Origin of the sequence: Halomonas llamarensis, assembly GCF_023555005.1 — a bacterium.
GTDB lineage: Bacteria > Pseudomonadota > Gammaproteobacteria > Pseudomonadales > Halomonadaceae > Vreelandella > Vreelandella llamarensis.
On record NZ_JAMJPJ010000006.1, the window covers coordinates 115,344 to 167,594 of the forward strand.

Annotated in this window: 44 protein-coding genes (1 of these 44 cut by a window edge); 39 read left to right on the top strand and 5 right to left on the bottom strand. The window is 56.5% G+C overall.

Annotation, left to right across the window (positions count from 1 at the left end; all coding sequences use genetic code 11):
* Together M8006_RS06085 and M8006_RS06090 are read left to right on the top strand one after the other, a co-directional pair.
* A protein-coding gene (locus M8006_RS06085) for a phosphoribulokinase (RefSeq protein WP_250080569.1) crosses the window boundary here: on the top strand, positions 1-605 show its 3' portion. 268 nt of this gene lie to the left of the window's left edge; the window shows 605 of its 873 coding nt (coding positions 269-873); its start codon lies off the left edge, out of view; its stop codon occupies positions 603-605.
* Positions 606-669: 64 nt separating this feature from the next.
* The gene (locus M8006_RS06090; protein ID WP_250080570.1) at positions 670-1,011 is read left to right on the top strand and encodes a histidine triad nucleotide-binding protein; all 342 of its coding nucleotides are present in this window, start codon (positions 670-672) and stop codon (positions 1,009-1,011) included.
* 180 nt (positions 1,012-1,191) lie between these two features.
* Here the strand turns inward: M8006_RS06090 and ettA are convergent, their stop codons facing one another.
* On the bottom strand, positions 1,192-2,853 hold the full coding sequence (ettA, locus tag M8006_RS06095; RefSeq protein ID WP_250080571.1) for an energy-dependent translational throttle protein EttA: 1,662 nt from the start codon (positions 2,851-2,853) through the stop codon (positions 1,192-1,194).
* A gap of 170 nt (positions 2,854-3,023) precedes the next feature.
* Entirely contained in the window at positions 3,024-3,461 is a 438-nt protein-coding gene (locus M8006_RS06100) for a PAS domain-containing protein (protein ID WP_250080572.1), read from the bottom strand.
* A gap of 363 nt (positions 3,462-3,824) precedes the next feature.
* Here M8006_RS06100 and M8006_RS06105 point away from each other — a divergent pair, with 363 nt between their 5' ends.
* Both M8006_RS06105 and M8006_RS06110 read left to right on the top strand, forming a co-directional pair.
* Positions 3,825-4,574, top strand: coding sequence for an IS5 family transposase (locus tag M8006_RS06105; protein ID WP_250080573.1), 750 nt, complete (start codon positions 3,825-3,827; stop codon positions 4,572-4,574).
* An 80-nt stretch (positions 4,575-4,654) separates the two neighbouring features.
* Positions 4,655-5,530 (top strand): DMT family transporter, encoded by an 876-nt coding sequence (locus M8006_RS06110; protein WP_250080574.1) that lies wholly within the window; start codon positions 4,655-4,657, stop codon positions 5,528-5,530.
* Positions 5,531-5,549: 19 nt separating this feature from the next.
* Here the strand turns inward: M8006_RS06110 and M8006_RS06115 are convergent, their stop codons facing one another.
* The gene (locus tag M8006_RS06115) at positions 5,550-6,161 is read right to left on the bottom strand and encodes an arylesterase (protein ID WP_250080621.1); all 612 of its coding nucleotides are present in this window, start codon (positions 6,159-6,161) and stop codon (positions 5,550-5,552) included.
* A gap of 97 nt (positions 6,162-6,258) precedes the next feature.
* Between M8006_RS06115 and M8006_RS06120 the strand changes: the two genes are divergently transcribed.
* The 18 genes from M8006_RS06120 (at position 6,259) to M8006_RS06205 (ending at position 25,895) form a co-directional block, all read left to right on the top strand.
* A complete protein-coding gene (locus tag M8006_RS06120; RefSeq protein WP_250080575.1) occupies positions 6,259-7,011 on the top strand; it encodes an ABC transporter ATP-binding protein in 753 nt (250 codons plus the stop codon).
* A complete protein-coding gene (locus M8006_RS06125; protein ID WP_250080576.1) occupies positions 7,008-9,575 on the top strand; it encodes an ABC transporter permease in 2,568 nt (855 codons plus the stop codon). The genes M8006_RS06120 and M8006_RS06125 overlap by 4 nt, the downstream gene beginning before the upstream one ends.
* 150 nt (positions 9,576-9,725) lie before the next feature.
* Positions 9,726-9,950: a hypothetical protein gene (locus tag M8006_RS06130; protein WP_250080577.1), complete on the top strand. Its 225-nt coding sequence runs from the start codon at positions 9,726-9,728 to the stop codon at positions 9,948-9,950.
* The gene (locus tag M8006_RS06135; protein ID WP_250080578.1) at positions 9,940-10,323 is read left to right on the top strand and encodes a type II toxin-antitoxin system VapC family toxin; all 384 of its coding nucleotides are present in this window, start codon (positions 9,940-9,942) and stop codon (positions 10,321-10,323) included. Before M8006_RS06130 ends, M8006_RS06135 begins: the two co-directional genes overlap by 11 nt.
* A gap of 43 nt (positions 10,324-10,366) precedes the next feature.
* The gene (locus M8006_RS06140; protein ID WP_250080579.1) at positions 10,367-11,800 is read left to right on the top strand and encodes a hypothetical protein; all 1,434 of its coding nucleotides are present in this window, start codon (positions 10,367-10,369) and stop codon (positions 11,798-11,800) included.
* A 30-nt stretch (positions 11,801-11,830) separates the two neighbouring features.
* Complete coding sequence (locus M8006_RS06145) at positions 11,831-12,130, top strand: nucleotidyltransferase domain-containing protein (protein ID WP_250080580.1); 300 nt, start codon at positions 11,831-11,833, stop codon at positions 12,128-12,130.
* The gene (locus tag M8006_RS06150; protein ID WP_250080581.1) at positions 12,127-12,633 is read left to right on the top strand and encodes a hypothetical protein; all 507 of its coding nucleotides are present in this window, start codon (positions 12,127-12,129) and stop codon (positions 12,631-12,633) included. The genes M8006_RS06145 and M8006_RS06150 overlap by 4 nt, the downstream gene beginning before the upstream one ends.
* A 360-nt stretch (positions 12,634-12,993) precedes the next feature.
* Entirely contained in the window at positions 12,994-13,431 is a 438-nt protein-coding gene (locus M8006_RS06155) for an REP-associated tyrosine transposase (protein WP_250080582.1), read from the top strand.
* A gap of 197 nt (positions 13,432-13,628) precedes the next feature.
* The gene (glyA, locus tag M8006_RS06160) at positions 13,629-14,894 is read left to right on the top strand and encodes a serine hydroxymethyltransferase (protein ID WP_250080583.1); all 1,266 of its coding nucleotides are present in this window, start codon (positions 13,629-13,631) and stop codon (positions 14,892-14,894) included.
* A 155-nt stretch (positions 14,895-15,049) separates the two neighbouring features.
* Positions 15,050-15,469, top strand: a complete 420-nt coding sequence (locus tag M8006_RS06165; protein WP_250080584.1) for a type II toxin-antitoxin system HigB family toxin — start codon at positions 15,050-15,052, stop codon at positions 15,467-15,469.
* A gap of 5 nt (positions 15,470-15,474) precedes the next feature.
* The gene (locus tag M8006_RS06170) at positions 15,475-15,900 is read left to right on the top strand and encodes a helix-turn-helix domain-containing protein (RefSeq protein ID WP_488592957.1); all 426 of its coding nucleotides are present in this window, start codon (positions 15,475-15,477) and stop codon (positions 15,898-15,900) included.
* A 45-nt stretch (positions 15,901-15,945) separates the two neighbouring features.
* Entirely contained in the window at positions 15,946-16,914 is a 969-nt protein-coding gene (locus M8006_RS06175; protein ID WP_250080586.1) for an ABC transporter substrate-binding protein, read from the top strand.
* A gap of 177 nt (positions 16,915-17,091) precedes the next feature.
* Positions 17,092-18,843, top strand: coding sequence for a type I secretion system permease/ATPase (locus tag M8006_RS06180; protein WP_250080587.1), 1,752 nt, complete (start codon positions 17,092-17,094; stop codon positions 18,841-18,843).
* Positions 18,843-20,246, top strand: coding sequence for an HlyD family type I secretion periplasmic adaptor subunit (locus M8006_RS06185; protein ID WP_250080588.1), 1,404 nt, complete (start codon positions 18,843-18,845; stop codon positions 20,244-20,246). The genes M8006_RS06180 and M8006_RS06185 overlap by 1 nt, the downstream gene beginning before the upstream one ends.
* Positions 20,246-21,844: a TolC family outer membrane protein gene (locus M8006_RS06190; protein ID WP_250080589.1), complete on the top strand. Its 1,599-nt coding sequence runs from the start codon at positions 20,246-20,248 to the stop codon at positions 21,842-21,844. Before M8006_RS06185 ends, M8006_RS06190 begins: the two co-directional genes overlap by 1 nt.
* A gap of 6 nt (positions 21,845-21,850) precedes the next feature.
* Complete coding sequence (locus M8006_RS06195) at positions 21,851-23,227, top strand: undecaprenyl-phosphate glucose phosphotransferase (RefSeq protein ID WP_250080590.1); 1,377 nt, start codon at positions 21,851-21,853, stop codon at positions 23,225-23,227.
* 107 nt (positions 23,228-23,334) lie between these two features.
* Positions 23,335-24,774, top strand: coding sequence for a mannose-1-phosphate guanylyltransferase/mannose-6-phosphate isomerase (locus M8006_RS06200; RefSeq protein ID WP_250080591.1), 1,440 nt, complete (start codon positions 23,335-23,337; stop codon positions 24,772-24,774).
* A 2-nt stretch (positions 24,775-24,776) separates the two neighbouring features.
* Positions 24,777-25,895: a glycosyltransferase gene (locus M8006_RS06205; protein WP_250080592.1), complete on the top strand. Its 1,119-nt coding sequence runs from the start codon at positions 24,777-24,779 to the stop codon at positions 25,893-25,895.
* Here M8006_RS06205 and M8006_RS06210 read toward each other — a convergent pair.
* Both M8006_RS06210 and M8006_RS06215 read right to left on the bottom strand, forming a co-directional pair.
* Positions 25,885-26,694 (bottom strand): hypothetical protein, encoded by an 810-nt coding sequence (locus M8006_RS06210; protein ID WP_250080593.1) that lies wholly within the window; start codon positions 26,692-26,694, stop codon positions 25,885-25,887. The genes M8006_RS06205 and M8006_RS06210 overlap by 11 nt on opposite strands.
* 232 nt (positions 26,695-26,926) lie before the next feature.
* Entirely contained in the window at positions 26,927-28,258 is a 1,332-nt protein-coding gene (locus tag M8006_RS06215; protein WP_250080594.1) for an MBOAT family O-acyltransferase, read from the bottom strand.
* Positions 28,259-28,684: 426 nt separating this feature from the next.
* On the opposite strand from M8006_RS06215, the gene M8006_RS06220 reads away from it, so the two are divergent.
* The 17 genes from M8006_RS06220 to M8006_RS06300 form a co-directional block, all read left to right on the top strand.
* Positions 28,685-29,479: an ABC transporter permease gene (locus tag M8006_RS06220; protein ID WP_250080595.1), complete on the top strand. Its 795-nt coding sequence runs from the start codon at positions 28,685-28,687 to the stop codon at positions 29,477-29,479.
* A complete protein-coding gene (locus M8006_RS06225) occupies positions 29,476-30,783 on the top strand; it encodes an ABC transporter ATP-binding protein (protein ID WP_250080596.1) in 1,308 nt (435 codons plus the stop codon). Before M8006_RS06220 ends, M8006_RS06225 begins: the two co-directional genes overlap by 4 nt.
* On the top strand, positions 30,783-34,274 hold the full coding sequence (locus M8006_RS06230; RefSeq protein ID WP_250080597.1) for a glycosyltransferase: 3,492 nt from the start codon (positions 30,783-30,785) through the stop codon (positions 34,272-34,274). The genes M8006_RS06225 and M8006_RS06230 overlap by 1 nt, the downstream gene beginning before the upstream one ends.
* Entirely contained in the window at positions 34,271-35,299 is a 1,029-nt protein-coding gene (locus M8006_RS06235) for a glycosyltransferase family 2 protein (RefSeq protein WP_250080598.1), read from the top strand. Before M8006_RS06230 ends, M8006_RS06235 begins: the two co-directional genes overlap by 4 nt.
* A complete protein-coding gene (locus tag M8006_RS06240) occupies positions 35,296-36,189 on the top strand; it encodes a hypothetical protein (RefSeq protein ID WP_250080599.1) in 894 nt (297 codons plus the stop codon). The genes M8006_RS06235 and M8006_RS06240 overlap by 4 nt, the downstream gene beginning before the upstream one ends.
* Complete coding sequence (locus M8006_RS06245; RefSeq protein ID WP_250080600.1) at positions 36,186-37,991, top strand: hypothetical protein; 1,806 nt, start codon at positions 36,186-36,188, stop codon at positions 37,989-37,991. The genes M8006_RS06240 and M8006_RS06245 overlap by 4 nt, the downstream gene beginning before the upstream one ends.
* Positions 37,992-38,034: 43 nt before the next feature.
* Positions 38,035-39,069, top strand: a complete 1,035-nt coding sequence (gene gmd, locus M8006_RS06250) for a GDP-mannose 4,6-dehydratase (protein WP_250080601.1) — start codon at positions 38,035-38,037, stop codon at positions 39,067-39,069.
* A 51-nt stretch (positions 39,070-39,120) separates the two neighbouring features.
* Positions 39,121-40,017 (top strand): NAD-dependent epimerase/dehydratase family protein, encoded by an 897-nt coding sequence (locus tag M8006_RS06255; RefSeq protein WP_250080602.1) that lies wholly within the window; start codon positions 39,121-39,123, stop codon positions 40,015-40,017.
* A gap of 424 nt (positions 40,018-40,441) precedes the next feature.
* Positions 40,442-44,899: a DUF4214 domain-containing protein gene (locus M8006_RS06260; protein WP_250080603.1), complete on the top strand. Its 4,458-nt coding sequence runs from the start codon at positions 40,442-40,444 to the stop codon at positions 44,897-44,899.
* 104 nt (positions 44,900-45,003) lie between these two features.
* A complete protein-coding gene (locus M8006_RS06265; protein WP_250080604.1) occupies positions 45,004-45,777 on the top strand; it encodes a SapC family protein in 774 nt (257 codons plus the stop codon).
* A gap of 55 nt (positions 45,778-45,832) precedes the next feature.
* Positions 45,833-48,199 carry a glycosyltransferase gene (locus tag M8006_RS06270; protein WP_250080605.1) on the top strand — a complete coding sequence of 789 codons (2,367 nt, stop codon included), beginning with the start codon at positions 45,833-45,835 and terminating at the stop codon, positions 48,197-48,199.
* The gene (locus M8006_RS06275) at positions 48,199-49,116 is read left to right on the top strand and encodes a glycosyltransferase family 2 protein (protein WP_250080606.1); all 918 of its coding nucleotides are present in this window, start codon (positions 48,199-48,201) and stop codon (positions 49,114-49,116) included. The genes M8006_RS06270 and M8006_RS06275 overlap by 1 nt, the downstream gene beginning before the upstream one ends.
* A gap of 18 nt (positions 49,117-49,134) precedes the next feature.
* Positions 49,135-50,127, top strand: a complete 993-nt coding sequence (locus M8006_RS06280; RefSeq protein ID WP_250080607.1) for a UDP-glucuronic acid decarboxylase family protein — start codon at positions 49,135-49,137, stop codon at positions 50,125-50,127.
* Positions 50,075-50,488 (top strand): DUF6447 family protein, encoded by a 414-nt coding sequence (locus M8006_RS06285; RefSeq protein ID WP_250080608.1) that lies wholly within the window; start codon positions 50,075-50,077, stop codon positions 50,486-50,488. Before M8006_RS06280 ends, M8006_RS06285 begins: the two co-directional genes overlap by 53 nt.
* Before the next feature lie 164 nt (positions 50,489-50,652).
* Complete coding sequence (locus tag M8006_RS06290; RefSeq protein WP_250080609.1) at positions 50,653-50,901, top strand: hypothetical protein; 249 nt, start codon at positions 50,653-50,655, stop codon at positions 50,899-50,901.
* 306 nt (positions 50,902-51,207) lie between these two features.
* Positions 51,208-51,549: a hypothetical protein gene (locus M8006_RS06295; protein WP_250080610.1), complete on the top strand. Its 342-nt coding sequence runs from the start codon at positions 51,208-51,210 to the stop codon at positions 51,547-51,549.
* Between the two features lie 269 nt (positions 51,550-51,818).
* On the top strand, positions 51,819-52,251 hold a 433-nt coding region (locus M8006_RS06300; RefSeq protein WP_250080611.1), incomplete at its 3' end, for an Rpn family recombination-promoting nuclease/putative transposase.

Genomic DNA, 52,251 nt, shown 5'->3' on the forward strand with positions numbered 1-52,251 from the left:
GCACTGGGCAGTTTCGCCACTACATCCACGCCGAAGATAAGCAGAAGATCGAAGCCGGCTATCAGGTAGGCACGTTTACCGAGTGGCAGTCACTGCCTTGCGGCACGGATTTGCTCTTCTACGAAGGCCTGCACGGCGGGCTGGTGACGCCTGAGTTCGATATTGCCCGCCATGTGGATTTGTTAATCGGCGTGGCGCCCACCATGAACTTGGAGTGGATTCAAAAAATTGACCGCGATACCAAGATGCGCGGCTACTCGCAGGAAGCGGTGATCGATACCATTTTGGGGCGTATGGATGACTACGTGCGCTACATTCAGCCGCAGTTTTCGCGTACACATATCAACTTTCAGCGCGTGCCGACGGTGGATACCTCTAATCCCTTTGAGGTGCAGGACATTCCCACCGATTCCGAGTCGTTCGTGGTGATTCGCTTTCGAGACCCGTCAACCGTCGACTTCCCATGGCTGTTGGCGATGATCCAGGGTGCCTTTATGTCGCGCCCGCATACGTTGGTGGTACCCGGCTCGCGGATGTCGTTGGCGATGGAATTGATTTTGGCGCCGCTCGTGCGTCACTTGCTCGCCCAGCGACGCTTTCGCTAAGCTGGCAGTTAACGCTGATACATGAATGCAGCCGTGTGAAAGATAACCACTTGAGGAGCGTGCCATGGAATGTTTGTTCTGCAAGATCATTAACCGAGAGATCCCGTCGGATATCGTCTATGAAGACGATGAGGTGCTGGCGTTCAACGACATCAACCCGCAAGCGCCCACGCACATACTCATCATCCCCAAAAAACATATCGCCACACTGAACGATGTCGAGGAAGGGGACCTGACCATTGTCGGGAAGTTGCAGCATACCGCCGCCAAATTAGCCAAAGAGAAAGGTTTTGCCGACGACGGTTACCGCGTGGTCATGAACTGTAACGAAATGGGCGGTCAGACGGTTTATCACATTCACATGCACCTGATGGGCGGACGCGAATTTACCTGGCCAGCGGGGTAAAGGCGTAACAGCAGAAAAGCCGTACATCCTTCGACAAGCTCAGGGCGAACGGTGATGGCGGATCCAAAGCTTGTCAAAGGACGGCACCAACAAAAAGGGGCGACCACGATGGCCGGCCCCTTTTTATAAGTACGCGCATTGTGAGTACGCGCAGCTTATGAGCACACACGGCGGTGGTGCTTACGCATCAATGCGCTTGTACTTCATCCGCTTGGGCGTGTCGTTGCCGACGCGCTTTTTGTGATCGTCTTCGTATTCGGAGTAGTTACCCTCGAAGAACTCGACGTGCGACTCGCCTTCAAAGGCGAGAATGTGCGTCGCGATCCGGTCGAGGAACCAACGATCGTGCGAGATCACCATGGCGCAGCCGGGGAAAGCCAACAGCGCTTCTTCCAGCGCGCGCAGCGTTTCGATATCCAGGTCGTTAGAGGGCTCATCGAGCAGCAGTACGTTAGCGCCTTGCTTGAGCGTTTGTGCCAGCTGCAAGCGGCCACGTTCCCCGCCGGAGAGCTCATCCAAACGCTTCTGCTGATCGTTGCCCTTAAAATTAAAACGGCCCACATAAGCCCGCGAAGACACCTCGTAGCCGTTGATATTCAGAATATCCTGACCGTCGGAGACCGCTTCCCACACAGTTTGCTTGTCGTCTAGCGCGTCGCGCAGCTGCTCGACGTAGGCGATATCAACGGTTTCACCGACGACGACGTCGCCCGCATCGGGCTGCTCTTTGCCTGTGATCAGCTTGAACATCGTCGACTTACCCGCGCCGTTACCGCCGACAATACCGACAATCGCGCCGGGCGGAATGGTGAAGGAAAGGTCTTCGTAAAGCAGCTTGTCGTCAAAGCGCTTGCTGACGTTGTGAAACTCGATGACCTTGTCGCCAAGCCGCGGCCCGGGCGGAATGTAAATTTCGTTGGTCTCGTTGCGCTTTTGGAAATCGCCGGACTGCATCTCTTCAAAGCGATTGAGGCGTGCTTTGCTTTTGGCCTGGCGGCCTTTGGTGTTGGAGCGTACCCATTCAAGCTCTTGCTTGATCGCCTTCTGGCGCGAAGCCTCCTGCTTGGCTTCCTGGCCTAGGCGCTGTTCTTTCTGCTCAAGCCACTGCGAGTAGTTGCCTTCGAACGGAATACCCTGGCCACGGTCGAGTTCGAGAATCCAGCCCGCGACGTTGTCGAGGAAGTAGCGGTCGTGGGTGATCGCCACCACGGTGCCGTTGTAATCGTGGAGGAAGCGCTCAAGCCACGCCACCGACTCAGCGTCGAGGTGGTTGGTCGGCTCGTCGAGCAGCAGCATGTCCGGGCTTGAAAGGAGCAGACGGCAAAGCGCCACGCGGCGGCGCTCGCCCCCGGAAAGGTTGCCCACTTTGGCTTCCCACGGGGGCAAACGCAGCGCCTCGGCGGCGACTTCGAGCTTGCGCTCGATGTTGTGCGCATCGGCGGCTTCGATGATGTTTTCAAGACGCGCCTGCTCGGAGGCTAGCGCGTCGAAATCCGCATCCGGCTCGGCATAGGCCATGTAAACCGCATCGAGCTTTTCCTGGGCTTCTTTCAGCGCGCCTAGCGCCTCCTCGACGGTATCACGGACGTTTTTCTCGTCGTCGAGTTCTGGCTCCTGAGGGAGATAGACTACGTTGATGCCCGGCATCGCACGAGCTTCACCTTCAAACTCTGTATCGACACCGGCCATAATGCGCAGCAGTGTGGATTTACCCGCCCCGTTTAACCCCAACACGCCGATTTTGGCGCCCGGGAAGAACGACAGCGAGATATCTTTGAGAATTTGTTTCTTAGGCGGCACGATTTTGCCGACCCGGTTCATGGTGAAAACGTATTGCGCCATGGAAATCCGATTAGTTGGTAAACGAAAATAGCAGCGTGATTAAAACACGCTGATCAGGCCCATGATGATAGTGCCGAGCGCCTGGAAAGACCAGCATTGCAAGCAGCGCGTCGACCCAACGACGGGTACGCAGGGTATGGTTTTTGTTGGGGCAGTGGCGGCCTTAAGGGTCATTCACCACTTTTTTGCTGTTTTTGCAGCGCTTCCAATGCTTGTAAGGCTTCTACCCGTTCGGTGACGTCTTTTTGCACGCCGATGTAGTACATCAGATGGTCATCTTCGTCGTATACGGGGGTGATGGAAAGCTCGTTCCAGAACATCGTGCCGTCTTTGCGGTAGTTGCGCAGCACTTCGCGCGAGGGGCGACCCTCTTTAAGCGCTTCACGAATCGACTGTAAGGCGTCCTGGTCACGGTCGTCGTTTTGTAAAAAACGACAGTCGCGGTAGAGAATTTCGTCGGCGCTATAGCCGGTTAAGCGCTCAAACCCTTTGTTGACATAAATAAGGATATTCTCATCGCCTTCCTGCTCGGCAACCACAATGCCATCTTCGGAAGCATCAACAATACGTTCCAGCAACTCTGGGCTGATCAAGGGGGATCGTTTCATTAAAGGTTCCTGTTGCAGCTGCAGTCCTTTCCGAAGGCCATTGATCGTGCGCTTATGGCCAAGCGGCATTTCAGTTTGCGTTATCTTTAAGCATTTTATCCTACATCTTGGCGAGCCCAGCCACGCTTTGCAATCGCCGTGTTTAATGGAGTGTGTTTAAAACGGCTACCGGCGCTGCCATTGCACCTCCGGGGCTGGTATGTTGTTGCGCATAGCTGAATCCAGTAGGGCAAGCCCTGGTGTTGCTAAGCCCTAGTGTTGTTAAGCCCTAGGGCGTGTTGACGTTTGATCGAAGATGATTTGGCAGGATAGGGGCAAGCTCGCAGAATAGAGGTTCTCACGCCAACAAACTGCGAGCTTGCGATGCCCCGACAAATGCTCACGGATGAACATTGGTCGAAGCTGAAACCTATCCTGCTTCAACAAGGTATCTATGACAAGGCCAACCTGCGCATCACTGTGGAAGGCATCCTTTACCGGATGCGCACTGGCTGCCAGTGGCGGGACCTGCCAGAGGCGTTTGGGTCCTGGAATACGGTCTACAAGCGCTTCAACGCCTGGTCATCGGCTGGAAAGCTGATGGCGGTTTTCAACATGCTGGTCGAGGATCCGGATGTCGAGTGGCTATTCATTGATGGCTCTTACGTCAAGGCGCACCAGGACAGTACAGGGGCTGCCACAGAAGAGTCAGAAGCCATTGGCAAAAGTCGTGCAGGCAACACCAGCAAAATTCATCTGGCCGTTGACGCTTATGGCCTTCCCAATTCCTTCAGGATAACGGGCGGTGAGGTACACGACAGCACAGAAGCCCAGGCATTGATTGACGACTTGCCGACGGGGGAGGCGCTAGTGGCTGACAAGGGCTATGACAGCGAGCGTATCCGTGAGCAGGTTGAGGCGAAAGGCATGGAGGCCGTAATTCCACGTAGGCGCAACTCGAAAAAGGGAAATGCCAGTCTGGACAGAGGTTTATATCGCTATCGGCATCTCGTCGAGAATGCCTTTGCCCGTTTAAAATCGTATCGCGCCATAGCGACGCGCTACGATAAACTGAAGCGAAACTACGAAAGCATGGTGGCTTTGGCGTGCGGTTTTTTATGGCTCCCAATGTGAAACGTCAACAGGCCCTAGTGTCACTAAGCCCTAGTGTTGCCAAGGAGTGCTCCAATGTCACGTTTTAAGACGATATTGTTATGACGCAAGACCAACGCGCTATTCTCTATGGAGTAGGCGCCGTGGCGCTGTGGTCGACGGTCGCGACGGCCTTTAAAGTCGCGCTCGCCTGGATGAGCCCCCTGGAACTAATGTGGCTGGCTTCCTTGGTTTCCTGGGCGCTGATGGGGGCGCTGGTCATCAAGCGCGGCCATTTAGCCCAAGCGCTCAACCAAGGCTGGCGCACCGCTGCTTGGGCCGGGCTGATGAACCCGATAGCCTATTATCTGGTGCTGTTTGCCGCCTATGACCGCCTGCCCGGTCAAGAGGCCATGGCGCTGAATTACACCTGGGCGCTGGCGATGGCGTTTTTAGCCGTGCCCATCCTCGGCCATCGTTTAACCCGCGTCGACGTTCTCGCCGGGCTGATCGCCTACGCAGGGGTATGGGTGATCGCCACGCGCGGGGCGGTGTTTGACGTGGCCTTTGCTGACCCGCTGGGGGTAGTCTTTGCGCTGGTGTCGACGCTGTTATGGGCGCTTTATTGGCTGCTCAACGCCAAAGACACGCGCGAGCCGTTGGTCGGGCAGTGGCAAAACTTTAGCGTCGGCCTGCCGGTGCTCACCGTGCTTTTGCTGTGGGGGCCTGGGTTGAACTGGCACGGCTGGCCCGCCCTGGGCGCGGGCGTTTACGTGGGGCTTTTTGAAATGGGCGTGGCGTTTATTCTCTGGCAGCTGGCGGTGCATAAGGTCTCGCGCACCGCCAAGGTGTCGAACTTGATCTTCCTCTCGCCACCGGTTTCGCTGTTGCTTTTGCACGTGGTCGTCGGTGAGCCGATTTTACCTTCGACGTTGATCGGTTTGGTATTGATCCTCGCGGGGCTTGGCGTGCAGCAGCGCCAGAAAGCCAGCGTCTGAGACGACATCAATTGTTAAGCTAATCTATGGCGGTATGGGTGGCGTGCTTTTCGAGCATTGGCGCAAGCGCAGGCCAGACGTTTTCCAGAATCATCGGCTGGGCTTTGGCGGTGGGGTGAATGTCGTCGTCCTGCATTAAATCATCGTCAAGGGCCACGCCTTCGAGTAAAAAGGGTACCAGCGGTACGTCATACTGATCGGCAAGCTGGGTGAAAACGCGCTTGAAGGCGTCGCGGTAGGCTTGGCCGTAGTTGGGCGGAATATCAATCCCCAACAGCAGTACCTTGGCGTTGGCCGCCTGGCTCTGTTTGATCATCTGGGCGAGGTTGGCTTGCATCTGCTGCGGTGAGAGCCCACGCAGGCCGTCGTTGCCGCCGAGCTCAAGCAGAACTAGCGAAGGGTCGTGCTGTCTGAGTAGCGCGGGAAAACGCTGAGCGCCGCCGCTGGTGGTTTCACCGCTGATGCTGGCGTTGATAACCTCGGCCTCTTCGTCCAAGCGCGCTTCCAGTAGCGTCACCCAGCCCGCGTCGCGCTCGATGTTATAGGCAGCGCTTAAGCTGTCTCCCATCACCAGAAGGGTGGGGCGCTCGTCAGCGCTGAGCGTATTTGGCAGGATGAGGGCGACGATCATCAAAAGCCAAATTGCTTTTTGTACCAACCAGTGATCACCATGCCGACTTACCTCATGCCAACCTAATTTATACCCACTTACAGGGATGCTTCGCTTCATGTCCGACTCCTCTTCTTCATCCGTCTCTGCTTCCCGCGCCAATGCGACTGCCGCCCCGAGTGTGCTCAAGGCGCAGTCGCTGTGTAAGAGTGTCACGAGCGGCGAGCGTTCCCTTACCATCTTACACGAGCTTTCGCTCGACGTAGCGGCAGGGGAGAGCGTGGCCATTTTGGGCAAAAGCGGGTCGGGGAAGTCGACGCTGCTGGGCCTGCTCGCCGGGCTGGATATTCCCACCGATGGCGAGCTGACGCTGTTCGGAAAACAGCTTAGCCGTTTGGATGAAGACGGCCGCGCCGCACTGAGAGCCGGGCGCGTGGGGTTTGTGTTCCAAAACTTTCAACTCTTGCCCACGCTCTCCGCGCTGGAAAACGTGCTCCTGCCGCTAGAGCTTTCCCCGCGTGTGGGGGCAACCCAAACCGCGCATGAATGGCTTGCCCGCGTGGGGCTAGGCGAACGTACCGCGCACCTACCCAAGCAGCTTTCCGGTGGTGAGCAGCAGCGCGTCGCCATTGCGCGCGCCTTCGTGACCGACCCGGAGCTGGTATTTGCCGACGAACCCACCGGTAACCTCGACCCCGATACCGGCGCACAGGTGATTGACCTGCTGTTTTCCCTTAACCAAGCAGCGGGCACCACGCTGATTCTGGTCACCCACGACCACGCGCTGGCGCGGCGCTGTAATCGCTGCCTGCGGCTGGATAACGGCCGTTTGACGCCGTTTACGCCCGAGTCACTAGGGGAGGATGCATGAGCCAACACGTTTCTCACCACAACTATTTCCAAAACGCCCGCCTCGCCTGGCGCAGTTTGAAGCGCGATTTACGCGTTGCCGACGTGCGTGCGCTTTTTGTCGCGCTGGTGTTGGCCGTGGCGGCCTCCACCATGATTGCGTTTTTTCTTGATCGTTTAGAGCGCGGGCTTGAGCGCCAGGCCAGTCAATTGCTCGGCGGCGATGTGGTGCTGGAACAGCGCGACCCCTTCGCGCCGGAGCTGCGCCAGGAATTCGAAGACGCTGACTTTACCCTGAGCGACCAGATTGATTTGGTGTCGATGATCAGCCATGGCGAGCGGTTTCAGCCCGCTAGTGTCAAAGCGGTGGATGATGTCTACCCGCACTATGGCGTCTCGCAGGTGGCGCGCGGCAACGGCACCGAGGAGCTCGCCTCCGGCCCGCCGCGCGGCGAAGCCTGGGCCGACCCGCGCTTGGCGCAGCTGATTGATCTTGAGATGGGCGACAGTATTCAGGTGGGCCAAGCCGAGTTTAAGGTCAGCGGCTTTATTGAGCGCGAGGCGGATCAATCCGCGGGCTTTGGTAGCTTTAACCCGCGTTTGATGGTGCATATTGATGATTTGGACGCGACGGGCCTAGTGCAGGAAGGGTCACGGGTAGAGTTTGAGATTCTCGCTGCTGGCCCGCCTGAAGCGCTTGAACGTGTTGAGCCGCTGTTGGCGGAGCTACGCCAGCGCGGCGTGGAGGTGCGCGATATTCGCCAAGACCGCCCGCAGCTGGGCAACGCGCTGGAGCGCGCGGAGAGCTACCTGGGCATCGCGGGGCTGGCCGCTGTGCTGTTAGCTGGCGTGGCGGTAGCGATGTCGACCCGGCGCTACGTCGAGCGCCATTTGGATACTGCCGCGCTTTTGCGTTGCTTCGGCGCTAGTCAGCAGCAACTGGTGGAAATCTTCGCCTTGCAGCTGTTGGGCTTAGCGCTGGTGGCATCGCTGATTGGTGCGCTGTTGGGCTTAGTCGGGCAAGCGGCGCTGCTGGCGTTGTTGGTGAATTTTCTGCCCCTGACGCTGCCCCCGCCTGGAGTGATGCCGCTTTTCTTAGGCGTGCTCACGGCGCTGGCGGTGTTAGTGGGTTTCGCCGGGCCGACGCTTCTGCGTATTAAACGCGTGAGCGCCCTAAAAGTACTTCGGCGCGAGCTCGACCCCATGCCGCCCGCCGCTTGGCTGGTGGTGAGTGTAGCGGCGCTGGTATTTGGCGGGCTGCTGTGGCTCTACTCGGGTAGCTTGCCGTTGTCGTTGGCGTTACTGGTTGGCGGCGCCGTCTTGCTCGCGGTGCTGTGGGGGCTTAGCACGCTGTTGCTAAACGCCGTGCTGGTCATCGTGCAGCGCGTGAGCGGGCGAGGCGAGTGGTCCCAGGCGCTGCGTTTGGGCGGGCGTCAGCTGGCGCGCCGTCGCCAAGCCGGGCTTGGGCAATTGCTGGCGTTCTCGGTGACGTTTTTCGCCATGGCGATGATGGTGCTGGTGCGCGGCGACCTGCTCACGGCCTGGCAGGCGCAACTGCCGGACAATACACCCAACTACTTCGCCATTAACATCCAGCCTGATGAGCGTGACCCATTCGAAGCCGCCGTCGACCCGCATGTCGAAGAGAAAAGCACGCTATACCCCATGGTGCGTGGGCGTATTACTGCGATTAACGGCGACGACCCACGCGAAGCGGTACCGGCTGACGCGCGCGGCGATAACGCCCTGCGTCGCGAACTCAACCTCACCTGGCAGGCCGAGGTGCCCGAAGGCAATGAGGTGGTCGCCGGGGAATGGTTTGATGCAGGCGCCAACGTCGCTCAAGACGCCACACCGCAAGCATCGCCGGTGCCGATCTCGATGGAAAATGGCCTGGCCAATCGCTTGGGGTTAACGCTAGGTGACTCGCTGACCTTTAGCGTTGGCAACGACGATATCACCACCCAAATCACCAGCCTTCGCAGCCTGAATTGGGACAGCTTCAAGCCCAACTTCTTTGTGATCTTTCCGCCCGGCGTGCTGGAGTCGTTCGCGCATAGCTACATTACCGCGTTTTATCTGCCTGACGACGCGCAAGGGCTAACGCGCGAGCTGGTGCAGGACTTCCCCGGAGTGACGCTACTCAACGTGGACGCCATTTTAGGCCAGGTGCGCGATGTGCTAGCCCAAGTAACGCGGGCGGTGGAACTGATTCTCGCCCTCGTGCTGCTTGCCGGTATCAGCGTGCTTTACGCCGCACTCACCGCCAGCCGCCCGGTTCGCGCCCACGAGAGCGGGTTGTTGCGCGTGTTTGGCGCTGGTAACCGTATGATTTCACGCATTCAAGGCGCCGAGTACGCGCTGCTCGGTTTTGCCAGCGGGCTGATGGGCGCAGCGCTGGCGGAAATTGCCACTGGCGCGCTCTACATCACAGTGCTGGATCTGGCACCTAGGCTGCACATTGGGCTTTGGGTCATACTGCCGCTAGGGGGAGCGCTGCTGATCGGCTTCATTGGCCACGTGCTATCTCACAGCCTACGCCGCCAAGCCCCCGCCGCGAGCTTAGGGCTGTTGGGGGAGGCGTGAGTTAAAACTATAATTGGGAAAGTGAAGGATTTTTGATGGACAGGGTGTGTGACCATTATGGAAGACGATGCTGATGACATATGCCGATAATTTAGCGGCTCAGGGTTTGGGTCAAAAAAATAGTCTTGTAGTCGTTGACGGGAGACGAGTATGTACGCGATTGAATTCGAAGCCGATATCAAAAACGGTGTGGTGAAGATTCCACCCGAGTACAGCGAACTTCAAAACCACCACGCACATATTGTGGTAATGGTAAAAGACAGTGCGATTTCGGAAATATCCGACTCACCGTTAGATTTTAGCCGTACTGAAATAGCCACTTTCAAGCACCAGGATGGTGTTGAAATGCAAAGGAAAATGCGTGATGAATGGTAATTATCTGCTTGATACGAATGCCATTATTTATGCGCTGAACCAAAAGCTTACCCTACCTGCTAATGGCTATGCGGTCTCAGTGATTACGGAAATGGAGCTATTATCATGGCCTGCTTTAACTCGTGAGGATGAAGTCAAGCTAAGAACGCTGCTTGAGAAGCTAACAGTGATACAGCTAGAAAGGCCAATTCAAAGCACAGCCATCAAAATACGCAGAACATCGTCCCTCAAGCTTCCTGATAGCATTATTTCGGCCACTGCGCTAAGCGGTGGTTTAGTTTTGGTGACGAACGATCAAAAGCTCGCAGACCGACATGTTGGCCTTTCCATTCCGTTAGATGAATTGGTAACCAGCAATCAACCCGACATCTAAATAACGCTAAGTTACTCACAAAAGTTACCTATAACGAGAAAGGATGCCGATGACCCATCATGAGGAAAAAGCCCGCCGCTACGCGCTGCTAAAAGCTCAGCTGTCGATGGCGAAGCACCAGGATAGAGCCGTGGTGCTGGTGGTGGCCGGGCATGCCGCGACGTACAAAAGCCTATTGGTGAACCAGCTTAACCATTGGTTGGAAAACCGCCAGACGGAAGTGCACGCGTTAGCGCCGAGCGAAGAAGACCGCCTTCGCCCTTACTGGTGGCGCTACTGGCGGCGCGTACCAGCGCGCGGGCGCGTCGGCGTTTTCGTTCACGGCTGGTACGGTGATGCGTTGTTTGCCCGCGCCGAGCACCGTATTCAGGCGGGCGCGTTTGAAGATCGCCTAAACGAGATCAACGCGTTTGAGGCCACGCTTGCCCACGACGGGGTCGTAGTGATTAAGGTCTGGCTGGATATCGGCGCCGAGCAGCAAGCCAAGCGCCTGCAGGCAATGAAGGCAGACCCCGCTCAGGCGTGGCAAATTAACGAGCGTCATTGGCAGCGTCACGCTCAGCACGCGGCGATCGATCGTTATGCCAAACCCTTACGCGAGGCCACTCATTCACCGCATGCGCCTTGGCACCGTATTGTCAGCGAATCGCCGGATCAGCAGCTGTGCGATATCACGGCGCTGTTGCAAGACGCGCTGACTCAGCCCTCTTCGCTGCCAATTCAGCCCGACCCAAACCGCGTGCAGACGGGTGCCCCCACGCTCAGCCGTTCGAAAAATGACGACAAGAAACCCTCGAAAAGCGAGTACCTGGAAGCGCTCACCGCCGCGCAAGCGCGCCTGGCCTATAACCATCGCCGCTGCTTAGAGCGCGGCATTCCGGTGGTGTTAGCGTTTGAAGGCCACGACGCCGCAGGCAAGGGCGGCAGTATCCACCGGGTAACGTCCGCACTGGATGCGCGTTTTTATCGCGTTCACAGCATTGCCGCCCCCAGCGATGAAGAGCGCCTGCAGCCTTGGCTTTGGCGCTTCTGGCGCCGGTTGCCACAAGACGGCCGGGTGGCGGTTTTCGACCGCACTTGGTATGGGCGTGTACTCGTCGAGCGTGTGGAAGGCTTCGCCGAGGAGGAAGAATGGCGGCGCGCCTACCGCGAAATCAACCACTTTGAAACACAGCTATTAGCGCACGGTGCTGTAGTGGGTAAGTTCTTTCTTGCCATCAGTAAAGAAGAGCAGCTAAAACGCTTTAAAGCCCGCGCGAACACGCCGCATAAACAGCATAAACTCACCGATGAAGACTGGCGCAACCGCAAGCGCTGGGGCGAATACCAACGTGCCATCAACGACATGTTAGCGCATACCCACACCCCCGGCGCCCCCTGGCACTTGGTCAACACCGACCAAAAACGCTGCGCCCGGCTTGCTGTGCTCGATCATGTCAACCGGCTTTTAGAGAATCGGTTGGAAAATGCGTCATAATAAGTTTGGGTTTGTCGAGAGGATGACTTCATGAGGTTAAGTCAGACATATCAGCAGCGTATAAAAGCGTTAACGCAAGGTATTTTCGGGCCTGAAGCGCAGGTCAAAGTATTCGGTTCTCGTGTCAATGACGAGGCAAAAGGGGGGGATTTAGATCTTTTGATTATCACGCCGCTGCCGGTAGAGCGACCAGCGGTGATGGCATCTAAGCTTGCGGTAAAAGTCTCTCGTTTGTTGGAAGGCAGAAAAGTAGACGTGTTAGTTGACTCACCTTCGCTTGAACGAAAGCCAATTCATGATACGGCGAGTCAGCAAGGGGTCACCCTGTGAGTTTGCGCGAGGATTCACAAGAGGAAAGGTTGGCCTTTTTGGCCCGGGTGGTGAAAAAAGAGGCTAATTACCTTGAGATTACCAGTGTCCGTGTATTTGGTGGCGTAGCGCCAGTGTCTTATGAGCATGTTGTCGAGTGGGTAGACGATATTGAGGCTGCAGAGCGTCTAGATGCGTTTGTTGCACGGTTTGGTCGTTTGCAAGATACCGTTGGAGATAAATTGCTGCCTCAACTGCTTAAGTTTTTAGGAGAGTCTCTTGGCCCAGCAGCGGATAATTTAGATAAAGCGGAAAAATTCGGCTGGATTGATAGCGCAGATGACTGGTTGCTTTATCGCAAATTAAGAAACCAGATGGTGCATGATTATATCGAAGATTTGAATGTTCTAGCCGATGCGTTAGACGCAGGCCGTACCTTTACGCAGTCGCTGATAGAGATGGCGCTGCGTATGGCACAGGAAGCAGAAAATCGGCTTCATGAACCCCATTCATCGCGATCCTGATCAAGATGCGATGAAACCCGTCGCGCAAGCGCGCCTGGTTTTGACGTGGTTCGCGCAATAAATTGCGCTCCTACGCCATGAAGCCGTTTGGTAGGAGCCTGATTTATCGGGCGAATGTGAGCTTTTTCGCGCAATAAATTGCGCTCCTACGCCATGAAGCCGTTTGGTAGGAGCCTGATTTATCGGGCGAATGTGAGCTTTTTCGCGCAATAAATTGCGCTCCTACGTCATGAAGCCGTTTGGTAGGAGCCTGATTTATCGGGCGAATGTGAGCTTTTTCGCGCAATAAATTGCGCTCCTACGTTATGAAGCCGGTTGGTAGGAGCCTGATTTATCGGGCGAATATTGAGAGGAGACAAAATGGAAAAGTATCATGGCTCAAATTTGCGCCGAGGACGCACCTCTCTACCTGGGTATTACTATTTCATCACCATCACAACGCTGGATAGGCATTGTTGGTTCGACAGTTTTGCTCAAGGTGCCGTTGCCTCGCGGAGTTTTTACCATCCTAGCGTAAAAAAACGAGCAGATACTTTGGCTTATGTCGTCATGCCAGACCATGTGCATTGGATTTTATGCTTGAAAGGCAATCTGTCAGAAGCGGTTCGCTCATATAAAGCTCAAGTTTCTATAAAGCTAGGTGGGTCGGTTTGGCAGCGTGGTTTTTACGATCATGCCATTAGGCAAGATCAAAGCCTACGTAGGATTGCACGTTACACCATTGCGAATCCGTTAAGGGCTGGTTTGGTTGATCATATCAATGATTATCCATTTTGGAATGCTATTTGGCTTGAGTGAACTTCCTGTTTCGCGCAATAAATTGCGCTCCTACGTTATGAAGCCGGTTGTAGGAGCCCGATTTATCGGGCGAATTACCTTCATGAACCCCATTCATCGCGATCCTGATCAAGATGCGATGAAACCCGCTGCGGGCTGCGTTATCATGGCATCCTTATTTCTCCCAGATCGACCCTTCGCTACGAGGTTCACCGCCGATGTTCAGCCGCGACATGACAATTGCCGGATTCGATGATGTGCTGTTTGACGCCATGCAGAAAGAAGTGGAGCGCCAAGAAGCCCACATCGAACTGATCGCGTCCGAAAACTACGCCAGCCCGCGCGTACTGGAAGCCCAAGGCAGCCAGCTGACCAATAAATATGCCGAAGGCTACCCCGGCAAGCGCTACTACGGCGGCTGTGAATTCGTCGATATTGCCGAAAATCTCGCCATTGAGTACGCCAAGGAGTTGTTCGGCGCGACGTATGCCAACGTGCAGCCGCACTCCGGTTCGCAGGCCAACAGCGCCGTGTTCCAAGCGCTGGTGAAACCGGGCGATACCATCCTCGGCATGAGCCTTGACGCCGGTGGTCACCTAACCCACGGCGCCAAGCCCAACTTTTCCGGCAAGCACTACAACGCCATTCAGTACGGCTTGAATGATCAAGAGCTGATCGACTACGATCAAGTGGCCGAGCTTGCGCGCGAGCACCAGCCGAAGATGATCATCGCCGGCTTCTCTGCCTATTCGCAAATCGTTGATTGGGCCAAGTTTCGCGAGATCGCCGACGAAGTGGGCGCTTACTTGCTAGTTGATATGGCCCATGTTTCCGGTTTAGTCGCGGCAGGTGTTTATCCAACGCCGTTGCCCCACGCCCACGTGGTCACCTCCACCACGCACAAAACCCTGCGTGGCCCGCGTAGTGGCGTGATTCTCTCTGCCGAAGGCAATGCGGACATCGAGAAAAAGCTGCAGTCCGCGGTATTCCCTGGTGGCCAGGGCGGCCCGCTGATGCACGTCATCGCCGCCAAGGCCATCTGCTTTAAAGAAGCCATGGAGCCCGGGTTCAAAGCCTACCAACAGCAAGTGGTCAAAAATGCCCAGGCTATGGCCAAGGTGTTTATGGATCGCGGCTACGATATTGTCTCCGGCGGCACCGAAGACCACCTCTTTCTGCTCTCGCTGATCAAGCAGGGCGTGACCGGCAAAGACGCCGACGCAGCGCTTGGCCGCGCGCATATCACCGTGAATAAAAACGCCGTGCCGAGCGACCCGCAAAGCCCGTTTGTCACCTCCGGCCTGCGCATCGGCACGTCTGCGGTGACCACTCGCGGCTTCGGCGAAGAAGAATGCGCCAACCTCGCGGGCTGGATCTGCGACATCCTTGATGTGCTCGCCAACGGTGAAGACACCAGCGCCATTGAGACGGAAGTGAAGGGCAAAGCCGCTGAAGTATGTTCACGTTTCCCGGTGTATAAGTAAACGGAAATAACCGCACGAAAGCCTGGTAGGAGCGCAATTCATTGCGCGAATTAATGGCTTCGCCCGATAAATAGGGCTCCTACAAACGGGATTCATGATGCTGTGAGAGCGCAATTCATTGCGCGAATAGGGCGCCGCAAGGCGCCTTTTCTATTGTGCGCCAAGCATGGCGAATTTTCGAGCACGCTAGCGATGTTTTGTTGCCAGATAGGAAACTTGATGCTAGCTTTAAACTCAAAAGAGCAGGGATGGCGATTGGCATGCGGGTGATTTCTAAGGCGCCTTTTGAGCAAGCGCAGAAGCGTTTTCCCAATGACGCATCGGCACTTAGTAAAACGTATAAAGCCTTGAGATGGCAGAGGTTTGATACGCCTGATGATATGAAGGCAGTATTCGCCACTTTAGATAATTTCCGCTATCGAGATAAGTGGTGGGTGCTCGATATCGGTGGCAACAATCTTAGAGTTATTGTTTACATCGATTTTTACAAGCAGTGGCTATTTGTTAAGCATATTGTTAATCACGCTGAATACGACAAGTTGTGCAGCAAATACGCTAAGGAGGAAGAGCAGTGAATGCCATGGCTATCGCTGAGTCAGCAAACAAGCTTTTTTCAAAAGCCCCTTTTTTGGTGCATATTCATAATGAAGAAGAGTATGCGTCTGCGCTGGAAATGGTTGAGCTCCTGCTAGATGAGGACGCTGATGCTAATCAGTTTCTCATCGAGCGCTTAGCCGATGTGATTGAGGAATGGGAGAATTCAGCCCCTGAATTTGCCACTTTCAATGCAAGCGTCGCGGCACTGGATGGTGTTGATATGCTGAAATATTTGATGGAGCAGCATGGCTTAGGGGTGGCGGATTTGCCCGAGGTTGGCGGTAAATCCTATGTTTCTAAGATACTGAATCGACAAGGCCGTGGTTTGACGCGCAAGCATATCCAGGCACTTTCTGAGCGATTCAGCGTTAGTCCGGCGTTTTTCTTTGCAACTAGCCACACCCCCTAATGCGCTGTAACCTCGCAGGGTCTTATGGCAATAGAGGAAACTCCTATGACTTGCTCACGTCGGTTTACTACCGCTGCATTAAGCAGTGTGCTTCTCTCATCCGCGCTTCTGAGCGCGCCAGCCCTTGCTCAGGACGATACCAATTCCGTGCGCTTTTCCGTACCGGCTTGGCCCGGCGTGACGGTAAAAACGGCGCTGACCGCCCAGTTATTGGAAGCGCTGGGTTACGAGGTTGATCAGCAGGAACTTGGTTCTACCATTACCTACGAGGCCATGAACCAAGACGAAATCGACGCCTTCATGGCCGCGTGGCTCCCTGCACAGAAGGGCATGTACGAAACCGCCATGGAGCGCGGTACGATCGTCGATTTGGGCAATAACGTCGATGGTGCGCGGCTAGGCTTTGCCGTCCCCACCTACGCGTATGACGCTGGCTTTACCTCGGCTGAGCAGTTCGCCAATGAGGAATTTGCCGAGCGCGTTAACCGTACTATTTATTCGATCGAAGTCGGCTCTGGCATGAGCGACCTGCTCAACGAAGCCGCTGATAACGATGTCTACGGCTTAGGCGATTGGCGGCTATCGGAAACCTCCACACCCGGTATGTTGAGTGCTGCCGCCGATGAGATGAGCCGCGGCGAGTGGGTGGTGTTTTCCGGCTGGACACCGCACTGGATGAACATCGAATATGACATTCAGTACTTGGATGACCCCGAAAACCTCTGGGGCGAAGGCGGTGGCGCAAGCGATGTGAAAACGCTCGTGACCACGGCGTTTTCCGAGGCCAATCCCAACGCCACACGCTTGCTGGATCAAGTCGCCTTTAGCGCCGATGATCAAAGTGCGATGATTTACGGCTTTAGTTACGAAGAGCGCGAGCCTGAAGAAGTGGCCCTTGAGTGGATGAGCACTAACATTGAACAAGTGCAAGCCTTTTTAGACGGTGTCACCACGCGCAGTGGCGAGCCGGGCTGGGAAGCTGTAGAAAAGGAGTTGGCGCTTTCCGCCCAATAAAACGATCCAGTAACCCTGAAACTTTCTGCCGGACCATCGTGTCGAAGCATTTAGTACATTCACGATAGCCTGCGTAGCGAACAAAAAACGCCCCTACCACCTGTAGGGGCGTTTCTGTTATCCTGCCGCGATTCATTCCCTCGCTTGACGTCTATTCGATTCAACGGTGAACCCTCCATGGCAAAGCAACAGGAAGCAACGGATCTGCAGCGCGCATTAAAAGCCTGTAAAGGTTCGTTCGCATCGGTGGGCTTTTTCAGCATGTTCGTCAACCTGCTGATGCTTGTCCCTCCTATGTACATGCTCCAGGTATATGATCGCGTTCTTAGCACCCAAAGCGTTGATACGCTAATCATGTTAACGCTTTTAGTGGTGTTCCTTTTCGCCGTAATGGGTGGCCTAGAGTTGGTGCGCTCGCGCATGCTGGTGCGCGTGGGTAATAAGCTGGATACTACGATTAACGAACGCCTTTACAGTGCGATGTTCCGACGTAGCTTGGTTGCACAGGGCGGGCAAAGCGCGCAGCCGTTAAATGACCTCACCAGCCTGCGCCAGTTTCTTACCGGCAACGGCCTGTTTGCTTTTTTTGATGCGCCTTGGGTGCCGGTGTATCTCGGCGTGCTGTTTCTCTTCCACCCTTGGTTGGGCATTTTTGCCACATGCGCCGGTATTATTTTGCTTGTGCTCGCCATTGCCAACGAAAAAGCGACCAAAAACCTGTTAGCAGAAGCCAATAGCGAGCATATCCAAGCGCAGAACCTGGCAAACTCCAATTTGCGTAATGCCGAAGTGCTGCACGCGATGGGTATGCTACCTGGGATTATGGGTCGCTGGTCCAAGCGTCACCATGAGTTTCTCTCTAAGCAGTCGCAAGCCAGCGACCGCGCTGGCGCGCTGACGAACACATCAAAAGTGCTGCGTTTGCTGTTTCAGTCAATGATTCTTGGCTTGGGTGCCTTGTTGGTGCTTCGGGGTGATATGACGCCGGGTATGATGATTGCCGGCTCTATCATCATGGGGCGTGCGCTCGCACCGATAGACCAGATGATTGGCGGCTGGAAAGGCTTCGTCAATGCCCGTGGCGCTTATGACCGCTTAAACGAGCTGCTGACGCAAATTCCGGGAGAACAAGAGCGCATGTCGCTACCCGCACCGCAGGGCAATGTCAGCGCTGAAGGCGTCGCCGCGGCGCCTCCCGGTTCGCGTATGGCGACCATCCGGGGGATCAACTTCTCCGTGGCGAAGGGTGAACATATCGGCATCATCGGCCCAAGCGCGGCGGGCAAATCCACGCTGGCGCGTGTGCTGTTGGGTATTTGGCCCTCACAAGTGGGTGAAGTACGCCTGGATGGTGGGGTGATCACCCAGTACAACCGCGATGAAATTGGCCCTTACATCGGTTACCTACCGCAAGATATTGAGCTATTTGACGGCACCGTGAGCGAGAATATTGCCCGTTTCGGCGATGTTGACCCGCAGAAAGTGGTCGATGCTGCGAAAAAAGCCGGCATGCACGAAATGATCCTGGAGTTACCCAACGGCTATGACACGGTGATTTCTTCAAGCAGCGGCGCGCTGTCGGGCGGTCAACGTCAGCGTGTTGGCCTTGCTCGTGCGCTTTACGGTAACCCGGTGTTCGTTGTGTTGGATGAACCCAACGCCAACCTGGATGACGCCGGTGAACGCGCGCTGGCGCAATCGATTCAACAGCTTAAAGGCGAAGGCGCCACGCTCTTTGTGATTAGCCACCGTACCAGCGTGCTGAAAAACATGGATAAGCTGTTGGTAATGAAAGAAGGCCAGGTCAGTATGTTCGGCCCGCGTGACGAGGTGCTCGCTCAGTTTGCCAAGAAACCGCGTGCGCAAGTCAGCCAAAACACCGCGCGCCTATCGGCCATTCCCGGCGGCCGTGGTGAGGAGAACACGTAATGAGCGACGATCGTCCTAAAAACAGTCCCGAAAACACGGGCAACGTCCCCGCGGCATCGGAAATTGACGTGACCCCCAAAGGGCCCGCCACCGTAGAGGGCGAGGCGCAAGAAAAATTGCCGACCAGCGACAAAGGTTACCGCAAACTGGGCTTTGCGATTTTACTCTTGGCCTTTGGTGGCTTTGGTACCTGGGCGGCCACGGCGTCGCTCGCCATTGCCGTGGTGGCGCCGGGCAGTGTCTCGATTGAGTCGTTCAAGCGCACAGTGCAGCACCTCGAAGGCGGTATCGTAGAAGCGCTACACGTAGAAGACGGCGACAAAGTCGAGGCCGGTGACACGCTCATGGTGCTGAGCGACACGCAAGCGAGTTCGCAGTTAGAAATTGCCCGCTCGCAGTACCTGATCAACCGCGCGATGGAAGCCCGCTTGCTGGCTGAGCAAGAAGGCGCCGAGATGCTGACCATCCCCGAAGCCCTGCAAGACGTCGATAACCCCCGCGTACAGCAGGTGCTTGCTGTACAGCAGAGCCTCTTTGTGGCCCGCAAGCAGTCGCTTAAGAGCACGCTCGAAGCGCTAGACGAACAAATTGTGCAGATGCGCGAGCAAATAGAAGGGCTGGAAGAACGCATCAGTGTGAATAAACGCCGCATTACCTCAATGCGCGGTGAAGCCGAAGATTTTCGTTCGCTATTTCAAGAAGGGCTGGGCGATAACCAGCGCCTGCGCGAGCTGGAGCGCCAGATTTTGCAGCTTGAAGGCAGTAACGCTGAGTTTCGTTCCAATATCGCGCAGCTGAAATCGCAAATCAGTGAAAAACGTCTGGAGCGCGAAATTCAGCAGCAAGAATTCCAGAAAGAAGTCGGCGAACAGCTGCGCCAAGCGCAATCGCAAATTGCCGAAGCAGAAGAGCAAATCGTCTCGCTGAGTGATCAGGTCGAACGCACCGTGATCAAAGCCCCGGTGTCGGGCACCGTGGTAGGGCTTGAGGTACACACCGATGGTGCGGTGATTCGTGGTGGTGACAAGATCATGGATATCGTGCCCTCAAATGACGGTTTTGTCGTTGCCGCGCGCATCCCCACTCGTGATATCGATAATATCTTTGTCGGCCAGTTTGCCGAGATCCGCTTTAGCGCCTTTAACCAGCGCTTGACCGATGTGATCGACGGCGAAGTGATTCACGTCAGCGCCGACAGCTTCGAAGACGAAGCCACGGGCGAGCAGTATTACCGTGCGCGGGTGCGGGTGACCGAAAAAGGGCGTAAAAAGATGACCGAGCACATGCAGCTGCTCTCCGGTATGCCCGCTGAAGTGATGATTCGTACCGGCGAGCGTACCTTCGCCAGCTACATCGCCAAACCGATCACCGATATGCTGGCCCGCGCCATCCGGGAGGACTGATGCCACGTTATATCTCTTCGCCCGATGAATCGGGCTCCTACGGTTGGGCTAATCTTGTGGGAGCGCACTTTATTGCGCGAATGAAACCCTCTTCGCCCGATAAATCGGGCTCCAACGTTCGGGCTAACCTTGTGGGAGCGCAATTTATTGCGCGAACGTTACTGGCCCCGCTTGCACTGGCCATTGCCCTGGCAGCGCCTGCTTATGCCCAGGACGATGTGCCTGCTGGTGATGACGCCATGGCCGAGTTCGATGCGTTGGATGATGCCGGTGTTGAAAAAACACAGCTGCCTTCGCTACCCGAGCTTTTTGCCCGCGCGCTGGATAACGACGCGGAACTCACGCGCCAGCGGTTTGAACTAGAAGCCACCCGCGAAGAGCGCCCGCTCGCACGCTCACAGCTATTGCCGCAAATCAGCGCCAGCGGTGGGTATCTCTGGCAAGATTCCACCAACGTGCAAACCGACCCCGATGGCTTTGGGTTGGACCAGCCTGCCAGCCGCCCCGGCGAGTTTGACGAGCACTACTGGCGCCTGCAGCTGCAGCAGCCGCTGTTTAGCCTAGAGCGCTGGCGCAAGCTTAGCGTGGCCGATGCACAAATCAGCGCCGCCGAAATCCAGCTCGCCGTCGTCGAGCGCGACCTTGCCCTAAGCGTCAGCGAAGCCTATGTACAAGCCTATTTAGCCTCACAGCGGTTGGGCCTTTTGACCTCGCAAGAAGAATCGCTAGCACTACAGGTACGCCAAGCCAGCCGCGCCTATGACCTGGGTGTTGGTAACCGTGTTGACCTGCTTGAAGCACAGTCGCGCCTTGACCAAGCGATTGCCGATGCCGTCGAAGCCGAGAACGAGCTGGATAACGCCCTAAGCGAGCTTGAACGCTTAACCGGCACGCGCCCGGACATGCGCGGGCTAGCGGTAGGCGAGCTTGCCGAGGTCGCACTACAACGCGAATGGGGGAAGCCCGCCACATGGATTGAACGCACCGGGCAGAACCTCGACGTACAGCTCGCGCGTGAAGAGCAAAGCGTCACCGAAGCGGATACCAGCACCCGCCGGGCGGGCTACTACCCCGAGCTTAACCTCAACCTTAGCTACTCCGACCGCGATAGCGACGACCGGCTGCGCACCAGTGAAGACTATACGGCGACGGTTGAAATGAGCGTGCCAATCTACCGCGGTGGCTACACCAATGCCAGCGTGCGCCAGGGGGAGGCACGTATCAAAGCCGGTCAGGCCTCCGTGGATAACGAGCGTAACCTCGCCGTGCAAGAAGTCCGCACACGGCTTCGCTCGCTTAACGGCGGCATCCGCCGCTTAGAAGCGCTGGCGCAAGCCATTGAGTCCAGCCAGCTTTTCTTAGATGCCGCCGAGCGCGGCGAGCAGTTTGGCCTGCGTGACATGGTCGACGTGCTCGACGCCCGCGCGAGCCTTTACGACCAGCGTATCAACTACGTCGATACGCTGGGTAACTACGCGCTCGACCGGCTCGCGCTGCAGTCTGCCGTTGGTGGCTTGGAAAGCCAAGACCTTGCCGACACCATGCAGCTGCTCGCCTCCATGACGGCGAACGTTAGCGCGCCGACTGTAGCGGAATAGCGACACATGGTGTCAGGTAAAAACGCCCAAAGCAGCGATTGGCTGCGCCGTGCCATGCGCTGCTTTGATGCAACGATTGTATTTGCCAGTGCCTGCGGCGTTATGTGGCTGGTGCCATATGTCGATATTGACAACAGCGATTACCTTTTTTTGACGCTGATTGGCAGTCTCCTTTTTCCTGCTATGGGCGAGTTTTTAAGCCTTTACCAACCCTGGCGCGGTCGTAGTCTTTATACCATGCTGGGTGTATATACGTTGACTCTGGCAGTAACTATCGTGCTGCTCAGTGTATTGTTGACGCTTCTGCAAAGCGTGCATATCTTCTCCCGAATGTGGATGGGCCTGGCAACGCTGGCCGTACTGGTAACAGGCAACGCCACTCGAGTCGCTCTGTATCTTTATTTACGCCATATGCGGGCCTCAGGGCGTAACCTGAAGCGCGTTTTGCTTATTGGGCATGCGACTAACGTGGAGCTTCTTGAAAAGCGCGTTATCGATACACCCCATGCAGGTTATGTCGTGATGCAACGCCATATTGATAGTCAAGACAAGCGCTTTCTGGTCACGACACGCCAACTCGCAAAAGAGAATATCTTTCAGCGCGACTTTGATGAAGTATGGCTGGGTTATCCGCTTTCAGAAGGAGATAGAGTCCGTGAGATAATGGCCCTGCTGGCAGGGGTGCCCGCCACTGTGCGTTACTTCCCGGAATTGCCTGATATTCGTCTGCTCAATCACCGGATTACACAGGTGGCAGGGCTCTATACGCTGGAACTGAACTACACTCCGCTCACCGGCCCCATGCGAATTGTCAAGATGCTGGAGGACCGCATTCTCGGTTTGGCGCTATTTATCGCTTTTCTGCCCGTGATGTTAGTGATTGCCGGCATTATCTGGTGGCAAATGGGTCGGCCAATCATGTTCAAGCAGGAACGTCATGGACTGGACGGCAAGTGTTTTAGAATTTATAAATTTCGCACCATGCAGCCCCACACGTCATCAGAGGTGCATCAGGTAGCGCACGGCGATCAAAGGATTACCCGATTGGGCGCTTTTCTGCGCAGAACAAGCCTGGATGAGCTTCCGCAGCTATACAATGTGCTGCAAGGTCGTATGTCGCTTGTCGGCCCAAGGCCCCACGCCATGGACCATAATGACCACTACAAAGACCACATTGATATCTACATGCAGCGTCATAGAGTCAAGCCAGGGATGACCGGCTGGGCCCAGGTAAACGGTCTGAGAGGCATCACCGAGGATGTCAAACTTATGCAAAAGCGGGTTGAATTCGACCTCTATTACATAGAACGCTGGTCGCTGGGGTTCGACTTGAAAATTCTTGCAATGACGCTGACGAGAGGATTTATAAACACTCAGCCGTAATGTAATAAAAATGTTAGTGTAATTGAAAGTGTTAGATCGTAATAAAAAGTAGTGATGTGATCTGGGTTTGTTAGGTTAATAATATAAATGTGTTTCAAGGAGGATGTATGATATTTCCCGTAATCCTTTCAGGTGGTTCCGGCTCTCGACTCTGGCCGGTTTCCAGAGAGCACTATCCAAAACAGTTTCTTAATTTAAACAAGAAAGATGTCAGCTTGCTCCAGGAAGCCGCCAACCGGCTTCAAAATGTTGAGGGTGCGGGCACACCCATTATTGTCTGTAATGAAGAGCATCGCTTCCTTGTGGCTGAGCAAATGCATCAGCTCGATATTGAAGGTCCCCAGATTATTTTAGAGCCGTGTGGCCGCAATACCGCCCCGGCGCTAGCGCTAGCCGCATTGGCAGCACAAAAAAAGGATGCTGATGCCGAGCTGCTAGTGATGCCAGCCGATCACGTTATCAAAGACGAAAAAACGTTTGCCGAAGCCGTTAAGCAAGGCAGAGAACTCGTTCAGTTGGACAAGCTGGTGACGTTTGGCATTACGCCGAGCGAAGCCCATACCGGTTACGGCTATATTCAACGGGGCGAGGCGGTCAGCAACGGCTTTAACGTAAAGGCCTTTGTTGAAAAACCAGATCGCGAGCGTGCTGAAAGTTACCTGAGGAGCGGTGACTACCATTGGAACAGCGGCATTTTTCTGTTCAAGGCCAGTGTATACCTGGAGGCGCTGTCTCAATACGCAACGGATATCATGGATGTCTGTCAGCGGGCCTTCGATGCGCGCAGTGAAGACCTGGATTTCCTGCGTATTGATGCATCTATTTTTGCACAGTGCCGTGGCGAGTCGATCGACTACGCCGTCATGGAGCATACCCAGCAAGCGGCTGTTGTCTCCATGGATCCAGGCTGGAGCGATATAGGCGCCTGGGATGCCGTTCACGCGCTGACATCAGCTGAGGATGCCGACAATGGCAACGCGACTCACGGCGATGTCATGCTACACGACACCCAGAATAGCCTAATTCATAGCGAATCGCGGCTAGTCGCCGCTGTCGGGGTCAATAACCTGATTATTGTCGAAACCGATGACGCGGTGCTCGTGGCTGATCGTTTGAATGCCCAGAATACTAAGCAAATCGTCACTGCACTCAAATCAGCCGGTCGAAAAGAAGCTCTAACGCACAAGCGTGTCTATCGCCCATGGGGTAGTTACCACACCATGGTGCTCACAGATAGCTTTCAAGTGAAAGAAATTGTCGTGAAACCGGGCGCCAAGTTATCGTTGCAAATGCACCATCACCGCGCAGAACATTGGGTGGTTGTACAAGGTACGGCCAAGGTCACCCAGGGTGAAGGCCATGGCGACGTCAACAACCTGGGCAGTTTTTTGCTCTCCGAAGATGAGTCAACCTACATCCCTCTGGGTACCATTCATCGGTTGGAAAACCCCGGCGTGATTCCCTTGCACCTGATAGAAGTACAAACAGGTTCATACTTGGGTGAAGACGATATCGTGCGTTACAACGATGACTATGGAAGGGAGTAAGCGTGAGAGTTGCCATTGTTCATGACTGGCTAACCACCTGGGCCGGTGCTGAAAAAGCGCTGGCCGAGCTACTCAACTGCTTTCCCCAGGCGGAGCTATTCACGACGGTCAATTTTCTGGAGCAAGACAAGATTCCCGCATTAAAGGGAAAAGTTATCCACACCAGTTTTATTCAGAAAATGCCTCTCGCGCGGACTCGCTATAGACACTATTTACCTCTTATGCCACTAGCGGTAGAACAGTTTGACCTGAAAGGATTTGATCTCATTCTTTCCAGTAGCCATGCTGTCGCCAAGGGAGTTATTTCCGACCCCAACGCGGTTCATATATGTTACTGCTACAGTCCAATGCGCTACGCCTGGGACATGCAGCACCAGTATTTACGTGAAGCCGGAAAAGAAAAAGGCATGGTAAGCTGGTTAATTCGCTGGCAACTGCACCGCCTGAGACAATGGGATTATCTCAGTGCACAACGTGTCGACCACTTTGTTGCCATTTCAAACTATATAAAGCGGCGCATTAAAACGAGCTACCGACGAGACGCCGATGTTATTTATCCACCGGTTAACGTGAGCAAGTTCAGAAGTGATAGACCACGGGAAGACTTCTATTTAACCGCCTCCCGAATGGTACCTTACAAGCGCATGGATCTTGTGATAAAAGCATTTAATACCATGCCTGATAAACAGCTTATCGTTATTGGTGATGGCCCTGATTATACTAAGCTTGCAGCGTTAGCCGGCCCCAACGTTACACTATTGGGTTATCAGGCTGATAGCGTATTGATTGATCATCTGGAACGCACCCAGGCGTTTCTATTCATGGCAGAAGAAGACTTCGGCATCTTGCCGGTGGAAGCCCAGGCCGCTGGGGCACCGGTGATTGGTTATGGTGTAGGTGGCCTGGCAGAAACCATACTGAATAATGTCACTGGGCTTTGGGTTGAAGAGCAGACCAGTGACGCCCTTGTAAAAACTGTTCAGCAATTTGAAGCCCATAAGCGAGATGACAATATCGGATTCTCACCTGAGGTCTGCAGGCAAAGCGCAGAACGGTTTGCCACCGTCAACTTCACTTGGGCGATTCAATCGCTGGTCAATAAGCACCTGGCTATCCGTTAGTCTCAGCTAAAGATTGATAGAACTGCTGGCAGCGAGCCATCGGCTGGCTACCCAGCCAGCCGGTTATCTGATGGGTATAAGCCGAGCGGGCCTCATCAACTAAATGGAAATTGGTGTCAAAGAAATCATTGGCATCACGCATGGCCGATTTAGGGCTGCCAACCCAAAAGAGGCCAGATGATCTTGCCTTGTAGGGTAATGTTTCGTAAAAGTGAGCCTCGGTAAGCGACTCGCTATAGTGTTGCTTGGATAACATCGGTGGCGGTATGAAAACAGGGCATGCCCCTTTTGCCAGTACCTCGTCACGGAAGCGGCGAAGTCTTACCCAATCAAAACGCCCTTCACTTAACGCCTTGCCATATGTTTCAGCAGGAAGCGCGTTTAAAAAATTCCAGTGGCGCTCCTCGCGCAGTTCCCGTGCCGTATTTACCTGGTCGCCATGTTCATCCAGATTATGCGCACCATAATCCCCGCTGACCGTAAACCCATCAGGTATTCCACGATAGCCTTCGAGAATGCGAGTGAACGACGTTTTGGCAAACACATCCAGCGCTCGCAGAACAGGAAGCTCAAGCAAGGTTTGCGGATGACTGTTGGCCCAATGTACCAGTGAACTTGAAACCGCTTCTTTACGGTTATAGAGCGGGTATTCCAGCGGTAAAAGAATCAGATCCCCTGACCCGATAACATTGTCGGCGCTGCTTAAAATAGCAGGTAGAGAAATCCCCGCATTGACCCCGAGATTAACCGCAGGGCGGTGATAGGTTTCTTCAAGATACGTACTATCAATACCAAACATTGCCCCAGAGCCCGCCAGTACCACTATCTTGGGAGACGGTAACGCATTGGCGATGTCCCGCTTATAGTGGATCGACTCGATAATCCACGCATTGTTAGGGTGAGGCTGGCCGAGTTGGCCCGCCCAAATGACAACCCATAAGGTAAATACCATCAAGCCGCCAGACGCCACTCCCTTCAAAAAACGAACCATCTACAAATTCCCTTGGAACGGCATGAAACTTCAATAGGCCCTAGAAGTTGAAATAAAGAAACGCCTGGCTGGGCAAGTCAACCATAGCCTTGATAACCACCAATATTATCCCGCCTACGACAGCACCTTGCCAGAAATAATGAGGTGGCTGCCCAAGCCGCCTTGCCCAGGCCATGCTGTTCGGCATGAACAGGACAATCAGCGTGGCCACGACTATCAACAGCCCTGGTGAGCGCAGCGTCATGACCCCCTGGCTTAGACCGGTAGCCAGGTCACCGAGTGCCCCCCAATGCCACACGGAAAGACCTGAATACAACGCCCAGGTATGTTCAAGGCTTGTTGCTCGGAAAGGCACCCAGGCCAGCATGACGCCCACAAAGGTCACCCCCCCCCCCGCCCAGGTAGGTAACCGAAAACCTATGCACCGTTGCCACACCACCAGCCACACCAGCAGGGCACCGTGCAGGCCACCCCATAGGAGAAATTGCCAGCCCGCGCCATGCCAAAGCCCACCCAGCAGCATCGTCACCATCAAGGCAAACAGGTGGCGCGGTAAACCATGGCGGCTACCGCCGAGTGGGATATACAAATAGTCGCGAAGAAAACGCGAAAGCGTCATATGCCAGCGCTGCCAGAAGGCTTGAATGTTGTGGGCGCGATAAGGAGACGCAAAATTCTTGGGCAGTCGTATACCAAATAGCAAGGCCAGGCCAATGGCCATGTCCGCGTAGCCAGAAAAATCAAAATAAAGCTGTAAACCATACGCCCAGCCCGCCATGAGCGTATCGCCCGCCACGATTGAAGCAGCAGGCGCGCTATAAAGTTGGTCGACATAAGGGGCGAGATTATCCGCAACTAGCAGCTTTTTCGCCAAGCCCAACGACAATAAAAACAACCCCGTTTGTAACTGCGAGCTGGTCGGTGCGCCAAGCATGGCAAGCTGCGGTAAGAGGTCTCGGTGATGGACAATGGGGCCTGCGACCAACTGCGGGAAAAAGGTGACGAATAGCCCATAGTGCTGCCAGGAACCACGCTGGGTGATGCCACGATACACATCAACCAGAAAAGCGATTTGTTGAAAAGTAAAAAACGAAATGCCTAATGGAAGAACCAGCGGGGTGATACGCGAAGCATCAACGGGCAGTGGCGACAAGAAAAAAAGGGCATATTTAAACCAGCCAAGCAGCGCCAGGTTAGCGGCAACCCCCAGCCACAACCAGGATCGTCGGCCGCTCGCAAGATGCCCCGCCAGCCAGTAATTGAAGGCCACGCTCCCCAACAGCAAAGGCAGCAACGAAATATCCCAGAAACCATAGAAAACCAGCGAGGAAAACCCCAACCAGCCAACTAGGTAGCGAGGCTCCTGATACAAAGCCAGTAGTCTGTAAACACACCATACGAGGGGTAGAAAAACGAAAAGAAACAAAGGGGTACTGAAAACCACAAGACGTTTCCACAGCAAAAGGAAAAAACGACTGGCAAAGGTAGCATAAAAACCGTTGCTGACGTAGTTGTCCGAGCACGTGAACCTCATCCTTTATCGGCGGCGTGCAACTAAACATGCTCAAGCAGTGTCATGACCGTTGGCAAATACGGTCGGTGATTTTTATCTCATCGTCATGGTGAATTTTGCTTGCCAAAAACGCATGCCAACCTGTTAAAGCGCGTGAGCTGATAATGATGAGTAACATCATCTAGCGGGATTAACCGACAGCGACGCTGGTTAACGCCCTGCGCTATGACTTACCATAGCGCACGTTTTTGTTTCGCAACCGCAAGGGTGCCAAAAGGTAACGGAATGTTGGAATCACTGAAAGGAACATGGCGCTATCGCCAGTTCATTACCACCTCGATCCGTCACGAGCTGGTAACACGCTTTGCCCGCAGCCGCATTGGCGGCGCATGGATGATCATTCATCCGCTCTCGATGGTACTGATTTACGCGCTCGTGCTATCGGCAGTGCTGGCCGCCAAACTGCCCGGTATTGATAGCCAATACGCCTATGCCATTTACTTGACGGCAGGGATGCTTGGCTGGAGCCTGTTCAGTGAAATACTCAACCGTTGCCTGGGTGTTTTTATTGAAAACTCCAACCTGATGAAAAAGCTGGTGTTCCCCAAGGTAGCCCTGCCCGTGATTATCACCGGCTCCTGTTTGATCAATAACCTCGCCCTGTTTGTGGTGATTCTAGTGGTATTTGCCATATTGGGCCATTTCACGCCCAGCACGCTGCCCTGGTTAATCGTGTTGACCGGCATTACCGTGTTACTGGCGCTGGGTCTGGGGCTATTATTAGGCATCCTGAATGTCTTTATCCGCGATATTGGTCAGCTTATGCCCATCGTCTTACAGTTTCTTTTCTGGTTTACCCCCGTGGTATACCCGGCGGAAATTGTCCCCGAGGCATTACAGACACTGATAGCGTTCAACCCACTGTTTCACTTGATTGGTGCCTACCATAGCGTACTGGCTTACGGCCACGCGCCGTCGGTAGCGGCTCTGGTCGGTCTAGCCGTCCTGGGCGCAGGGTTACTGTTTGTCAGCGCCATACTGTTTCGCAAGGCCAGCCCGGAAATGGTGGATGCCCTATGAGTCAATCACCTCATCAACAATCTGAGACACAGTCCACGACTCATACTCGACCCAAACCCCTGTTGGAAATACGCGAGCTAGGCAAGGCCTACCGCCGTTACCCCAACGAACTGATGCGTGTTGCCAGCTGGTTCAGCGCGATCAAGCCTTTAGAAGAAACCTGGATACTGCGCGACGTCAACTTCGACATCGCCCAGGGGGAAGCCGTAGGCATCGTGGGCCAAAACGGCGCGGGCAAGAGCACGTTGCTTAAAATGATTACCGGCACGCTGCGCCCCACCGAAGGGTACATTCGCACCCACGGCCGCGTAGCGGCGATTCTGGAGTTGGGGATGGGCTTCAATGGCGAGCTGACCGGTCGCCAGAATGTGCTTCACTCGGCAGGCTTGATGGGCTTTACCCACGCCCAGATAGACGACGCTATGGAAGACATAGAAGCTTTTGCCGAAATTGGCGACTATTTCGACCAACCCATGCGCGTCTATTCAAGCGGCATGCAAATGCGCGTGGCGTTTTCGGTCGCCACCGCCTTCCGGCCGGAAGTCCTTATCGTCGATGAAGCGCTCTCGGTCGGCGATGCCTACTTCCAGCATAAAAGCTTTGACCGCATACGCGAGTTTCAGCGCCAGGGCACGTCGTTGCTGATTGTGTCCCATGATAAAGCCGCCATCCAAAGCCTTTGTGACCGCGCTATTTTGCTGGACCAGGGCAGAGTGCTGGAAGATGGCCTGCCCCAGGACATCATGGACTATTACAATGCCATCATCGCCCAGAAAGAAAACGCCAAGGTAGAAATCACCCCGCTGGATAGCGGTCAGATTCAAACCCGCTCAGGCTCCGGGGAAGCCAGCGTCAAACAGATCAGCCTTCACGCTACAAATGGCAACGCGCTGGATGTGGTCGATGTCGGGCAGCCGGTGGAACTGCGTATCGAGGTGGCCATTCATGCCGATCTGCCCGAGCTCGTGGCGGGCTACAAGCTCAAAGACCGTGTCGGCCAGGACGTGTTTGGCACCAATACCTGGCACACCCATCAGGTGGAACGCCAGCTCAACGCCGGTGAAACGCTCACTTATTGCTTGCGGTTTAACGCCAACCTGGGGCCCGGTAGCTACTCGGTATCGTTGTCGCTGCACAGAAGCGACACCCACTTAACCCACAATTACCAATGGATTGACCATGCGCTGGTGTTTCAGATGGTCAACATGGAAAAAGACTTCTTCTTGGGCACCAGTTGGGTGATGCCCACCATTCAATGTGAACGGAAAACCGCGAAAAGTTCAGCACCTAACGAGTCAGTTTAATGGATTTCTATACTCGCTTTACCAACCACTTTCGTGGCGAAAAGGACGCTATCAAAGAGCGCCTTACCGTCTATGTACCGCTGTTGGCGCCCATCATGGCGCGCTACCCGGACGCCCAGGTGGTCGACCTTGGCTCTGGCCGGGGCGAGTGGCTGGAACTCATGCGGGAAAATGGCTGGCCCGCCAAAGGTATCGACACCAACGAAAGCATGGCCCAGGCGTGTAACGAAAGCGGTCTGCTTGTTGAAGTCAACGACGCCCTAACCGCTCTGCAGCAAACAGAAAGCGACAGCCTGGCAGCCGTCACCGGCTTCCATATTGCCGAGCATATTCCCTTTGATAGTCTTGTCACCTTGATCCAGGAAATTCATCGGGCGCTATTGCCCGGCGGCGTGCTGATAATCGAAACCCCCAACCCGGAAAACCTGACGGTTGGGCTGTGGAGCTTCTACCTCGACCCCACTCACAAGCACCCGCTGCCGCCGCCGTTATTGCACTTTGTGGCGACCGATTCAGGCTACGCGGAAGCCAATATCCTGCGTCTCAACGGCCCCCAGCCGCCGGAAGACAATGCGCCGCTGCGTCATTACCTTGACTGGGTCGTCTCGGCCTACCCGGACTACGCGCTGATTGCCCACAAGCAAACCGATCAAGCCAGCGCCCCCTGGTTCGACTACCTCGACAAGCGGACCGAGGCCCAGCAGGGCAGCTTGGAAATCCTCGCCAGTAAAATCGATGAGCAAACTGAACAGCTGGCGCAAAACCAGCAAGCGTTGGATACACTGCGACAAGAGAAGCAGCTGCTGGAACAGCATAACGGCCACCTGGAACACCACCTCAACAGTGTGCTGCAAAGCCGCTCGTGGCGCATCACTCGCCCGTTGCGCAGCGTAATGGGATGGCAACGCCAGTCGTCGCAAGCCACCGGAAAGCTGCTACGACGCTTGGCGCAAATCCCCTGGCTGAAACGGCTGGCGCTCAAGGTATTGAACCGTTTTCCGGCCCTTAAAGTGCGCATATTAAGACGCATGGCAGCCGGTGATGGTCTGTTCAGCCGGGCAGGTCAGTTCAACGAAGAAGACTTCCAGAACCTGGACCCGGAGATTACCGCGACGGTGCGCCAGGAAGCGCTCACGCTGCGCGATGCTCCGCTCGCAAGCCCCGCAGTGCCGCTGAAAGGCATCCGGTTGGAAGGCCACATCAATGGCAGCTACAGCCTGGCCGCCGTCAACCGCCATCTGCTTACCCGTTTGCACGCAAGCCACTACGCCCCGGCGCTTTGGCTGGCGCCCCACGAGGACGAACCCGAAGCCCGGGTGCGCACGACCCCTGGCGGCGAGCAAGACGTTGCCCAGCTAAACGCGCTCACCGAGCCCTCAGCATGGCAGGCGCTTGAAGAAACCCAGCGTATTGCGCTGTACCACCACTACCCGCTGATAACCCCTGACACGCAGCATGGGCTACCCGTGGCGCTGTTCTTCTGGGAAGAGTCCTGGGTGCCCAGCGACATGGTCGCCACCCTGAACGACCATTACGCGGGCGTTGTCGTCACCGCCTGGTTTGTCAAGAAAGTGCTCATGGACAGCGGCTGCACCTTGCCCATCCATGTGATCGCGCTGCCGCTGGTCGCCAACCCCCATGCCGCCAATGCCCATGCCCGCGATTTACAGCGCGTCAGCCAGCAGCAAAGCGTGAACCTACTGCACGTTTCGTCAGCCTTTCCGCGCAAGGGCGTCGATGTATTGCTGCAGGCGTTTGAGCAATTGGCGACCGACGACCCCGCGCTGACGCTGACCCTCAAAACCTTCCCCAACCCGCACAACCAGGTCGAGGCATGGGTCGCGCAATACATAAGCGAGCCACACCGCGCGCGCCTGCACGTCATCATGGAAGACTACGACGCCGCGCAGATGGCTGCGCTCTACCAAGAAGCCGATATCGTCGTGTTGCCCACCCGGGGCGAAGGGCTCAACATGCCCGCCATTGAAGCGGGCGAATTCTCCCGTGCGCTGGTCGTCACCGGCTACGGCGCGCACACGGATTTCACCCCGGTGGAGCACTCGGGCTGTATCAACTACTGCTTCGACCACGCCCAGTCGCACTTCAATGCAGGCCAGGCGGTGTGGGTCGAACCCAGTGTGGCAAGCTTGGTACAGCAGGTACAGCATCAGGCCCAAACGCTACGTCAGGGCGGCGCAAGTGCCACGCGGGCCGCCAGCAAGCTGCATGGCGCCATGCAGGCGCGCTTCTTCTCGCCAAGCGCGGTAGATTCCGTGATGGCAGCGCTTGGTCGCCTGCGGACAAGCGCTCAGCTAACTGAGCCACCGCTGTCGTTAAGCCTCTACACCTCCTGGAACGAACCCTGCGGTGTCGGCCAGTACAGTGCCCACCTAGTGGATGCGTTACAAGCCGCTGATCCAGCGTTTAGCTTCTCGATCAATGCCCCGCAATTTAGCAACGGCCAGCAGCCATCATCGGCAGAGCAGGAGCGGTCCCTGAACGTCAAACGTGACTGGCAGCGCGGCCAAAGCCCCTCGCTGGCAGACGCCATCGGCAATGTCGTTTGGCTGCAGCATCACTTTGCGTTCTACGAACTGGACCACACGCTGCAAAAGGAAGTGCAGCAAAGCCGCCGTCAGGGTAAGCGGGTGTATATCACCTTGCACACCACCCGCCCCGTGGTCGACTTTGACACCGCCCGCCGGCGCACGGTAGCCGCCACGCTCGCCGAATTTGACCGCGTGTTTGTGCACACCCTGGATGATTTGAACTACCTCAAGCGCATCGGCATTACCGACAACGTCACGCAGATCCCCCAGGGCGTGGATACCACGGGCGACCCCACTCAGGCGCCCGGCGGCGATCAGGCACCCCGAATTGGCAGCTTTGGCTTTCTGCTGCCGCATAAAGGCGTGAACACCTTGATTGAAGCCTTTGCCGTCCTGCGCAAGAAGCAGGCGCTACCGGAAGGCAGCATCTTGCGACTGGTCACCTCCGTGCGCGATGAACAAAGCTCCCAGGAAGAGCTGGCCCGCTGCCAGCGCACCGCCCAGCGACTGGGGGTCGACAACCACATCGAATGGGAAACCGGCTTCCTGGCGCTGGAAGACGTTCAGCAGCGCCTGGCCGAATGCAACGCCTTGGTGCTGCCGTACCAGTACACTCAAGAATCCAGCAGCGCGGCGGTACGCACCGCCGTCGCCGCCTGCCCGAACATACTGACCACCCCGGCACCCATTTTTGACGAAGTTAAAGACGTGGTATGGCAGACCCGCGGCTTCGATAGCCACGACATTGCCGCAGGCATCACCCGGGTCCTCAATGCCCCAGAAACCGAGCGCAACACCTACCATCAAGCCCGCCAGGAATGGCTGGATGCGCGCCAATGGCCGCGCCTGGGCGAGCGCTACCATCAACTCATGCAGGCCGCGCTTGTCGACCTTGCATTCGTCAGCGCGAGTCAGCACTCATCGCACAGGGAGGCGTCTTGAAACTCATTATCCAGATACCCTGCTACAACGAAGCAGAAACACTCGGTCTGGCCTTACAGGCACTACCCAGAACAGTGCCGGGCTTCGACACGGTCGAATGGTTGATTATCGATGACGGCAGCGTGGATAAAACCGTCAGCGTCGCCGAGCAGAACGGTGTTGACCACATCGTGCGTCATGCCCACAACCAGGGGCTGGCACGGGCCTTCACCACCGGCATCAATGCCTGTTTGCACTGCGGCGCAGATGTCATCGTCAATACCGACGCCGACAACCAGTACGATGCCAGCTGCATTCCCGATCTGACCCAGCCGATTGTCGATCAAAAGGCCGACCTGGTGGTGGGTGAACGGCCGATCGCCACTATCGAGCATTTTTCCCCCGTCAAGAAAATGCTGCAAAAGCTCGGCAGTTGGGTCGTGCGTAAAGCCAGCGCCAGTGATGTGCCCGACGCCCCTAGTGGTTTTCGCGCCATCTCCCGCAGCGCCGCCCAGCGTCTGGTGGTTTTCAGCGACTACACTTACACGCTGGAAACCCTGATTCAGGCCGGTCAAAAAGGCATGCGGATTGTTTCCGTACCGGTCAATGTCAATGAAGATCTGCGCCCCTCGCGGCTCGTCAAAAGCATTCCCATCTATATACAGCGCTCGATCATGACCATCGTGCGCATCTTCGTTATCTATCGGCCATTTCGCTTCTTTGCCAGCATCGGGCTGGTTATTTTTGGCTTGGGTGTGCTGCTTGGCCTGCGTTTTCTTTGGTACTACCTGACCGGCAGCGGGGCAGGGCATATCCAGTCGGTCATATTGGCCGGTGTGCTACTCGGCATGGGCTTTCAGACCATACTGGTCGCTTTTTTGGCCGACCTGCTGAGCGCCAACCGCAAGCTGCTGGAAGAGCTGCGTGCCCGAAGCCTGCGCCAGGAACTCAACGACCCGCCCGAAAGCACCGCTTACCGGCATACGCTGGAAGAGCCGCAGGAAGACGCCCAGTCGGCTGATCCAGCGTCCCACAAGCAGCCATGAAGGCAAGTTTTGTCGCGTACAAGCCCCGTCTCAAGAAAGCGCTGCACATTGTTGGCGGCCTGCTGGCGCTGGCAAGCCTCTACTTCGTAGGGCAGAAGCTCTATCACGACCGCCACGACATCGACCTGAGCCAGCTCAGCGCACAGTTCGTGATCGTTTTAATCGTGCTGGGGGGCGTCATCGGGATGGCCAATATTTGCCTCGCGCTAGCCTGGCACGCCCTGCTGCGCTACAAATCGATCGCCGTGACCCGGCGCTGGAGCATCACCACCTACGGGCTTTCGCAACTCGCCAAATACGTGCCTGGCAATATAGCCCATCTGGCCGGCCGGCAGGCGCTGGCAGTGGCGGCCGGGCTGCCCGGCTGGCGCCTGGCGGGGGTGATGGTGCTGGAGTTGGCCATACAGGCCGTGGCGGCCAGCGTGTTCGGGCTGTTGGTCCTGCCGCTGATCGTGCCCGGCATACCCGCATGGCTGGCGGCAGGACTGTTCTTGCTTGCCACTCTCGGGGGCGGGTTCGCCGTGCGGCGGGTCAGCCGCGATATCGCCATGGCGCTGCTTTACAACGGCGGGTTTCTAGCCGCCTCGGCTAGCGTATTTGTGGTTATATTGCTGGCGTTGATGCCATCCCCGCTCTCCGTTGGCTGGCTGGTGGCCATCGGCAGCAGCTTTGTTATCGCCTGGTTGATAGGCTTTGTGACCCCCGGTGCGCCCGCCGGGATAGGTGTTCGCGAACTGGTGCTGCTGACGCTGCTGGGTGCCCATCTTCCCGAGCAGCCGCTGCTGCTGGCCGTTGTATTGTCACGCCTTGTCACCGTGGGGGGGGACCTCCTCTATTTTGCCCTGGTAGGAGTGGCAAGGCTCTATCATCATCAGGAAACCACCCCATGAAGGATCAGGATGCGCCACTGGCGCGCGTGAGTGGCCGTGCCCTCGTTGTCATGCTCGGGTTTGCCCTGTTCATTGGCCTGCTGGTGGTACACGGGGCGCTGCCCGGCATCTCCGTGCCCACCCTTGGCCAGGCCAACTGGATGCTCGGTTTTGCCGAGTCCATGGCCCAAAACGGCCTATTCTCGGTGTATGCCACCCATTTCGGCGGCCCCGAGCCCGCACCGATTGCCTTCGGCCTGGCCGGTGCCTGGCCAACCGCCCTCGGCCTGCGGCTCGGCCTTGCGCCGGAAAATGCCTTCACTGCCATGTATGTCGCTTGGCTCGGCGTCGCGTTTTACGGTGCTTACCGGGTGGCGCGCCATTATCGCGTTCGCCCAGGCCTTGCTTTGCTGGCAGCCAGTGCCTGGTTGACGCTGCCCATGGTGTGGTGGCACTCCCAGTACTCGACGCTGGCCCTGGGGATTGCCCTGTTACCCGCGTATCACGGCGTTCTGCTCGCCGTTATCAATGCCCGAGGGCAGGGCAGTGCAGCGCGTTGGGGCCGCTACGTGCTGTATCTTGCCATGGCGATTATCGCCGTCTTCATGGACGGCTACACCTTCATGATGGCTGCCTGCGGCACATCGCTGCTACTCCTCAGTCACTTATGGTATAGCCGCGCCCATTGGTGGGCTGAAGCAACACGTCTGTTGCCGCTCCACGGCATTGCGTTTGCGCTGGCCTACCTGCTGTTTAGCCGCTACATCGGCCAAAGCCATTTTGACGGAGCCTCGCTTGCGTTTTTCCGCGGCTGGGGGATGGATCTCACCTACCTGCTGAGGCCCAGCGCCGGTATTAGCTGGCTCTGGGACACCTTGCACCTCAGCCAGGTCCGCGACATAAAGCACCATTTCGGCGACAACTCGGTATGGAATACCACCTTTTTACTGCCGTTGCTTATCGTCGCCGCTTTAGGCGTATACGCGGCCCGGCAGTTGCGTATCCAGTGGTTTGGCTGGCTTGCCATCGCACTGTTCGGATTTTACATGGCGCTTGGCCCGTCGCTCAAGGTCAACGACACCCGGCCTGCGGATATGCCGGGGCAGCCCTCGCACATGGCCGCCGAGCACGCCACGCTACCCACCGGCAGCGCGTTCGTTTCAGGCCACCTGCCAGGGTTCAACAACATGCGCGCCGCCTACCGCTGGGCGGCCCTTGGGGCGCTGGGTGCCTGGGCGCTGCTGCTGCCGCTACTGGCATACCACCAAACGCGCCGCTATCACCTGCTCGCCGCGCTCCTGGGCGTGCTGATTGTCAGCCACCTGCCGCACCCCGAGCGATGGCAGGCCACCCGGCAATACCACGCCGCCATTAGTGATATTCGCCACACCCTAGTGCCTGCGTTGGCGCGCGACTTGAGCCCCGGCGAGCGAGTCTTCTTCATTCCTTACCGCAACGATTTTCTAATCAACTTTATCGCCCCTCAGCTGGGTATTCACGCCTATAACATTGGCGGTGACAAGAATTTGGCCCTCGCCAAGCGTCACTGGCCCCAGCCGCTGCGCGAGGTAGCCATACGTGGCTGGCCCGAGACGCCTGAACAGGCACTGCCCGCCATGCTGCGCCATCCCCAAATCGACACCCTTGTCGTGCCGTACCACGACATGCTCTGGGCGGCCCATATCTGGCCCGTCGACACCACGCTAAAGCCAGGCCTTCAACCGCTTGTCGAGGCGCTGAAAGCGGTTGAAGCGCTAACGGTTATCGAACGTGACGACTATGCTATTATCCGCTTATCAGCGCCTTCTTCAGCGCCCGAATGAACATTATCAACTGACACCACCCCATTGAAACAAAGGCCAACGCATGGAGAACACAGCTGCGATTGTTACCGGCATTACCGGCCAGGACGGCGCGTATTTAGCCGAGCTGCTGCTTGAAAAAGGCTACACCGTGTACGGCACCTACCGCCGTACCAGCTCAGTCAATTTCTGGCGCATGGAAGAACTGGGGATTGAAAACCACCCCAATTTGCACCTGGTAGAGTACGACCTCACCGATCTGTCATCCAGCATTCGTTTGTTGCAGCGTTGCCAACCGCGTGAGGTTTATAACCTGGCGGCGCAAAGCTTTGTCGGCGTCTCCTTTGACCAGCCGATCACCACCGGGGAAATCACCGGCCTGGGGGCGGTCAATCTGCTCGAAGCGATCCGCATTGTGGACAGCACCATCCGCTTCTATCAGGCCTCCACCTCCGAGATGTTCGGCAAGGTTCAGCAGGTACCGCAAACCGAGGCCACCCCGTTCTACCCGCGCAGCCCCTACGGTGTTGCCAAGCTCTACGCCCACTGGATGACTATCAACTATCGCGAATCGTACAACCTGTTCGCCACCAGCGGCATTCTGTTCAACCACGAGTCACCGCTGCGTGGTCGCGAGTTTGTCACCCGCAAGATCACCGACGGCGTTGCCCGCATCAAGCGCGGCAAGCAGAGCCACCTGGCCCTTGGCAACCTGGATGCCAAGCGCGATTGGGGCTACGCCAAGGAATACGTCGAAGGCATGTGGCGCATGTTGCAGGCGGACACCCCGGATACCTACGTGCTGGCCACCAACCGTACCGAAACCGTTCGCGATTTTGTTACCCTGGCGTTCAAGGCAGCCGATATTGAACTACGCTGGGAAGGCCAGGGCGAAAACGAAACCGCCACCGACGTCGCGACCGGCAAGCAGGTGGTAGTCATCGACCCCCGGTTCTACCGTCCCACCGAGGTAGAGCTGTTGATTGGCGACCCCGCCAAGGCCTACAACGAACTGGGCTGGTCACCGGCTACTAGCCTGGAAAGTCTGTGTAAAATGATGGTCGAGGCTGATCTGGTACGCGTTGCCACCGGCAGCTAGCGGTCCGTCACCTCGACAAGTGAACAAACACGCCATTGCCAAGGAGTCACCATGCCAACGTGCCTGGTAACGGGCGGCAGCGGGTTTACCGGCCGCTACTTGATTGCCCACCTGAAGCACCAGGGCCACCGCGTGGTGGCCCTGGCAAGCGAACCCTGCGGTGCCGATGCGTACCACGCTATCGCACTGGAGGATGAGCAAGCCCTCAACACCCTTATTCAGCAGGAAGCCCCGCAGCACGTTTATCACCTGGCTGCGCTATCCTTTGTCGGCCACCCTAAGCCGTTGGATTTTTACCGCGTCAACGTGCTGGGTACTGAAACCCTGCTGAAAGCCCTGAGCGCGCTGCTTACACCGCCGCGGGTACTGCTAGCTAGCAGCGCCAACGTCTACGGTGCCAACGGCCAAGCCACCATTGACGAACACGTTCCCCCTGCGCCGGTGAACCACTACGCCGCCTCCAAGCTGGCCATGGAGCACATAGCCCGCACCTACGCCGAGCGTCTGCCGATGTTGATCGCCCGGCCCTTCAACTACACCGGGCCAGGGCAGGCCGAGCACTTCCTTGTGCCGAAAATCGTGCGCCATATCAAGCAGCGGGCAACGTTTATCGAGCTGGGCAATACCCACGTCAGCCGTGACTTCAGCGATGTACGCGATGTGGTAGCGGTTTACGCCCAGTTGCTGGCCGACTGGCCCCGCCAGGCCACCAGCGGTAGCATTCTTAATATTGGCAGCGGCGAAGCGGTGTCGCTGAACACCCTGATCGAAAAGCTGCAACATATCGCCAATCATCGACTGGAAATTCGCGTTAACCCCGCCTTTGTCAGGGCGAATGATATTCCAGAATTGAAAGCCGGTACCCGGCGGCTGGATGCCTGGGTGCCCAACAGGCCACGGCACACGCTGGATGACACCCTGACTGCCATGTGTGAGAGTGACGTCTAGGATGAAAGGCATCACAATGGAAACGCTGTTTTTTATTGGCAAGAGACATTATCTATGGCAGGCTTAGCAAGTGCTAAGTTAATAATTAACGCACTGGCCTGGTTAAAAAATAATCAATTTGTCGCTTGTGGGTCAAAAAAAGGCCTAACTAAATGTACAATCAAGTTACATTCGTTTTTTACTAGTCTCATGTTATTGACTTACTATAAGCGCTGCGGGTAAAACATAGCAGCGATATGTGCGTGTCGGCGATAAGCGATCTCAATATAAGCGACGATGCTTAAGCTGACACACAACGGATGAGAATTAGCGTTGATAGATATCAACCTAATCTCTGGAGCGAGGCCTCGCTCACGGCCGCGCAGTCCATTTAGGATCAACCGCGGCTAATGTCGATTCGACACTTAAATATGGAGTTACATCAATGGCTTTATCAGATACCCAAATTCAGCAGCTATACACGGCCTACCTGGGTCGTCCTGCTGACCGTGAAGGCTTGGAGTACTGGCAGGACCAAAACGTCAGCGAATCTGAGCTGCGTGCGAATCTGGCCAACGACAACCAGCCGGAATACGTTGCCCTTTACGGTGATCGTACCCGCGAAGAACTGGTGACGGCTGTTTACCAAAACATGTTTGGCCGTGAGCCGGAAGCCGAAGGCCTTGACTACTGGGTCAATGGCGGCGGTGCATCCGTACCTGCCAGCGAACTTCAGCAGTTGTTCATCAATGCCGCATCTCCCGCTGATCGCGCTGCATTTGATGCTCAGGTAGCTGAAGATCTGGAAAACGTGCCAGATCCAGGCGTTCCGGGTGATACCTTTAGCCTCACTGCAAGCACCGACCGTTTCATCAACGATGATGCCGGTACAGCTGACAACGACAGCTACGAAGCTTACCTGAGCCAGAACCCGATGGCGGGTGGCGTGTCTAACACCCTGTCTTCTGCTGACCGTATTGACGGCGGCGCGGGTGACGACAGCCTGTACGCCGAAGTTGTTCCTGAGTTCTTTGGTGTGACCGGCGGCAACCAGATCGACATTCAGCCGACTATCACCAATGTTGAAAACATTGAGTTTGAAGCCCGCGATCTCGGTGGTAACACCGCTAGTGGCGGCGGCACGGTTACCGTGGATGCCAAGAATATCCAGGGCGTTAATACCATCGGTTCTACCCAGTCTGACGGTGATCTGGTCATCGAAAACCTGACCACGCTGGACAGCAACGGTAATGCGCGCAATACCGAAGACATGACCATCAGCATGGATCACACCGATAACTTCAACAGCGATGGCGACGCGTCTGATCTGACCGTCTACTTCGATGAAGATTATCTGCTGTCTGGCGAGACCACGTCTGTTTCTCAAGCCAACTACTGGCTGCTCGACGAAGACAGCGCAGACTACATTAACGCGCCGCTGCTCAACGTTGAGCGTAACGGTGTGTCTCTGGAAATCGACGGCACGCCGGTTGTTATCGAAATGGATGCAGCTGTTGCTGCTGCAGCTGACACCTGGGTGTCCTACGGTGCTGCTCTGCAGGCGCGCATCGACGAGATGGTGGCTAACGGCAACACCGCGTTGGAAGACATCACGGTAGAAGTCGATGAAAATAACCTCGACTCCACCTTCAACGATGACGGTATCGAAGTCGACATCCCGGCGATCACGTTGATCGACGCGCGAGGCCGTGACCTGGTGCCGACTGGCTTCGTCACGCCGGAAAACGCCACGGGTCAGTTCGACATCTACGGTAACTTCGACAACGTTGTATCTGAGCAGACTCAGAACCCCGTTACCGTTAATGCTGACCTGCACAAGGTGGGTCGTGAAGGCGAAGGCGGCAACCTGATCATCGGTGGTAAGTCTCAAGACGAAGGCGAAGGTGAAGGCATCGAAGTCTTCAACATCGACGTGCTAGGCGAAGACGACAAGCCGAGCAACCTGGGTCAGATTGCTTCTACTAATGGCGCGCTGCGTACCGTTAACATCGCGACAGCCGCTGAGTTTGTTGCTAGTGAGACCCACGCCAGCCTGACCGTCCGTGGTGAAGGTGTTACGCCGTTCGGTGGCACGGTTGATATGATCAACGCCACTGAGTTCCTGGGCGACCTGACCATCGGTAACGAAACTGCTGCCCAGGACGTTAACACCCTGAACGCTACTGGCGGTGGCGATGTCGAGTTCAACGCCAGCATCACCAGCGAAGGTGTGTACAACTACACCACCGGCGCGGGTGAAGATACCGTCGATGTCAGTTTGAACACCGACGCCATCGACACCATCGGTACCAGCCTGAGCATCAATACCGGCAGCGCCGCTGATCAAATTACGCTGACTACCGATACCGAAAACGCTTCTCAGCAGACCATGGCCGAGCTAGACAACGTCAGCATCAATGCCGGTGAAGGCAATGATTCCGTCAATGTCAACGGCAATGTGCTTACCGACATCACAGCCGGTGCAGGTAACGACTATGTTGTTATCAATGCCGATACTGCTAGCGGCTCCAATGGTGCTTGGACCTTCGGTCAGAACTCTGGCCCGCAGAACTTTGGCGAGCGTGTCCTGTATCAAGCCGAATTGACAGTGACTTTCGCCGGTTTTGAAAGCACTGTATCTGTGCCGACTGATGCAGAAGGCAACTTTGTTGCTACTCAGCTGGAAATCAACGAAGCGATTATCGATGCTATCGACTCTCACGCTGACCTGGCTCGTTTGCTCAGCACCGGTGAAGGCGAAGCTGCTCGTGAGTTGACGGTTACGTCTCTGGTTCAAGGTGAGAACGATCTCTCCATCGAGATCGAACAACCGACCGTTGTGGCGTCCAATCCGACTGCTGGCCAAGTCGCCGTCGGTGGAAACGACGTTAGCGACCTGGTTCAAGGTCTGATCGACACCACCACACTGGATTCCAGCAACTTCACCAATGGCGCGACCGACGTAGCCGCTGAGTTTGGTAACCTGAACTACAACGGTAACGTTGATGCCAACGGTGGTACTACTGCTACGCCTTATCAGAACTTCTCTGCAGGTACTGATTTTGCTTCCGCCGATGGTACCGGCAGTGTCAACTTCTCTGTAATCAACATGGGTACTGGTGCAGAAGACCTGCTTGTCCTTGATGACAACGAAAACAGCTCTAACGTGCTGGAAGTTGACGGTGCCTTCGGTCACGTTAGTGTGGTGAACTTCCACGATACGTCGCCGAATGATCTTTCAGGTAACAAGAACAACGTGGGTCTGCACGCGCTTGACTTCACTGCGTTGTTGGATAATGAAGAAGATCCGTCTACTTCTACGACTAACACTCAGTCCGCAACTGACATTAACGTGACGCTGCGTGATGGCAACAATCAGCTGAGTAACCCAACGGCGCAGAATACCAGCAATGCGACCGCTAACTCCGTCAACATGGCGCGTTTTGATACGGCGGGTAACACTACCAATATCACCTTCGATTCACTGACTGCAGCAGACTTGGTCAGCGAAATGAATGGCAACAACGCGAACTCCGCATTCGACCAAAACCTGGAAGCCCAGGCATTTGGTACGACTCTGATCGGCGACACTCAGAAGCACATTGTAATGATCGAGAACGATCAGAACCTTGGTGAATACAAAGTGTTCTACGTAGAGTCTACCGTTGACCAGAGTGGTACCGTGGTTAATGGTGACTTCGATGCAGGTTCTGCTCAAGAGCTAGGCACGATGGACTTCGGTGCAAGCATCAACTTCAACCTCGTCGGCAACGATGATTACGAAGCTGAGCTTGAGCGTCTGATCGCTGATGCGGATAGCCGTCTGCTGAACGAGTTTACGCTGGAAGAAGCACTAAACGCGAGTCAGCTGCCGACGAACTACAACATCACAACAGATGCCACGTTTGACGCAGGTACTGTAAGCGTATCTGCGGCTCAATCGGCCTACACAGAAGTTGAGACCATCCTGGATGGTGCTTTGAACTCGGGTGCCCTGGACATTAACACCGTGTTTGATTGGGTCATTGAAGACGGCCTCTCGGTCATCCTTGGTGAAAATGCCGGTGGCAGTGCAGTTCTCAGCGGAGCTACCACCATCACAGCCAACGACGTCGGTACCGGCGAAGCGCTTACCCTGGCTGGCCTGACCGATACGGCTGCAGGTACTTCTATCAACTTCGCTGATGATGCTGCGACGCTGACCGAAGCTCAGGTGCTGACGATCACTGGCACTGGTACAGGTGAGTTTAGTCTTGCTCTGACCGCTGCTGACGCGATCACTGTCACTGGTGTGACTACCGGATCGAACGACTTTGCTGAAGCAGACGCGATCGACCTGCTGGACACGAACGATACCATCGAGTTTGATGGTGGTATGGCAACGCTGCTTGCAGCCAACTACACTAGTGTATTTGGTAATGGCGTCAACGCTACTGCTGGCGACGCGATCACCGTGATAATGCCTAACGGGTCCCCTGTCGCAGGTACTGCTGCTGACGACACGTTCGACTACACAGGTGCCGAAACAGCTGCTGGCGGCACCAACGTCACTGATTTTGGCACTGGTGGTACTGACACGATCGATCTGATCGATGTTAACGCCGCTACTACGTTAACCGAAGGTCCAACCTTCGATATGGGTGACGACGCCGTGTTCTTCTTGAGCACTAGTAATGCTGGTGATGCAGACGGCGATACTGCTGCAGCTACGGCTATGAGCACAGCGTTCAACAATGACGTTGACATGGCTGACTCGTTTGTTGTTATTGCTGATGACGACTCCAGCGCTATCTACCAGGTAACCAACACTGGTGGTGATTCGGATGACATCGTTGCTGACGATCTGACATTGATCGGCACCGTCGATTCAGTTCTGACAACTGCGAACATTGATGTCGCTTAATCCCACTTCCTAAGTGAGATGCCTATCTACGGATAGGTCAACGCAAACAGAACCCGCCTCTTCGGAGGCGGGTTTTTTACTTTTACGATAAGTAAGGAGCCGCTATGACCGAATGGATCGCGCTATCCCGCACAAATCATGCCGAGCATACGTATGCCCCGCGTGAGGGCTACGGCCACGCCAGCGGGCAGGTGATTGCCCCGGTGATGCTGGCCGAGTTGCCTAAGCTGCTGCCGCACTACGTGGTGGGGTTTCTGGCCGGTGACGATGGCCTGTTGCCCGTCGCCGTGCTGGGCGTGGAGAAAGACCAGAACCTTTACCTGCACCCCGATGGCCGCTGGTTGGCCAAGTACGTGCCTGCCACGCTACGGGGGTACCCGTTTGTGCTGGCCAATAACGGCAAGGGCAAAGGCGATAAAACACTTAGCATCGCCGCCGATCACCTGCTGGAACACGGCGGTAAGCCGTTGTTTGATAACGGCGAACCCGCCAAGCCCGTGGCTGATACCTTGGCGTTTCTGACACAATGTGAAGGCAACCGACAAGCGACCCTCAACGCCTGTCAGATGCTGGAAAAAGCCGGTGTGCTTTCCCCGTGGACGCTAACCGTACCCATTGGCGAAGGCCATAAGCAGGTCAACGGCCTCTACCGCGTGGATGAGCAAACCCTCAATGCCCTGGACGCCGAGACGTATGCCACGCTGCAAGGGGCGCCGATGCAACTGGCCTACGGGCAGCTCTACAGCATGGCCCAGGTGGATCAGCTCACCCAGCGCCACGCCCTGCAGGAGAAACTGACCCACACCCAAGCCCCTGAAAACCTGGACGCGATGTTCGGGGAAGGGGACGATGAGCTGGAATTTGATTTCGATAGTTAGCTAGACTGGGCGCACACCCTGACGCCCACCGTTTCACTACCTATAAGCGAACGCGATGCCAGCTTCCTCGCCAACCCCATTGCCCCACACGGCAACGCCACCAACGTCAGACCTCACCACGGCCGTGCAGGGCCGCCCCCTGCATGTGCTGTGGGCCAACGCCTACTGCCTGATGGATACCGCCAGCGGGGCGGCCATGGCCGTGCGCGAAATGCTGCGCCAGCTGGACCGGCGGGGCGCCAAAGTGTCCATCGTGGGCGCCACGGTATTTGATGACCCCAGCGGCACGGCGAGGTTCGGCGCGCAGTGGACGTCGCTTGATGCCAGCACCAAGCCCGTGATCACCGTCAAGGACCCGCCGTTAACCCACCTGCTGGTCAAGACCGCCAGCACCCAGCGTTCAAGGATGACCGCCCGTGAAGAAGCCCTCTGGGTGAGCCTGTATCGCAAGGTGCTGGAGGAAAGCCCGCCCGACGTGGTGTATTACTACGGCGGCCACATGATGGATCTGCTGATTGCCGACGAAGCCCGTCAGCGCGGCATACCCTGCGTGGCGTATCTGGCCAACGGCAATTACCACGACACCCGCTGGTGCCGCGATGTCAGCATGATTCTTACCGACAGCCACGCCACCGCCAGGCATTATCAACAACGCCTGGATATTGCCCCGCAGCCGGTGGGGGCGTTTATCGACCCCGCGCCGGTGGTGGCGGCGCACACAACCCGCGAGCGGCTGCTGTTTGTCAATCCGCTGCTCGAAAAAGGCGCGGCGGTGGTCATCCGGCTGGCGTTGGAACTGGAGACCCGCCGCCCGGATATCGTCATCGAAGTGGTCGAATCACGCGGGCATTGGCAAGGGCTATTAGCCAAGATCACGTCGCAGTGGGGCGAGCCGCGCCATTCATTGAGCAACGTGGTGGTCACGCCCAACACCCCCGACATGCGCCCGGTGTATGCTCGCGCCCGCGTCCTGCTGGCCCCCAGCCTGTGGTGGGAAAGCTTTGGCCGGGTGGCCGCCGAGGCCATGCTCAACGGTATTCCGGCGGTGGTCACCCAGCGGGGCGGGTTACCCGAGGTGATCGGCAACGCCGGTTTGACGGTTAACCTGCCCGAAGCCTGCTACCAGCCGCCCTATGCCCAGGTGCCCTCGGCCGCGCAGCTGAAGCCGGTGATCGAGCGCATCGAGCGCTGGTTTGACGATGAGGCCTTTTATCGCTCGTACGTTGAGCGTGCTTACGCGCAAGGCCAGCAGCACCGTATTGAAAACAGCACCCAGCGCTTGATCGACGCCTTGCTGCCGTTAGCCCTTCAGCGCCATCAGCCACGCCACAATGCCAACAGCCTGGCGCCGCCCCTGCGCGTAAGGCGCATACTGTTGAATAGCTTTGTGGGCGGGCCGGGCAGCATGGGCCGCGTTGGCTACCATGCGCTAAAGCACTTGGTAAACCGCGGCTACGAAACGCACCTGTTGCCCTTCAGCAACGATCAGGCTGCCGCGTACTGGGACGACGACACCCGCCAGCGGGTGACGGCGAATCCGGCGGCGTTGGCGGCTGACCAGCAAATCAAGTTTTGCTCGGTTCGGGAAGCCGGGCTGACCCGTTACGCGCGCCACGTAACGCCCTGGTTTTTTCACGATGTCGACGGCCTGTCGCCACGCATCGTTACCGCCATCAACGCCAACGATGCGGTGTATACCTCAAGCCACTTCATTCGCGATATCTTTATCGCTCACGGGGTGCGCGTGCCGGTCACCGTGCTGGGGCATGGCGTTGACCCGGCGCACTATCGTTATACCCAGCGCACCGTCAACGGCCCCTTTACCTTCTTGTGTGTGGCCGAACCCACGCCGCGCAAGAACCTGACCATGCTGGTGCGCGCTTTTCAACGCGCTTTTGGCAAGCGGGCCGATGTGCGTTTGATCCTCAAGACCGCGCTGCACGACGCCACCGCGTTGCGTCAGCAGTGCGCCAACGCCGCGAATATCGAGATCGATGCGCGAGCGTTGCGCCATGAGCATGACATGGCCGCCCTCTACCAGCAGGCCCACTGCTTTGTGCTGCCCACGCGCTTTGAAGGCTTTGGGATGCCGTACCTGGAAGCCATGGCCACCGGGCTGCCGGTAATCGCCACCCACTACAGCGGCCATCTGGATTTTTGCCGCCCGGATAACAGCTATCTGATCGACGTGAAACGCATGGTTGCGGCGGATACCACCTGCTTTCCCTATCTGCCCGGTTGGTGGGCCGAACCCGACGAAGACCATCTTGTCAGCTTGATGCGCGAGGTGCTGGGTGATTACGACTGCGCACTGGCGGTTGGCCGAAAAGCCCACGAGCACGCGGTGGGCGAGTGGACCTGGCAAGCGCAACTGGATAAGGTGTTCCCCGGCCCTGATTCACCCGCCAAGGATATGCGCTAATGCCCACGCCCTGTGTCAGTATTGTCATGCCGGTTTACAACCGCGCCACGCAGGTGGCCTCGGCGATCGACAGCCTGCTCGCCCAAACCTACCGTGATGTTGAGTTGATCATCGTCGACGATGGCTCCACCGATGGCACCGTGGATGTCATCACGGCGTATGCCGCCAATGATGCGCGGGTGCGCCTTTTGGCCTTGCCCGCTAACGGGGGCCAGGGCCTGGCCCGGGCGATCGGCACCGACGCCGCCCGCGGGCGGTATATCGCGGTGATGGACTCCGACGATATAGCACTGCCTCACCGCCTGGACACCCAGGTCAAGTGGATGGATGCCCACCCTGAGGTCACGCTGGCTGGGGCCCATGCCACTAAGGTCATGGCGGATAAATCGCTGGCCATGCAGCTGCCTACGGGTGACGGTGAATTGAAAGCCCGCCTGCTGCTGGTCGATGGGGTCTTGGTGCATCCGACCGTGATCATGCGCCGTGATTTCCTGCTTGAGCACAACCTCAACTACAGCGCCGAACGTCGCGGCGATGACGACTACGAGTTTTTCAACCGCATGATGGCGGCCGGGGCCGTGTTCGCCAATATGCCTGAAACAGTGCTGGAGTATCACCGCCACGGGGGAAACATCAGCGCCAACACGCCGCGCCTGGAGCAGGACAAGACCCCGCTGCGGCGTTTTTTGCTGGGCCATTATTACCCTGACTTGACCGGCCGGGAGGTGATGGCGCTTGCGCGTATCATGCAGCGGTCGTTGACGCTAAGCACGAAACAAGCCTATGCGGGGCTGATCGCGGCGGATAAAGCCATGACCCTGCAGCACAGTGTCTTTGGGGAAGACCACCAGGTGCTCAATGCCATCATCATGCAGTATGTAAAACGCTTGACGCAGGCGCTCAATAAACAAGTTTAATAAACAACAGGAGGCGTGATGCGCCGTTATCTTGTGACCGGCGGGGCAGGGTTTGTGGGCTCGCACCTCTGTGACCGCTTGCTTGACGACGGGCACGCCGTGCTGTGTATCGACAACCTGGTGACCGGCGCGTCTCACAACGTGGCCCACCACGCTGATAATGCCCACTTCGTGTTTTGCTACCATGATGTGGTGCGCCCGCTTGGCGCCGGTGACGTCAACGGTATCGACGGCATCTTTCATCTGGCCTGCCCGGCGTCGCCCGCCCATTACCAGCAGGCACCCATCAGCACCACGCAAACGGCGGTGGTGGGTACGCTGAACCTGCTGGACATGGCGCGCGCGCAAGGCATTCCGATCGTGCATGCGTCGACGTCGGAAGTGTATGGCGACCCCCGCGAACACCCGCAAACAGAAGCTTACTGGGGGCATGTCAACCCTACCGGCCCGCGTGCCTGCTACGATGAGGGCAAGCGTTGTGCTGAGTCGCTGTGCTTTGATTATCACCGCCAGCACGGCGTGGCCGTAAAGGTCGCGCGTATCTTCAATACCTATGGCCCGCGCATGCAGCTGGACGACGGCCGTGTGGTCAGTAACTTCATTCGCCAGGCGCTGCAGGGCGAGCCGATGACGCTTTACGGCGATGGCCAGCAGACCCGCAGTTTTTGCTACGTTGACGATCTCGTCGACGGCCTGGTGCGTTTGATGAACACCCCGGACGACATCACCGGCCCGATGAACCTGGGCAACCCCGGCGAAGTGAGCATGCACTATCTAGCCCACTTGATCGGCGAACGCATGCCCGCGCGACCACCGCTACGTTATTTACCCTTGCCAACAGACGACCCCCGGCGCCGCTGCCCGGATATTCAGCGAGCGCGCAAGCAACTGGGGTGGCAACCCCGTATTTCTCTGGAAGCCGGACTCAATCTCACGCTGAATGCTTTCCAGAAACGTCTTGCCCATCATCTGCGCGCATCGGTTCTCGACCATTCCCCTCAACCTGATTGACCGTTTAGCCGAGGCACACGCCAATGCTGATCACGCCCAAGCCCGCCAGAACCTGGACGAGATGTTCGGGGAAGGGGATGATGAGGTAGAATTTGATTTCGACAGTTCATTCAACACGACAGTAAGGAGCCACTTCATGGCCAAGCAAGAGACACAACAGAAAGCCGCGACCGTGACCATCGACGGCACCGAGTACAACCTCAATGATCTCACCGATAACGCCAAAGCGCAGCTGACCAACCTGCGCGTGACCGATCAGGAAATTGAGCGGTTGAACCAGCAACTGGCGATTGCCCAGACGGCACGCCGGGCGTATGCCAATGCGTTAGCGGAAGAATTGCCTAAGCAGACGAAGCACTGAATATTATGTTGAAAGTGACGTTATTACTCGCCACCGCCATGCTATTAACCGGCTGTGGCGGCGTGCCGCTCGTACCGTGTATTTGATGTGCCTCGGATGCGTGAGCTAGCCCCGTTGCTTCTTTCGGAATGCAGGGTGGGCAGACAACCAGAGGAGAGCCGGTGATGTCTCGTTGGCGACACTATATCCGCAGCTTGCCTTGGCGCCTGTCGTTTGCCGTGCCGATGGCCATCGGTGGCTACCTGGCCGTGGTAAAAACGACCGCGAGTTCTCCCGAAGAAGGTGCCTGGTTTGGTGCCGTGCTGGCGTTTATTTGCCTTTGGCCGGGAAAGCGCGGCCGTCGTTTGGCACCGCACCATGCGTTCGATCATTCTTCTTCTCAGGATGGCGGTGATGGCGATGCCGGTGATTGAGTGAAGCTCTATCCAGGGCATCTGTATGGTTGTGTACCGTTCGTACCGATTATTTGATCAAAGCGTCAATGCCGCCCTGTGCGGCATTTTATGTCGCTACCCGATAAATCTCCCCTACCTCACGGCATAAGCGCGTCCCAGTGGCCGCGATGAGTTGCTAAACTAGCGCGATGACGGCTTATCCCGATTCCCAAGGCCCTGATATGGCTCCCGTTCCCTCTGGCTGCCCGCACGGTTTTGTTAGCTGTTCGGCATCAACTATCTTGTTCGGTCCGCCACCCGGCAAAGCGACGCAGGATACGCACGGTGTTACAGGAACTGGTGCATCGCGTATCGGCCCTAGCAGGCATGTGTTGGTCGATTGAGACGATATCGGTGGTCAAAAAATACTTGCTGGCGATGATAGGGAAAGTGTCGCCGCCGACATCGGTGGTGATGGCCCAGATCCACGCCAAACGAGTAAAAGACGGCGCCACGCGCAAGGATGTCAACATTGCCCTGATTCGGCTGCTGTATGAACGGGGCTACCGCCGCGAGCAAATCGTGAGACTGTTTAACATCATCGATTGGATGCTCCAGTTGCCCGAGGCGCTGGAACCCGAGTTTGTACAAGCGTTTAACGCTATAAAAAGCACATGCCTTATGTGAATACGATTGAGCGCGTTGAGCGAGCGAAAGCAGTGCATGAAGGGGTGGGCGCAAACAGATAGCTCTGAAATTTGGTGAGTTGCCGGACTGGGCTGACAAGCGCATTGCCTCTGCTTCTGATGCACAGCTCGATGACTGTATCTGGTTTTTTTATTTTGATGGCTCCCCGCTGTAAGGCGGTGATACCGTTTGCTTGGCGCATCACGCGGTAAGGCGCCTTGGCGAGCCGGGTGCTGTGGTAGTATTGGGGTATTGAGATAAGAGTTTCCATGAGCGAGCTACTCGATCCCACCAACGACTATGTCTTCAAGCGGCTGTTTGCTGAAGCGCCTGATTTGTTGGTGGATCTGATCAACGATCTGCGCCCGGATTTGCCTGATATTGCGTCCGTTGACATCAGCAACCCCAACATCGAGCCGGCCGAACTTAACGGCAAATACATCATCCTCGACGTGCTGGCCCGCGATGGCGGCGGCAACTGCTGTAATGTCGAGATACAGGTACGCCGTTACTGGGCCTGGCACAAACGGGGGTTATTCTATTTAACCCGCACCTTGGGTAACCAGCTGAGTGTTGGAGAGGACTACGAAGAGTTGCGCGCTTCGGTGGGCTTGCATTTGCTCGACTTCGATCTGTTTACGGAATCCGCCGCTGAACGTGAGCAAGCGATTTGGCGCTTCGAGATGCGCGATGAACGTCAGC

Coding starts and splice junctions, on each gene's coding strand:
- M8006_RS06190 (WP_250080589.1), top strand. CDS start 20,246: ATGCCACGTTATATCTCTTCGCCCGATGAATCGGGCTCCTACGGTTGG.
- M8006_RS06260 (WP_250080603.1), top strand. CDS start 40,442: ATGGCTTTATCAGATACCCAAATTCAGCAGCTATACACGGCCTACCTG.
- M8006_RS06145 (WP_250080580.1), top strand. CDS start 11,831: ATGAGGTTAAGTCAGACATATCAGCAGCGTATAAAAGCGTTAACGCAA.
- M8006_RS06195 (WP_250080590.1), top strand. CDS start 21,851: ATGGTGTCAGGTAAAAACGCCCAAAGCAGCGATTGGCTGCGCCGTGCC.
- M8006_RS06220 (WP_250080595.1), top strand. CDS start 28,685: ATGTTGGAATCACTGAAAGGAACATGGCGCTATCGCCAGTTCATTACC.
- M8006_RS06270 (WP_250080605.1), top strand. CDS start 45,833: ATGCCAGCTTCCTCGCCAACCCCATTGCCCCACACGGCAACGCCACCA.
- M8006_RS06245 (WP_250080600.1), top strand. CDS start 36,186: ATGAAGGATCAGGATGCGCCACTGGCGCGCGTGAGTGGCCGTGCCCTC.
- M8006_RS06240 (WP_250080599.1), top strand. CDS start 35,296: ATGAAGGCAAGTTTTGTCGCGTACAAGCCCCGTCTCAAGAAAGCGCTG.
- M8006_RS06130 (WP_250080577.1), top strand. CDS start 9,726: ATGTACGCGATTGAATTCGAAGCCGATATCAAAAACGGTGTGGTGAAG.
- M8006_RS06230 (WP_250080597.1), top strand. CDS start 30,783: ATGGATTTCTATACTCGCTTTACCAACCACTTTCGTGGCGAAAAGGAC.
- M8006_RS06265 (WP_250080604.1), top strand. CDS start 45,004: ATGACCGAATGGATCGCGCTATCCCGCACAAATCATGCCGAGCATACG.
- M8006_RS06225 (WP_250080596.1), top strand. CDS start 29,476: ATGAGTCAATCACCTCATCAACAATCTGAGACACAGTCCACGACTCAT.
- M8006_RS06135 (WP_250080578.1), top strand. CDS start 9,940: ATGAATGGTAATTATCTGCTTGATACGAATGCCATTATTTATGCGCTG.
- gmd (WP_250080601.1), top strand. CDS start 38,035: ATGGAGAACACAGCTGCGATTGTTACCGGCATTACCGGCCAGGACGGC.
- M8006_RS06185 (WP_250080588.1), top strand. CDS start 18,843: ATGAGCGACGATCGTCCTAAAAACAGTCCCGAAAACACGGGCAACGTC.
- M8006_RS06175 (WP_250080586.1), top strand. CDS start 15,946: ATGACTTGCTCACGTCGGTTTACTACCGCTGCATTAAGCAGTGTGCTT.
- M8006_RS06120 (WP_250080575.1), top strand. CDS start 6,259: ATGTCCGACTCCTCTTCTTCATCCGTCTCTGCTTCCCGCGCCAATGCG.
- M8006_RS06100 (WP_250080572.1), bottom strand. CDS start 3,461: ATGAAACGATCCCCCTTGATCAGCCCAGAGTTGCTGGAACGTATTGTT.
- M8006_RS06105 (WP_250080573.1), top strand. CDS start 3,825: ATGCCCCGACAAATGCTCACGGATGAACATTGGTCGAAGCTGAAACCT.
- M8006_RS06200 (WP_250080591.1), top strand. CDS start 23,335: ATGATATTTCCCGTAATCCTTTCAGGTGGTTCCGGCTCTCGACTCTGG.
- M8006_RS06290 (WP_250080609.1), top strand. CDS start 50,653: ATGTCTCGTTGGCGACACTATATCCGCAGCTTGCCTTGGCGCCTGTCG.
- M8006_RS06140 (WP_250080579.1), top strand. CDS start 10,367: ATGCCGATGACCCATCATGAGGAAAAAGCCCGCCGCTACGCGCTGCTA.
- M8006_RS06180 (WP_250080587.1), top strand. CDS start 17,092: ATGGCAAAGCAACAGGAAGCAACGGATCTGCAGCGCGCATTAAAAGCC.
- M8006_RS06110 (WP_250080574.1), top strand. CDS start 4,655: ATGACGCAAGACCAACGCGCTATTCTCTATGGAGTAGGCGCCGTGGCG.
- M8006_RS06275 (WP_250080606.1), top strand. CDS start 48,199: ATGCCCACGCCCTGTGTCAGTATTGTCATGCCGGTTTACAACCGCGCC.
- M8006_RS06280 (WP_250080607.1), top strand. CDS start 49,135: ATGCGCCGTTATCTTGTGACCGGCGGGGCAGGGTTTGTGGGCTCGCAC.
- M8006_RS06210 (WP_250080593.1), bottom strand. CDS start 26,694: ATGTTTGGTATTGATAGTACGTATCTTGAAGAAACCTATCACCGCCCT.
- M8006_RS06155 (WP_250080582.1), top strand. CDS start 12,994: ATGGAAAAGTATCATGGCTCAAATTTGCGCCGAGGACGCACCTCTCTA.
- M8006_RS06090 (WP_250080570.1), top strand. CDS start 670: ATGGAATGTTTGTTCTGCAAGATCATTAACCGAGAGATCCCGTCGGAT.
- M8006_RS06255 (WP_250080602.1), top strand. CDS start 39,121: ATGCCAACGTGCCTGGTAACGGGCGGCAGCGGGTTTACCGGCCGCTAC.
- M8006_RS06115 (WP_250080621.1), bottom strand. CDS start 6,161: ATGATCGTCGCCCTCATCCTGCCAAATACGCTCAGCGCTGACGAGCGC.
- M8006_RS06170 (WP_488592957.1), top strand. CDS start 15,475: ATGGCTATCGCTGAGTCAGCAAACAAGCTTTTTTCAAAAGCCCCTTTT.
- glyA (WP_250080583.1), top strand. CDS start 13,629: ATGTTCAGCCGCGACATGACAATTGCCGGATTCGATGATGTGCTGTTT.
- M8006_RS06125 (WP_250080576.1), top strand. CDS start 7,008: ATGAGCCAACACGTTTCTCACCACAACTATTTCCAAAACGCCCGCCTC.
- ettA (WP_250080571.1), bottom strand. CDS start 2,853: ATGGCGCAATACGTTTTCACCATGAACCGGGTCGGCAAAATCGTGCCG.